At 45.3% G+C, this 57,671-nt stretch carries 49 protein-coding genes and 1 tRNA gene (1 of these 50 running past the window's edge); 12 read left to right on the plus strand and 38 right to left on the minus strand.

What is annotated here, in order from left to right; all coding sequences use genetic code 11:
• Positions 1-220: 220 nt before the first annotated feature.
• Positions 221-931 carry a tetratricopeptide repeat protein gene (locus H8S52_RS04860; RefSeq protein ID WP_005654037.1) on the minus strand — a complete coding sequence of 237 codons (711 nt, stop codon included), beginning with the start codon at positions 929-931 and terminating at the stop codon, positions 221-223.
• 201 nt (positions 932-1,132) lie between these two features.
• Entirely contained in the window at positions 1,133-3,298 is a 2,166-nt protein-coding gene (hepC, locus tag H8S52_RS04865; protein ID WP_186909397.1) for a heparin-sulfate lyase HepC, read from the minus strand.
• A 425-nt stretch (positions 3,299-3,723) separates the two neighbouring features.
• On the opposite strand from hepC, the gene H8S52_RS04870 reads away from it, so the two are divergent.
• Together H8S52_RS04870 and H8S52_RS04875 are read left to right on the plus strand one after the other, a co-directional pair.
• Entirely contained in the window at positions 3,724-3,906 is a 183-nt protein-coding gene (locus H8S52_RS04870; protein ID WP_005654034.1) for a hypothetical protein, read from the plus strand.
• A gap of 284 nt (positions 3,907-4,190) precedes the next feature.
• Positions 4,191-4,264: transfer RNA gene (locus tag H8S52_RS04875), tRNA-Arg, on the plus strand.
• A 68-nt stretch (positions 4,265-4,332) separates the two neighbouring features.
• On the opposite strand, the gene H8S52_RS04880 is transcribed toward H8S52_RS04875, so the two are convergent.
• The 3 genes from H8S52_RS04880 to H8S52_RS04890 are packed head-to-tail and all read right to left on the minus strand — an operon-like array spanning position 4,333 to position 10,924.
• On the minus strand, positions 4,333-5,790 hold the full coding sequence (locus H8S52_RS04880; RefSeq protein WP_186909398.1) for an AbgT family transporter: 1,458 nt from the start codon (positions 5,788-5,790) through the stop codon (positions 4,333-4,335).
• Between the two features lie 19 nt (positions 5,791-5,809).
• Positions 5,810-6,538, minus strand: a complete 729-nt coding sequence (locus H8S52_RS04885; RefSeq protein WP_016662687.1) for a DUF5932 domain-containing protein — start codon at positions 6,536-6,538, stop codon at positions 5,810-5,812.
• A gap of 51 nt (positions 6,539-6,589) precedes the next feature.
• Positions 6,590-10,924: a DUF5113 domain-containing protein gene (locus H8S52_RS04890; protein WP_186909399.1), complete on the minus strand. Its 4,335-nt coding sequence runs from the start codon at positions 10,922-10,924 to the stop codon at positions 6,590-6,592.
• Positions 10,925-11,080: 156 nt separating this feature from the next.
• Here H8S52_RS04890 and H8S52_RS04895 point away from each other — a divergent pair, with 156 nt between their 5' ends.
• Positions 11,081-12,019 carry a ribose-phosphate pyrophosphokinase gene (locus H8S52_RS04895; RefSeq protein ID WP_005654019.1) on the plus strand — a complete coding sequence of 313 codons (939 nt, stop codon included), beginning with the start codon at positions 11,081-11,083 and terminating at the stop codon, positions 12,017-12,019.
• A gap of 114 nt (positions 12,020-12,133) precedes the next feature.
• On the opposite strand, the gene H8S52_RS04900 is transcribed toward H8S52_RS04895, so the two are convergent.
• The 23 genes from H8S52_RS04900 to H8S52_RS05010 form a co-directional block, all read right to left on the minus strand.
• The gene (locus H8S52_RS04900) at positions 12,134-13,291 is read right to left on the minus strand and encodes a phosphatidylinositol-4-phosphate 5-kinase (protein ID WP_005654018.1); all 1,158 of its coding nucleotides are present in this window, start codon (positions 13,289-13,291) and stop codon (positions 12,134-12,136) included.
• A 79-nt stretch (positions 13,292-13,370) separates the two neighbouring features.
• Positions 13,371-14,681, minus strand: a complete 1,311-nt coding sequence (locus H8S52_RS04905; protein WP_186909400.1) for a pitrilysin family protein — start codon at positions 14,679-14,681, stop codon at positions 13,371-13,373.
• Positions 14,678-15,436, minus strand: coding sequence for a 3-deoxy-manno-octulosonate cytidylyltransferase (gene kdsB / locus H8S52_RS04910; RefSeq protein ID WP_016662689.1), 759 nt, complete (start codon positions 15,434-15,436; stop codon positions 14,678-14,680). The genes H8S52_RS04905 and kdsB overlap by 4 nt, the downstream gene beginning before the upstream one ends.
• An 11-nt stretch (positions 15,437-15,447) precedes the next feature.
• A complete protein-coding gene (locus tag H8S52_RS04915; protein WP_118939545.1) occupies positions 15,448-15,873 on the minus strand; it encodes a 2-amino-4-hydroxy-6-hydroxymethyldihydropteridine diphosphokinase in 426 nt (141 codons plus the stop codon).
• 10 nt (positions 15,874-15,883) lie between these two features.
• Complete coding sequence (locus H8S52_RS04920) at positions 15,884-18,211, minus strand: transglycosylase domain-containing protein (protein WP_118939546.1); 2,328 nt, start codon at positions 18,209-18,211, stop codon at positions 15,884-15,886.
• A gap of 181 nt (positions 18,212-18,392) precedes the next feature.
• The gene (locus H8S52_RS04925) at positions 18,393-19,088 is read right to left on the minus strand and encodes a tyrosine-protein phosphatase (protein WP_118939624.1); all 696 of its coding nucleotides are present in this window, start codon (positions 19,086-19,088) and stop codon (positions 18,393-18,395) included.
• Between the two features lie 11 nt (positions 19,089-19,099).
• Positions 19,100-21,526: a tyrosine-protein kinase gene (locus tag H8S52_RS04930; RefSeq protein WP_186909401.1), complete on the minus strand. Its 2,427-nt coding sequence runs from the start codon at positions 21,524-21,526 to the stop codon at positions 19,100-19,102.
• A gap of 21 nt (positions 21,527-21,547) precedes the next feature.
• Positions 21,548-22,345 carry a polysaccharide biosynthesis/export family protein gene (locus H8S52_RS04935; protein WP_117954623.1) on the minus strand — a complete coding sequence of 266 codons (798 nt, stop codon included), beginning with the start codon at positions 22,343-22,345 and terminating at the stop codon, positions 21,548-21,550.
• A gap of 25 nt (positions 22,346-22,370) precedes the next feature.
• The gene (locus H8S52_RS04940; protein ID WP_117954625.1) at positions 22,371-23,132 is read right to left on the minus strand and encodes a hypothetical protein; all 762 of its coding nucleotides are present in this window, start codon (positions 23,130-23,132) and stop codon (positions 22,371-22,373) included.
• Entirely contained in the window at positions 23,116-24,216 is a 1,101-nt protein-coding gene (locus H8S52_RS04945; protein ID WP_186909402.1) for a hypothetical protein, read from the minus strand. The genes H8S52_RS04940 and H8S52_RS04945 overlap by 17 nt, the downstream gene beginning before the upstream one ends.
• Complete coding sequence (locus H8S52_RS04950; RefSeq protein WP_005654001.1) at positions 24,191-25,492, minus strand: UDP-glucose/GDP-mannose dehydrogenase family protein; 1,302 nt, start codon at positions 25,490-25,492, stop codon at positions 24,191-24,193. Before H8S52_RS04950 ends, H8S52_RS04945 begins: the two co-directional genes overlap by 26 nt.
• Positions 25,489-26,487: a GNAT family N-acetyltransferase gene (locus H8S52_RS04955; RefSeq protein WP_118939549.1), complete on the minus strand. Its 999-nt coding sequence runs from the start codon at positions 26,485-26,487 to the stop codon at positions 25,489-25,491. Before H8S52_RS04955 ends, H8S52_RS04950 begins: the two co-directional genes overlap by 4 nt.
• A 276-nt stretch (positions 26,488-26,763) precedes the next feature.
• The gene (locus H8S52_RS04960) at positions 26,764-27,150 is read right to left on the minus strand and encodes a hypothetical protein (RefSeq protein ID WP_222620290.1); all 387 of its coding nucleotides are present in this window, start codon (positions 27,148-27,150) and stop codon (positions 26,764-26,766) included.
• 10 nt (positions 27,151-27,160) lie between these two features.
• Positions 27,161-28,498 (minus strand): phenylacetate--CoA ligase family protein, encoded by a 1,338-nt coding sequence (locus H8S52_RS04965; RefSeq protein ID WP_118939550.1) that lies wholly within the window; start codon positions 28,496-28,498, stop codon positions 27,161-27,163.
• Positions 28,495-29,559, minus strand: coding sequence for a CapA family protein (locus H8S52_RS04970; RefSeq protein ID WP_181989538.1), 1,065 nt, complete (start codon positions 29,557-29,559; stop codon positions 28,495-28,497). Before H8S52_RS04970 ends, H8S52_RS04965 begins: the two co-directional genes overlap by 4 nt.
• Positions 29,556-30,638, minus strand: coding sequence for a glycosyltransferase family 4 protein (locus tag H8S52_RS04975; RefSeq protein WP_117906243.1), 1,083 nt, complete (start codon positions 30,636-30,638; stop codon positions 29,556-29,558). Before H8S52_RS04975 ends, H8S52_RS04970 begins: the two co-directional genes overlap by 4 nt.
• Positions 30,639-30,991: 353 nt before the next feature.
• Positions 30,992-32,005 carry an acyltransferase family protein gene (locus tag H8S52_RS04980; protein ID WP_186909403.1) on the minus strand — a complete coding sequence of 338 codons (1,014 nt, stop codon included), beginning with the start codon at positions 32,003-32,005 and terminating at the stop codon, positions 30,992-30,994.
• Positions 32,002-33,336: a hypothetical protein gene (locus H8S52_RS04985; RefSeq protein WP_186909404.1), complete on the minus strand. Its 1,335-nt coding sequence runs from the start codon at positions 33,334-33,336 to the stop codon at positions 32,002-32,004. The genes H8S52_RS04980 and H8S52_RS04985 overlap by 4 nt, the downstream gene beginning before the upstream one ends.
• A 6-nt stretch (positions 33,337-33,342) precedes the next feature.
• The gene (locus tag H8S52_RS04990) at positions 33,343-34,128 is read right to left on the minus strand and encodes a glycosyltransferase family 32 protein (RefSeq protein ID WP_117954639.1); all 786 of its coding nucleotides are present in this window, start codon (positions 34,126-34,128) and stop codon (positions 33,343-33,345) included.
• A complete protein-coding gene (locus H8S52_RS04995) occupies positions 34,118-35,593 on the minus strand; it encodes a lipopolysaccharide biosynthesis protein (protein WP_186909405.1) in 1,476 nt (491 codons plus the stop codon). Before H8S52_RS04995 ends, H8S52_RS04990 begins: the two co-directional genes overlap by 11 nt.
• Before the next feature lie 74 nt (positions 35,594-35,667).
• On the minus strand, positions 35,668-36,042 hold the full coding sequence (locus tag H8S52_RS05000) for a hypothetical protein (RefSeq protein ID WP_231292980.1): 375 nt from the start codon (positions 36,040-36,042) through the stop codon (positions 35,668-35,670).
• Between the two features lie 73 nt (positions 36,043-36,115).
• Positions 36,116-36,706, minus strand: a complete 591-nt coding sequence (locus tag H8S52_RS05005) for a Panacea domain-containing protein (protein ID WP_040315615.1) — start codon at positions 36,704-36,706, stop codon at positions 36,116-36,118.
• A gap of 580 nt (positions 36,707-37,286) precedes the next feature.
• Complete coding sequence (locus H8S52_RS05010; protein ID WP_016662707.1) at positions 37,287-37,457, minus strand: hypothetical protein; 171 nt, start codon at positions 37,455-37,457, stop codon at positions 37,287-37,289.
• A gap of 131 nt (positions 37,458-37,588) precedes the next feature.
• Between H8S52_RS05010 and H8S52_RS05015 the strand changes: the two genes are divergently transcribed.
• On the plus strand, positions 37,589-39,637 hold the full coding sequence (locus H8S52_RS05015) for a BT4734/BF3469 family protein (protein WP_186909406.1): 2,049 nt from the start codon (positions 37,589-37,591) through the stop codon (positions 39,635-39,637).
• A gap of 76 nt (positions 39,638-39,713) precedes the next feature.
• On the opposite strand, the gene H8S52_RS05020 is transcribed toward H8S52_RS05015, so the two are convergent.
• The gene (locus H8S52_RS05020) at positions 39,714-39,932 is read right to left on the minus strand and encodes a DUF4248 domain-containing protein (RefSeq protein WP_005653965.1); all 219 of its coding nucleotides are present in this window, start codon (positions 39,930-39,932) and stop codon (positions 39,714-39,716) included.
• A gap of 201 nt (positions 39,933-40,133) precedes the next feature.
• On the opposite strand from H8S52_RS05020, the gene H8S52_RS05025 reads away from it, so the two are divergent.
• Entirely contained in the window at positions 40,134-40,607 is a 474-nt protein-coding gene (locus H8S52_RS05025; RefSeq protein WP_005653963.1) for a DNA-binding protein, read from the plus strand.
• 38 nt (positions 40,608-40,645) lie between these two features.
• Positions 40,646-40,750 (plus strand): smalltalk protein, encoded by a 105-nt coding sequence (locus H8S52_RS05030; protein WP_181987236.1) that lies wholly within the window; start codon positions 40,646-40,648, stop codon positions 40,748-40,750.
• A gap of 24 nt (positions 40,751-40,774) precedes the next feature.
• On the opposite strand, the gene H8S52_RS05035 is transcribed toward H8S52_RS05030, so the two are convergent.
• From H8S52_RS05035 to H8S52_RS05065, 7 genes are all read right to left on the minus strand, one after another.
• A complete protein-coding gene (locus H8S52_RS05035) occupies positions 40,775-42,286 on the minus strand; it encodes a sugar transferase (RefSeq protein WP_186909407.1) in 1,512 nt (503 codons plus the stop codon).
• 56 nt (positions 42,287-42,342) lie between these two features.
• Positions 42,343-43,470, minus strand: coding sequence for a DegT/DnrJ/EryC1/StrS aminotransferase family protein (locus tag H8S52_RS05040; RefSeq protein ID WP_186909408.1), 1,128 nt, complete (start codon positions 43,468-43,470; stop codon positions 42,343-42,345).
• A gap of 59 nt (positions 43,471-43,529) precedes the next feature.
• Positions 43,530-44,111: an acyltransferase gene (locus H8S52_RS05045; protein ID WP_117666452.1), complete on the minus strand. Its 582-nt coding sequence runs from the start codon at positions 44,109-44,111 to the stop codon at positions 43,530-43,532.
• Positions 44,095-45,066: a Gfo/Idh/MocA family protein gene (locus H8S52_RS05050; protein WP_186909409.1), complete on the minus strand. Its 972-nt coding sequence runs from the start codon at positions 45,064-45,066 to the stop codon at positions 44,095-44,097. The genes H8S52_RS05045 and H8S52_RS05050 overlap by 17 nt, the downstream gene beginning before the upstream one ends.
• A gap of 27 nt (positions 45,067-45,093) precedes the next feature.
• Complete coding sequence (locus H8S52_RS05055) at positions 45,094-46,407, minus strand: nucleotide sugar dehydrogenase (RefSeq protein ID WP_186909410.1); 1,314 nt, start codon at positions 46,405-46,407, stop codon at positions 45,094-45,096.
• A 62-nt stretch (positions 46,408-46,469) separates the two neighbouring features.
• Positions 46,470-47,021, minus strand: coding sequence for a UpxY family transcription antiterminator (locus tag H8S52_RS05060; RefSeq protein WP_118155206.1), 552 nt, complete (start codon positions 47,019-47,021; stop codon positions 46,470-46,472).
• Positions 47,022-47,584: 563 nt separating this feature from the next.
• A complete protein-coding gene (locus H8S52_RS05065) occupies positions 47,585-48,619 on the minus strand; it encodes a site-specific integrase (protein ID WP_186909411.1) in 1,035 nt (344 codons plus the stop codon).
• 178 nt (positions 48,620-48,797) lie between these two features.
• On the opposite strand from H8S52_RS05065, the gene pyrB reads away from it, so the two are divergent.
• The 5 genes from pyrB (at position 48,798) to glyA (ending at position 52,964) form a co-directional block, all read left to right on the plus strand.
• Complete coding sequence (gene pyrB, locus H8S52_RS05070; RefSeq protein ID WP_005653945.1) at positions 48,798-49,724, plus strand: aspartate carbamoyltransferase; 927 nt, start codon at positions 48,798-48,800, stop codon at positions 49,722-49,724.
• 38 nt (positions 49,725-49,762) lie between these two features.
• Entirely contained in the window at positions 49,763-50,218 is a 456-nt protein-coding gene (gene pyrI / locus H8S52_RS05075; protein WP_005653943.1) for an aspartate carbamoyltransferase regulatory subunit, read from the plus strand.
• On the plus strand, positions 50,218-50,784 hold the full coding sequence (locus H8S52_RS05080) for a flavin reductase family protein (protein WP_005653942.1): 567 nt from the start codon (positions 50,218-50,220) through the stop codon (positions 50,782-50,784). The genes pyrI and H8S52_RS05080 overlap by 1 nt, the downstream gene beginning before the upstream one ends.
• Before the next feature lie 16 nt (positions 50,785-50,800).
• Entirely contained in the window at positions 50,801-51,580 is a 780-nt protein-coding gene (locus H8S52_RS05085; protein WP_117906236.1) for a porin family protein, read from the plus strand.
• A 103-nt stretch (positions 51,581-51,683) separates the two neighbouring features.
• On the plus strand, positions 51,684-52,964 hold the full coding sequence (gene glyA, locus H8S52_RS05090; RefSeq protein ID WP_005653938.1) for a serine hydroxymethyltransferase: 1,281 nt from the start codon (positions 51,684-51,686) through the stop codon (positions 52,962-52,964).
• 123 nt (positions 52,965-53,087) lie between these two features.
• Here the strand turns inward: glyA and H8S52_RS05095 are convergent, their stop codons facing one another.
• Together H8S52_RS05095 and H8S52_RS05100 are read right to left on the minus strand one after the other, a co-directional pair.
• On the minus strand, positions 53,088-54,758 hold the full coding sequence (locus tag H8S52_RS05095; RefSeq protein ID WP_117903712.1) for a formate--tetrahydrofolate ligase: 1,671 nt from the start codon (positions 54,756-54,758) through the stop codon (positions 53,088-53,090).
• A gap of 137 nt (positions 54,759-54,895) precedes the next feature.
• Entirely contained in the window at positions 54,896-57,061 is a 2,166-nt protein-coding gene (locus H8S52_RS05100) for an outer membrane beta-barrel family protein (RefSeq protein WP_186909412.1), read from the minus strand.
• A 205-nt stretch (positions 57,062-57,266) separates the two neighbouring features.
• On the opposite strand from H8S52_RS05100, the gene H8S52_RS05105 reads away from it, so the two are divergent.
• On the plus strand, positions 57,267-57,671 hold the start of the coding sequence (locus H8S52_RS05105) for a sensor histidine kinase KdpD (RefSeq protein ID WP_016662721.1). It continues 1,302 nt past the right edge of the window; the window shows 405 of its 1,707 coding nt (coding positions 1-405); its start codon is at positions 57,267-57,269; its stop codon lies off the right edge, out of view.

Consider the following 57,671-nt stretch of genomic DNA (forward strand, 5'->3'; position numbering starts at 1 on the left):
CGGATAGAATTATGTGAGAAAGCACCGAAAAATGGCAATAAGAATGGCATATGAAGTGGTCATGTCCTATCATCTTCATATGCCATCTTATTTTTTAGGGACATTTACTGAATATCCCTGAAGAGAGGCAAATAAAATTAAAGCAGAAAATATAACCATGAGAACTAAAAAAGAGGCAGATCTTTATCGGTCTGCCTCTTTTCTGTATTATATATGAATCTTATAATTGAGTATTTATAAAATTCAACATAGTATTGGCATTGTCTATCATCTTTTTCTGAGCCGGTTTACTCGGAGAAAGCAGAGGAATAAGTTTTTCCAAATATTCTTTTGCTTCTTTAAATTCTACTTTTGCCTTTTCAGCGTCAGTTTTCAATGTAGTAGCACCCTGACTGTAAAGTAATGTACCTAAACTATTGAGAGCATTAACATTATTCGGCTGAATCTCAAGAGCTTGTTTAAAAGCATCTTCTGCTGCACTATTTTTCTTAGCTCTCTGTGCTAAAATACCTTGGTTCACATAATATGTGGCATACAACTTAGTCAATGTCTTATTACCGGGTACAGCTTCCAGACCTTCTTTCAAAGTGGCAACATATTCATCATTTTTCTTCAAATCTTTCAACGCACCTGCCTTGCCTATATAAGCATTTGCCAAGTTATACTTTTTCTGTACAGCTATATCAAAATATTTCAAAGCTTCAGCCGGTTTCTTAATTTTATCAGCGCAAACGCCGCAGTTAAAAGCAATTACCGAATCTTGATTGTTGGTTTGTGTCAGATAGGTGCTGAATTTTGTAAATGCAACCTGATAATTTTTAGATTCAAGTGCAGCTTTACCTTCGTTAACCAATTGTGCCGGATCAGCATTCTGCGCAAAGAAATTAGTAGCTGCACAACAAAGTGCAAGAGATAAGATTAATTTTTTCATATGCTTTTATTATTTTAAATATTGATATTTCAAAGTTAGTTGCCTAAAGCGTAGAAGCAAAACCTTTTTACCTTTTTTGAGTTTTTTACGAGAGTAGTAACAAGTGTTATTTTACGTAAACAAAGAGGGATGAAATTTTAGACTGACCCGATTATGAAGTAGAGAGGCTATAATTATTTCAGTTATAAGATTTAAACAAGATTACCTTCTTTTATTAAGGCTATAGCTTAAATTGTATAGTTTCTTGTTAATTGTAACATTGACAGATACCTTATCTTCATTACCTGTATTGACAAACTGTCCCTTAATTACAGGACTTGTGGCTGAGTCTACGGGATATAGTACCGTAATATATCGTACGGGATTATTGTCCGGTTTCCGCATGACAACTGCATAGGACTTTCTGTGTTCATATTTCCTGTCTGTTTGGTAGGATATCCGACCATCAAACTCTTTAAAGATAAGATTCCTGCTCGCCTCTCCGAATGTACGAATTAACAGGTTATTGCTATTATCAAAGGTGGTATGTGCACCAAATTCTTCCTTATCCAGAAGAACATTATCAACAGACTTTCCATCACAAAGATGGAAATATAATTTTGCATATCCGGTAGCAGTCCCGAATCCTTCATCTACCAGCACAAAAAAATCCTGTGGCTGTTTGACGTAAAAGATGGATCGACGATGCTTGAAGTTGTTATATCCTTGATTCTCTGTTACAATAAGTTGATATTCATCTTTTTCCTCGAATAATAATAAAGTACCGGCGGCTTTATTGATATTTTCCGTTCCGGTTTCTTCATGGTCTGCGGTTTTGCCTAAAACCATTGTGTTATGTGCTTTGGTCTGACGAAACCATCTGCGTAGCTCCATAATCTTCTCATTATCCTCTGCCATATATGCACAAACACCGGAATCGGGAAAGAAGTTACGTCCGTTACGATATAACTCAAATGTACCGTTGTCAAGTTGGTTATGGCTTGAGTCTCCCAATTTTAAAGAAACATTATTACTGTGAATCAGCACTGTAGATTGCGGGTCCCAACCACTACGTAGTACATAAAAACCAGAAGAAGGGAATGTTTTTATTTGTGTACTCGGACAAGTGCCACTTTTACCATACGTGGACATATATTCAAACTCGGAATCTTCAGGAAACATTTCCCTATATTTCTTAAAGTTTTTATTTAGCACACTTCGGGTTTTAACCCATGAATCATTGAAAGCAGGAGTACAATCTTTGCTGTTTTTTGTAAAATAACTGGGGTAGGTAAAATGCATCACTACTTTGGCGGCTTTTAAAAGTACCTCATTTAGATTTGGCGACAGCAAATTCTCCGGAACTTCATTCTGAAGGAGCAGCCGTTTGAGATCGTATAGTCCATCTAATATACCTATATGATAATGCAAAGACAAATCATTTGTCATACCATCATCCAAAAATAACTTTGAAGTTTGGTCATTAATGATATCATAACCTGTTTTTTGCCATTGCGAGGCATTCTTCAGCTCTGGAAATAAAGTTCCTGCAAACACTAATGCTACAGCTTGGCTTAACAAGATATTATTTCCACCGGCATATTTGTATTGAGATAAATAATCGGCATGCTCCGCAAAATGTATCAAGAAAAAAGAAAGCCATTCCGATGTAAAGTTAGGAGAACTTTTAAAATATTCGAATAACTCCGTTTGTCCCATAATACGTGTGGATACTTGAAGTTGATACCATTTGAACTTGTCAGGGCTACCTTCGGGTAGAGGGTGCTTGGCAATCCAATCGGTATACACTTCTTTCCATGAAAGCATATATTTCTCATCATGAGACTCTTGATAGGATTTTCCTTGAAGCGGCATCCAATTGTGGCGATGTAATTGCTTTTGATATTCATTATCTGCACCTTTAGGTGTAAATTTCCAATTTATTGTTTTATCACTGTTTTGTAGTGAATAAGGCTTCTTCAAAATCTTATCTTCCAAATAATTATCGTTTACATAGAAACGATATTCATCTATGGCATAGTCTGCATAACCACGCTCTACATCACTGGGAGGGTCTGATGTGACATTGGGATTCTTTATGTTTTTTCTGTTTCTGTAGTAAGCCAACAGTTCTTTTAAAGCAGTAGTAGCATCACCTGCTTCATGTAGCGCTTTAACAGTAGCCAATCCGGGATAGTTTAGATTAAGAATATTGAATAGGGCTACTTCTGTATTTTCATTTGGCGACAGAGGCGGGTTTTCTTCATCTGTGATAGGTGGTTTTTCTTCTTTATCTTTTATGGGCATGTCATTATCTGCACATCCAATCAACATAATGATAGAGGATAAGAAAGCATAAATGTAAAAATGACTTTTGAATATCATCATATTAAGTATTTGGTTTAGTGCTACAAATATAATAAGCTTATCACTGAGTGTCGTTTAGTAATGTGTATATCCTGTTTGAAAATAGAAGTTAATTATTAATTTGGTTGAAAATATTATTAGAATTGTCTTTTATGAAGAGAAAAGAAATACCAAAATAAAAAACTTATCTAATCGTTGGTATCAGTTTGAAAAAAAGATTTAGAAAAACATAGACAATTATTAATAGTGAATTGAATAAGCTGTAACGAGTTGAATCATATTCATATTGCAGCTATCAGAGGTAAAATCCCGATAACAAATATGTCTGTTATAATATATTGTAATGGTAAATATTATTTGCAAATAATAGCTAAGAAGTCATGGCGATATATTATTTTTGCAAAAAAAGGCATTAATAATGATACTATAATAATCATTGAGTAGATATGAAAACTGAGTTAATAGAAAGTTTAGACTTCACCGAGGAAGATTATAATGAAAAAATAGCAGGTGAAGATGTTGCTTCTTTCAACGAGTTTATAGATGCCATTATCGTATTTGTAGAACAAAATGGCGGTACTTTAGAAGATGCAATCATTATGGCTAACGATACTTATTACCAATTATAATATACTATAAGTAATATCAGCCGAGGAGAATTTCTGTAAAAGCAAAGTTTTATTGAGATTTAGCTGATAAGATTTTGAATTTATACAGATTCTTTTGAAATGTGGGTTGATTTAGTTCTCTTTTAAAATAAAAATGTTATGCTATCTAAAGCATTGTATTTCAATAGAACAACTATCTACTTTTCATATATAGGTCTATTATTTTAATATAAATAATAAATATTTTGGGTGTAAAATTTGTAGTTTTCATAAAAAAAACGTACCTTTGCACCGCAATTAAGGATGGTTCCGTAGCTCAGCTGGATAGAGCAACGCCCTTCTAAGGCGTGGGTCTTGCGTTCGAATCGCAACGGAATCACAAAAGAAGATGCTAATAGGTTTATTTATAACTTGTTAGCATTTTCTTTTTTTTATGATAGTTGCACATTATAATCCCAGCGGTAGTTTACAGAGATACCAAAGCACAAACAAAGCAGTCCAGGCAATAAGAATAACCAATGAATACCTCCACGTATATTTAAGCAACGAACCATAGGTAGACTGCTTATCATATTGCTGCATATACGTCAGAACAAGCGGCATATAAAACATAAAAGGAGTAATCGCATTCGTTGCACTGTCACCGATACGATATGCACACAGTGCCATATCCGGAGAAATCCCCATACCCGCCAATACCGGAACGAAAATGAACGACATAAACGCCCACTTCGATGTGGAAGAAACCATAATGAGGTTAATAAGAGCAGTAAACAAGATAAATAATATCAATATCCACAAACTATCCGAACGAACGGGGGAAAGCACATTCGCTCCCATTATTGCGATACACTTATCCAAATGGGAATACTCAAAACAAGCAAACATCTGGGAAGCAAAAAAAGCGATTACGAAATAAACACCCAATAACCTCATCGGTTGGGTCAGCCCCTCTATCACATCACTGTCCGTACGATAACGTCCGGAAACGAATCCATACACCATTCCCATTAAACCTATCCCCAAAGATAACAAGAACAGAATACCAATAATAAACGGCGAACGGATCAATCCGCCATTAACACCTCTTAATATACCCCATGAAGAGAATGTAGCCCACAGAACAAACGCCGCATATAGCAAGCCGACAATGACAGCTCCCCACAAAGCTCTCTGCTCCTTTCGAGACAGTTGTTTATAACCGCAGAAGGTATTACTCCCATTGTATTCTCCTAATCCCGGCAATAGTTTTTTACAAGTTATATGGTAAATAATGAATACCAACAAGAAAGTGGATACACAAAAGAAATAATAATTGCACAGAGGTCCGATCCGTCCGCCCAACACATCCGTCATATCGGCAGCCTCCTGTGTTGTGGCAGCAAGCATAGGATCGAGTGTGCTTAAAAGTATATTGGCACTATAACCGCACGACACCGATACATAAGCAGCTATGATTCCGCCTATGGGATGTAATCCTACCGAATGGAATAACGTTGCAGCGATAGGCAGCAATATGATGTATCCGGCATCACCCACTACATTGGACAGTAGTCCCAGAACAATAACACTGAGTATGATACGCCACGGATTACGTCCCCGTCCGCGTATGCCCTTGCGTATACACGCATCTATAAACCCGGAATGTTGTGCAACCCCTATCCCGAACATCGCCACGATAACCAGCCCCAACGGGGCAAAACCCGTAAAATTCGTTACTACATGACGCAGCAGCCATCGAATGCCTTCCGGGCTCAATAAACTCTGTACACGTATCTCTTCACCTGTATGAGGCAGACGCACACTCAAACCATAGACATCAAATATCCACGACAGAAAGATAACTCCCAGTGTCAGCAGGAAGAACATCGTTGCGGGATGGGGCATTCGCCATTTATTCCTCATAATTACTCGGTATTCGAAATTATTCCTCGTCCGCTTCCAGATTGTCAATATCAAGAATACGCAGTTCCAGTGCACGCACCACAAGGCGCGTAGCATTTACTCCCACTCGTTCGCACTCTCCAAAAAGGCGCCCTATCAAATCATTCTGCCGTTTCTCCAAAGATTTCACGCCAAACGGCATTCCTTTCAGGTTGGCAATCATTTCCTTTGTGTACCCCAAAGCAAGATGACGGAGAAAACGTTCGTCATATTCGTCTATGTCATAACTGATAACAGCTTCCTGCCGTTTCGTATCATTCCGGACGGAAGTTTTAAAACGTTCTACAATCTTTTCCAATATGGGATAATTGAAAACAAGTTTTTTCCCGTCCATAACAGCTTGTACGTCTGTCTTGGTCAACAATTCTCCAGTCTTCAGAATAATACCATCAGCTCCCGCTTCAAGGACATCCACCCATAATTTTTCGTTTAAAATCTCTCCGGTGAATATCAACACATGTACATCCGGATAGCGCTTAAATATATTGCGGCAAATATCCACACCGATAGTAGTGGAGCCACCCAAACCCAAATCCAGTAAAACAAGGTCCGGCACACCGGCTTCCATCAAACTCCAGAATTCTTGTTCCGTCATGGCGGTACCGATAACTTCCGCATCCGGTATTTCGTGACGGAATATCTCTTCCGTTCCTTTTAATTCCAGCTTTACGTCCTCTACAATAATGACTTTAAACTTCTTAGCTTCCATATTTCATATCTTTTTATCCTTACTTATTCTAATTTGCTCCGAGAAAAGCCATTATCTTCTCGGCTGAATTCTTTTTAGATAATGGGGCAGCGTAAAGTATACAGCAAATCCCCCTTTCTCTGCAGGTTCTGCATTAATGCGGCATCCTCTTCTTCCGGCAAATTCGTCATGGTCGCGAATAATCTGTTTGCATAACAAGTACTCCGTACCACACAACTTTCCCTTTTCACCGGCCGTCATACGTACCAGATTCGGGTAAAACAGTTGATTCAACTCTTCCCTTGTTTTCTCCCGCCGCATATCTGTAAAAAGAAAACGCACAAAATCATCTTCTACTGCACAAGTCAGGCGAATTTTTCCCGCAACCGGCACAGACAAAGCTTCATCAATCAAATTCTCCAATAAAAAATGCAATTGATTTACATCTCCGATAACCGATTCACTTACTGTTTCTATACTGAAAACAACAGAAGCTGCAACTCCCCTGCTCACCTTACGGAAATACTTCTCCGCAGCTTCCAACAGCTCGGGCACAGGAATCACCGTACGCCTGAAAGTAACCTCTTCCAACTGACGGGATGCACATTGGCTCAAAATGTAGAATACCCCTTTATAATACTCTATCAATTCGCTGATAGCCGCTACCGTTTCCCGCTCCTCTGTTTCCGACAGCTTACCGGAACGAAGTTTGCCTATCAATTGCTTTATTCTATTTGGATAATAAATCGTTTCATGTTTGATGGTAGACAAACAGTTATCAAGCACCATATTCTGCACATGTAGCAAACTGTCCTCCCACGACGCACGACGCGCTTCATCCTGAGCAGTCTCAATATCCCGGTATTTCATTGCCAGCTTCACTACCGCATTGAATATCACAATAGCAATGTAACGGGCTATCAACTCCAGCAATAAACGGTCGGACTCCTGCTGCATCCTGCTTCTCACCAAACACAACACTCCTATACACTGAGTGGAGTTTCCGGCTTTCACAATGAGAGGCAATGCCTGCATTCCATTTTCCGACAGATACCTCTGTTCTTCAAAACAACGTTGCATCAAGTCTTCCCACACAAGTTTGTTCTCTGCTACTCCTTCCAGAGGATTAGACGCGTACTCCAACCTATGGGCAGCCTCGTTATAAACCGCAATGCTCAACCGCTCTATACTCAACAACTCATTAACCGCATCGAATGCATTATCTGCGATTTGTTGCGGAATATCTTTCAACATATCTTCTTCACGTTTTAGCATCTCCTCGTCTTCGGATGCAGATATTACAGATGCGGTAAACACCTGCTTGTTGATTTCCAATACTTGCTCCAAGTTCCAACGGTTTACCAATCTCCTGCGGAAATACAGAACATAATACCCCAAGCATAGCGTAACCAATAAAATAATCACCAACAAGATACTCACCGTCTTATTATTCGTAGAACGCTCCAGTTCGCGGCAGAAATCTTCCAAAGACTGGTCCTCACCCAGCAACTTGTACAAAGTGGTATAAGCAGCATTATTATAGCCATACTCATCCCACTGTTTCAAAGCAAGAAATGCAACCGCCGCCTCATTCCTAATGTCCAGAATCACATGAAAATCGGAATTAAACATCTCATTCCACCAGTCCAGCTCAGCAGGTATGTCATCCCCGACCAAAGTCATATAACGATGCGGTTCTTCGGCATACTTCCCGTAATGTTCATTCAGGCAAACCATTGCGGAGTCTATATATTGCAAAGCCAGCGCATATTCACCGTCTACATTACAGTAATAGGCTTCATTGGCATAATCGGAAGCCTTATTCAGTAAAAGTTCATATTCTGCCTGCAAGGCCAATGTCAGAGAGTCAGTAAGTGTTTCTTTCAGCACATCGTTATCAGTTGCCTTACTGCAAGAAACCATACCTAAAGAGAATACAAGTAGTATCACGGTCAAAACCTTACGTACTCCTGCCGGCAGTCTGAAGTAGAAACGACTCCCCTGCCCTAACGTACTCTTCACATTGAACAGGCACACATTAAAAACAGGATTTGTTTTCTTATATTTCTCAATAATGCCCTTACAATTCATTAAGCCGAAGCCGTTGCCCTTATTTTTCCGCAATGCTTCCCGGTCGGGTGCATCATTCATGCCGATAATTTTGGAATCATACACCTTCTCGCCTATGATATGGTTAACATCTTCCGGAGACAGACCGCATCCGTTATCCTCAACGGATATTTCCACAAAATCATTCTCCTGCCGGGCATAGATTCTCACCTTACCCCCCTTGGGAGTGTACTTACGTGCATTTTCTGCCAATGTATTTATCATAAAGAGAGTCAATGCCCTGTCTGCCTTCACGCAAGCATCGGTAGGTTCTACTTCCAAATCCAGCTGTTTCATTTCAAAAGCCCGGCTCCCTTTCCTCAACAATTCAAAAAGCTCATTCAGTTCAAAAACTTCGATGCTCAGACTCAGCGTACCTTGCTTCATCTTAATCCACAAAGCCAGAATATCATTATACTCGTTAATGGTGGTAACAAGCTCATCAATATACTGATACTTTTCTTTTTTGATAGTTTCATCATGGATATATCCCATGCGTATCAATTTATGCACCTCGTTCAGAATACGGTCAATGTAAGGATGAATACCATCAACAATAGAAAGGCAAGCCTTCTTAATCAGATTCTGTCGTTTGTTTCCGGCAATATGTCGTTCATGAATATAGCGTTGTTTCTCCAGTCTGCGCTGTTCCTCGCCAAGGGAAATGGAAGTCATTCCGTTGTCTAACGCCCATTGGATATAAGGATTGATTACTTGCACCATAGCCTGTTCATCTTTCCTCATATGCCGTGCGAATATCAATTCCCTATTCTTGATACATACGTCTTCTGTTCCGAATAAGCATTTCATTTTGGGACGTACAGCCACCAGAATCGCATCCGTGATGTCTTTCTCGGTCTGTGCATCAGCAGGAATGGATACAGTTATCTCCTGACAAATATCCAGCATAGATTGCAAACGGTGCAGATGCAATCTGTTGCGCTGTTTAGAACGTTTATTAAAGAACCAGAAGAACACCACCACTACAATAAGCCCCGTAATCACACAGAAAAGCAACAGATTAAGCTGTCCCGCTTCTCTTTCCAATGCTTGATAACGACTTTCCAATTCCTTATCCTGACGGGTATCTTCCAGAATATCCAGATATATATTCCTGTTATAATCCGAATACTCTTTCATTTCCAATCCGGCATAGGTGACACTCAACTGCTCACGTATCCTTGAAATCCATTCGGGAACGGTTTTTAATTTCTGCCGAATCCAGGATTTCTCCGCACATATCGTATCACGACGGTCATAAGCCTTCAACCAATCCAGACTGTCGTGGCAATCGTAAAAACGGCGATGATGATCGTTTACACACTCTAAGGCACGTTTCAGAGTATCGAGTGCCTGCTCATATTCTCCATGCGCATTCAAATATTTCCCGATAGAAACGTATGCACCCGCAATTTGGTAAATGTCATTATATTGCCGGAATTTCTCCAAAGCCTGTTGTCCCAACCGCATAGGCAATAAAGAATCCACCGGCTCGCCGAATTGTTTCAACGCATGCGTCCGCCGTCCTTGATAAAAATCATAATTATCCGGAGAAGCCATCAAATTAGCCAATCCCTGTATACCGTTTCCTTCAAAATACAGATACCCTTTCCTGGAAGCTAATTTCCAAGTAGTGTAAAGTTCATCAAACTCCCTTAAACGACGCTCATCAGGCGTTTCTCCTTCGCACAAAGAAGCCGACCCTTTTATATAGTGATAATACAATAACTGATTTGTGTCTGTTGCCAACTCCTCATTCTCCGGCACCTCATTGATAGATGCCAAAGCTTCCGGCCGTTGCTGCAAATAATAGTAATATATGGCAGACACAATATAAAACTCCGACCGAGCATAGGTCAGCCGCATTCGCTCATGCCTGTCTACAAACAAATTGTTATCCTCTGCGATGCGTTTCATGCGGCGTACAGCACTATTGCGGTAGTCATAGAACTCTTTGTTCAGTGCCGTCCGCTGATAAATTTTCATCAAGCCTATATCGGCAATCAGAAGTTCCAATTCATTCTTTGTCAGACTGTACACTTCCTGATAGTATTTCTCCGCCTGTTCAAAGTCCATTCGCATAAAAGCGCAGAATCCCAGATTGTTACAAGCTTCCGCCTTTCCTTGCCTGTAAAGTTTCACTCCCCGGTAAGCCTTTGAAGCCGCATGACACGATGAGTCCAAATTTTTATAACGATAAGCATATGCCGCCTGATTTAAGGAGTCAATCAGATGCACCTCTTTTGTAGGAGCTGTACCCACGCACGAAACAAATGCCGTACCTATCAGGCATAGCATTCCTATTAATAATATAGATGAAAGGTATTTCACAAAGCAAAGCTACAAATAAATCCGGTAAAGAAAAATATTTTTTCTACAATAAGTCTTGTATTATGTAGCGGGAAATTCATACCTTTGCATGCAAATTAATAAATAGGTAATATCTATTACAAAATGAGCGAAAAAGCACCTTTTATGGTATTCTCAGGAACAAACTCGAGATACCTTGCAGAAAAAATCTGCGCCAGCCTTAATTGCCCTCTAGGAAAGATGAATATCACCCACTTTGCCGATGGTGAATTCGCTGTTTCTTATGAAGAGTCTATCCGTGGCGCAAATGTATTCCTGGTTCAATCCACTTTCCCTAATTCCGACAATTTGATGGAACTTCTGCTGATGGTTGATGCGGCCAAAAGAGCATCTGCCAAAAGTGTTATTGCAGTAATTCCTTATTTTGGTTGGGCACGTCAGGACAGAAAAGACAAACCTCGTGTATCCATCGGCGCCAAGTTGGTAGCCGACCTGCTTTCAGTTGCAGGCATCGACCGTTTGATTACTATGGACCTTCATGCTGACCAAATTCAAGGTTTCTTCAACATTCCGGTTGACCATTTGTATGCATCGGCAGTATTCCTTCCTTATATCGAATCATTAAAGTTGGATGACCTTGTTATTGCAACTCCCGACGTAGGCGGTTCAAAACGTGCCAGCACATTCTCCAAATACCTCGGTGTACCTTTGGTATTGTGCAACAAGACGCGCGAGAAGGCAAACGTTGTTGCCACCATGCAGATTATCGGTGACGTAAAAGACAAGAATGTAGTATTGGTAGATGATATTGTAGATACCGCAGGTACTATTACCAAAGCAGCCAACATCATGATGGAAGCCGGTGCTAAATCCGTACGTGCCATTGCCAGCCACTGTGTCATGTCCGATCCGGCATCATTCCGCGTACAGGAATCAGGCTTGACTGAAATGGTATTTACAGACAGCATTCCTTACTCCAAGAAATGCGATAAGGTTAAACAATTAAGCATTGCCGATATGTTTGCCGAAACTATCAGAAGAGTCGTAAGCAACGAATCTATCAGTTCTCAATATATCATTTGAAAATTGAGAATTAAGAAATAAAAAATAAGGGCTGCGCAATATTCATTCAGAATCGCGCAGCCCTCTCTATTTTTTAGGGACATTTTACCGAATGTCCCTTTTCATTCCCTGATTTCAATTACTCAACCTTCCCATTTTATAGGTTCCTTTCCGTACCAGCTTTCCATTTTTATCCGTTTCCACAAACGGACCGTCTTTCTTGCCTTGTTTGAAGAAACCTTCATAGCGGTTTCCGTTCTTATCTTCCTGCACGCCGCTCCCCTCTTCCAGACCATTTACAAAACCGCCTTTGTATTTTGTACCGTCGGTAAGAATCAGAGTTCCCTGACCGTTGAATTTATTATCTTTCCATTCGCCTTCGTAGGAGTCGCCGACGTTCCATTTGTAAACGCCATAGCCATTGCGCTGGTTGTCTTTCCATTGTCCGTCATATACAGCACCGTTCGCCCATGTAAACGTACCGTGTCCGTCCTGCATACCGTTCTTGAAGTTTCCTACATATTTATTGCCGCTGGCATGATAGTAAATACCTTCACCGGTACGTTCACCCTGCACATAAGAACCTTCGTAACGGTCGCCCGTATGAAAGAAGTAAATGCCCTTGCCATGCTGCATATCCTCTTTCCAATCACCTACATACTTATCGCCATTGGCATATTCAAACGTGCCTTTACCATCGCGCACATCATTCTTCCATTGACCGTCGTATTTGCAACCGTCATTCCAGACTAACGTGCCTTCACCGTTTTTCTTATCGTCTTTCCACGAACCGATGTATTTGGAACCGTTCTTCCAAACGTAAGTACCCTGACCTTCACGCTTGTCATTTATCCAATCGCCTTCATAAAGGTCTCCGTTATAGTAGTACATAGTACCTTTGCCATGCTGGTAATCCTGATACCACATACCGTCATAACGGTTATTATTCATAAAATAATAGATACCTCTGCCGTGCTGTTGGTCTTGAAACCACTGACCGTCATACTTTTCACCGTCGGGAAAAGTGTAAATGCCATACCCTTCACGCTTTCCCTTAACGTACTCGCCTTCATAGACATCGCCGTTTTTAAAAACCGTCTTTCCCTTTCCGTTGGGTTTGCGTCCTTTCATTTCACCGGTATATACGGAACCGTCCTTAAACGTATGCGTCCCTATTTTTATTTCCGATGAGAAAGTTCCCTTTATTTTATCGAAGAAGCCGCCTTTTTCCTGGGCTGCGACACTGCCCTGTGACAAGTATAACAGAAAAATTGCAGTATATAGATATTTCATCTTGGATTACAAGTTACTTAATTAGGATTTTGACAAAGATACAATTAATCTGCCAAAACCACGAGGCGGTTCCCGCTTTTTATGACATTTTTTTGCCGGATATGACTTCTTTTAATTTCTCTTTGCACAAATGCTTTCCGGCAAGTTCGCGTATATCTTCAGGAGTAATATCTCTGACTGCGTTCAGAGCATCTTCAAAGTGTGCATCGCCAAAACCCGAAACCTGAACGAACATCCACGCATCTGCCAGTGAGAATGCCGATTCATAACTGCGGCACATTTCGCCCAGCATATAATTCTTTACCATTGCCAATTCTTCTTCCGGCACCAGATCATTCTGCAGGCAATCTATTTCATGGTAAACCTCCCGGATAAGAGGCTCCACAAACTCGTTTGCCGTTTCCGTATTGATAACCAGCATTTCCGGTCCCGGACAAGAAACGATGCCTGCAGAAATGCCATAGGTATATCCCTTTTCTTCACGGATATTGGACATCAGACGGCTTCCGAAATATCCGCCAAACAGCGTTACCATCACTCTGGTCTTCAAATAATCGGGATGATGGCGTTCCAAAGAAAGCATCCCCATGCGAACCGCACTCTGCATGGCATCCGCATGTTCTACAAAAATTCGTTTATCCATGGAAGAAACCGGAATAAACTCCCGCCTTTCCGGTTTGCGGAAGTCTTTGCCGAACACTTCCTTACCAAACATATCTTCTATCCGCCGTACACAATCATCGCTCACCTTTCCGGAAACGTAAATCGTACAGTTCCGGGAATGATAATGCCGGTCGTAAAACTCTCTGAGTACAGCAGGATTTATCCTGCCATAATCCTCTTTCTGCACCAGCCGTCCGCAAGGATGCACCTCACCATATACAGCTTTCATCAGCGCCCGATGCGCCAGAAAATCCACTTTGGACGAGTTGACCATGAACTGCTGGATATTATTTTCTATTATAATACCCAGCTCCTTCTCCGGAAACACAGGCTCTTTTACGATGGATTCCAGTATTTCCAACGTCTGCGGCAAATATTTGTTCAGCGAATAAAGAGTAATATACGCATATTCCGATGCGCTGGACAACTCCAGCCAGGCACCGTAATAGTCCAACTTCTCCGCTATTTCCCCCGCACTGTACCGAAGCGTCCCTTCGCGCAGCATACGGTTCGTAAACAAAGCCTGTAACGGTTGCGACTGTTGCCAGCGCCCGCCTTCCATCAGCAGGTCTATGCGCACAACTTCATTATCGCCAGAATCAAGCACATTCAAAGACACACCATTGGGCATAGTGCACCGTTGGGGCATCTGTACGGCCAAGTGCTCAATGTCCCTCACCTTAGGCTGAATGGTCCTGTCCAAAAGCATCCCCGAACCGATATTCATTGAGCGTTTCGTGCTTGCAGGAAACGTTCCGCATGTTCCAAATCCTGCGGTGTATCAATACCGATTGTCTCCACTTCGGTAATACCGGCTTTAATGGTATAACCGTTTTCCAACCAGCGCAACTGCTCCAGCGACTCCGCCAGTTCAAGAGAAGACTGCGGAAGCGAGGTTATCTCTTTCAACACTTCCACCCGATAGGCATATAATCCGATATGCTTGTAATATGTATGGTTTTTCAGCCACTCCCGCTTCTCCGCATTACGTTGGTACGGAATGATAGAACGGCTGAAATAAAGAGCATTCATGTTCTTGTTGAGCACCACTTTGGGAGAGTTTACGTTCTCCAGTGCCTCAAAACCGTTATCGGCAGTAAAGGGTTTTACTAAAGTGGCAATCTGTGTGGACGGATCGTCAAAACAGGCCTTTACGGTCTCCAGTTGAGACGGCTGTATAAAAGGTTCATCGCCCTGAATGTTTACCACCACATCAAAGCCTTCCCCTACTTTAGTACAAGCCTCATAGCAACGGTCTGTACCGCTTTTATGATGCACGGACGTCATTACAACTTTTCCGCCGAATGCTTTTACGGCAGCTTCAATGCGCTCGTCGTCGGTAGCTACATAAGCATCATCCAAAACACCGGCCACTTGTTCATATACCCGTTGAATAACGGTCTTTCCGCCCAACAAAGCCAAAGGTTTGGCAGGGAAACGCGTAGATGCGTAACGGGCAGGAATTATTCCCAGGAATTTCATATCTTTAAAACTTAAATTACCACATTATTATAAAGAAACGTTTCAATGGCATTTGTCGCCTCAGACTTTCCATCATTCAATTCTTTCAGTCCGCGGATGATATAGTCCCGCTTTAAATCTTCGGGTTTATACACCCTGCTGTCACAAGACAGCAAGTCTATGTCAAGACGTACAATCTCCTGTTTCTTTTCTTCGGGAGTCCTTCCGGCTTCCCGTTCTATATCCTTCAAATGGAATATGACTTCACCCGCATCAGAATCGGACGTAAAGCGCGCCACCTGATTGGCAAACAACGCCTGCCGCCGGAAAAACAACGGCTCTGTGTCCGCTTCTGCAGAAAAACGGATATTCGGAAAAAGTTCGGACAGCCTCTTGCGTGCCAACGCCAGATTCTCTTTCCTGTTCACGTTACTGCCGATGCAGATTGTGTACACCATTTCCCAATTCTTAATTAAACAAATCGTCCAGTCCCATTTCCGATGCCGGTTCCGCATCCGCATCCTCATATCCGCTGTCCTTGCAGGGGTCAAAACCTTCAGACAGCTGGAACGTTTCGTTTTCATCATACCCCAAAGACTTGTCGCCAAGCACTTTTACCATATACTTAGCCCAGATAGGCAATGCCATGGAAGCGCCTTGTCCGTGCAACATCGTATCGAAGTGAATATCACGGTCTTCACCGCCCACCCAGCAGCCGGACACCAGCGAAGGCGTAAAGCCCATGAACCAGCCGTCGGCATTATAGTTGGTCGTACCGGTCTTGCCACCCATATCGGCTTTTACACCCAGACGGCGGACACGTCCGCCCGTACCTTCATTGACAACTGCACGCAGCATTACCAGCATCTTATAGGCACTGGATGCGCTGATTACTTCCTGCATTTCCGGCGAGAATGTAGCCAGCACATTACCGTCGTTGTCCTCAATACGGGTTACAAACAGCGGCGCAACACGAATACCCTTGTTCGGGAATGCGGTATAGGCGCTTACCATCTCTCCTACGGAGACTTCGCAAGGACCGAGACAGAGGGACACCGAAGGCACAATCTCACGGTTGCGCACACCGAAGCTGTGCACCAATCGCTTCAACTCATACGGGTTCAGTTTGCTCATCAGGTATGCTGTAATCCAGTTGTCCGAATTGGCCAATCCCCACTTCACCGTCACCATGTCGCCGTAACGTTTTTTGTTGGCATTGCGCGGTGTCCAGGGTTTTCCGTTTTCGTCTATCAATGTATATTCCACATGGCGAGCCTGGTCGCAAGGAGAAAAACCGTTCTCCATAGCCAGCGAATACACATACGGTTTCATGGTAGAACCGATTTGGCGACGTCCCACCATTGCCATGTCATATTTAAAGTAGTGATGGTTCGGGCCGCCTACATACGCTTTTACATGACCGTTACGCGGATCCATCGACATGAAGCCGGCACGCAGGAAGAACTTATAATAACGTATGGAATCCATCGGAGTCATTACGGTATCTTTCTCACCGCTCCAACTGAATACGGACATTTGTTCGGGCGTATCAAACGCTTTCCTGATTTCCGCTTCGGAAGCTCCGGCTCTCTTCATGATGCGGTAGCGGTCGGACAGTCTCATGGCACGGTCCAGAATTTCGTCTACCTGTTCTTGCGTCAGGCGGAAAGTATAAGGCGCTTTCTTCGCACCTTTCTTCTCTTTGAAGAAGTACCCCTGCAATTCTTTCAGATGCTCGGTCACGGCATCCTCTGCATATTTCTGCATGCGGGAGTCTATTGTAGTATAGATTTTCAACCCGTCCGTATAAAGATTATATTTGCTTCCGTCCTTCTTCGTATTCTTTTCGCACCAGCCGAACAGAGGGTTTGTTTCCCAGTCGAGCGAATCCTCGTAATACTTCTGCATCTGCCAGCCGCGATAGTCCGATTTATCGGGCTTCTTAGCATTCAGCACACCACGCAGGTATTCACGGAAATACGTTGCAAGACCTTCGTTATGGTCTACGCGATGATAGGACAACTTCAATGGCAATGCCTGCAACGAATCCCGTTCCTCAACGGTGATATATCCGGCCTTGCGCATCTGGTCGAGCACCACATTACGGCGTCCGCGCGAACGTTCGTTATAACGTACCGGATTATATAGGGAAGGATTCTTGCACATACCCACCAGTGTGGCGGCTTCCTCAATCTTCAAATCCTTCGGTTCGCAACCGAAATAGGTATAGGCGGCAGTCTTTATACCCACCGCATTATTCAGGAAGTCGAACTTATTGAGATACATCGTAAGAATTTCCTCTTTGGTATAATAGCGTTCCAGCTTCACGGCTATAACCCACTCGATGGGCTTCTGGAACAGACGTTCCACTATGTTGTCGGCGCTTGGCGAATAAAGTTGCTTGGAAAGCTGCTGGCTGATTGTACTGCCGCCGCCCGCATTCTTCTGCATCAGAATACCACGCTTCACCACGGCACGGAACAGCGCGATGGCATCAATCCCCGAATGTTCGGCAAAGCGTACGTCTTCCGTTGCAATCAGCGCATTGATAATATGGGGCGACAAATCATTGTATCCCACAAACACGCGGTTCTCCTTGCTATAAGAATAAGTTCCCAGAACTTTCCCGTCTTCCGAGAAGATTTCCGTTGCAAATTTATAATTGGGATTTTCCAAATCTTCCACAGGAGGCATATAGCCAATCCAACCTTTTGCTATCGAGAAGAAAATAACAACGCATGTCAATGTTATCAGCGCGATGAAAATCCAAAGGACTTTTACGACTTTCTTTATCATGTCCGGTTCCTAAAATTCGTTGGTTCAATATTCAATAATGGGGCAAAGATACGGAAATATATCAAAACAACTCTCACAATTTTAATAGAAAACTCTAAATACCCCAAAAACGACAGAAGCTCCGGAAACCTGCAAAAGCACAGGTCTCCGGAGCTTCCTAACTCATTGCGGACTTTGACAGTCAGCGAAGAGACATTATTTCCCTTGCCAGCTTATCCGTCAGCCTCACATTTCCTATCCATTTTCCGAAAGTCTCCAGATTATGCAAATCCGTCCCTACCATGTCGTACATACCTTTTTCCAGCAATGTTTCAGCATTTTTCATCACCTGTTTTCCATAATAACCGGAGAGCGAAAGCAAGTTCAGCTGCAACAGATAGCCCTTGTCCTTCAATTCGCAATAATCACCGTACCTCATATAAAGATAACGTTCGGGATGCGCAATCACCGGCGTATATCCGGCAAGCGATACATCGTACAACAGCTCGTCCAGATTGTTTGGTGGAGAAAAATAAGACGTCTCTACCAATACACAATCCCCACACAAAGGCTGCAATCCCTTCTCCAGTCTCTCCCCGAAACCGGAGTCCAACATATATTCAGCCCCCAGTTCAAGCACGGTTTCTCCGGTATAACGCTTGCGCAACGTATCGAAAGCCTGCAACACATCCTCCCAGTGTTCCACGCCATTCATCACATGAGGCGTCAGCCTCACCTTCTTCACTCCGAGCGAGTCGAAGTACGCCAACACCGCCAGAGATTCTTCTATCGTCCTTATGCCGTCGTCCACACCCGGAAGGATATGGCTGTGACTATCCACAAAACCTCTGAAAAAACCGGTATCCGCCAACTTTGTTTTATGTCGAAAGAAAAACATACCCATAGCGTTTAAATTCCAAATATCCTTTTGTACAGCGGCTTCTTGTTCTTCCGGTTTTCATCGTTCCCGTAATTGCCGTAACCATATCCGTAGCCATACCCATAACCTGTCTTTACATAATCTATTCCGTTCAGCAGAATACTCATATTCTTCATCTTTCCCGAATCATACAGTTCCTGCAACTCCGGTAACATCCGCTTGTCGAACAAGCCCGAGCGGACTACATAAACCGTCTGATCCGCCAACCGTCCGCACAACTGTGTATCCACCACAACACCATAAGGCGGGTTATCCAATAAGATATAATCATAGTTCTTTTTCAGCTCCTCCAGCAGCCGGTCGAGTCTGCCGCTCTTCAGCAATTCCGCAGGATTGGGGGGCAGCGCTCCCGATGTAATGATATGCAGCCGGTTATCATCTCCACACACCTGCACCAGTTCTTTCACATCATCCACCTTGCCGCTCAGGTAGTTCGATACGCCGGTCTTTTTCATACCTATCCCTACGCTTTTGCTCAAAGAACCCTTCCGCAGGTCAAGGTCGAGAATCACTACCTTTACATTCGCCAGCGCCATGCTCATGCCCAGATTAAGCGTAATAAAGGTTTTTCCGGAGTTAGGATTTGCCGAAGTCACCAGCACTACCTTTCCTACCGTTTTCTTTTCCGTATCCATAAAGTCCAGATTATCGCGCACTATCTTGAAAGCCTCACAAATGCTTTCCCTGCTGCCTTCCTGTACCACGATATCTTTCTCATGCTTATTCTTTTCAAGCGGCACTTCTCCCAAGAAAGGAATGTTCACACCCGCTTTCAGTTCTTTCTTCGTATGCACGCTGGTATTGAGCAGCGAGCGGATATAAATCCACAAGGCAGGCAGCATAATCCCCGCCAGCAAAGCAATCAGCGCTACCTGCACCTTCTTGGGTGCTACCGGCAAGTCCACACCTTCTGCCGGATCTATGATGCGGCAATTGCTCTCCGTAATGGAAAGCTGGAGCTCATTTTCCTCTTTTTTATTCAACAGAAACAGATACAGTTCTTCCTTTATCTTCTGTTGCCGTTCTATGCTTACCACATACTTCAACTGAGTAGGCACGAATGCTATCTTATTGCTGTTCTCCCGCTCCTTGTTCTTCATATTCGCCACCTGTATCTCCAGACTTGCTATCAGGTTATCCACAGCTTTTGCGATAGACAGGCGCATGGACATCAGCGTACCGTTCAGGTCACGCACGAGCGGATTATTGGCACTACTATTGGCTATCAGCTTGTTCCTACGCGTCAGCACCGTGTTGTACTCCATAATCAGGTTCTGCACTCCCATATCATCTATCCCGATACTTGCAGGGACAGGCTCTGTCGTCTTCGAGTTATCCTGCAAGTATTCCTTCATATATTGCGCCATATTAAGCTGATTTTCCACGCTTAACCCTTCCGTATCAAGCATGCTCGAACTTTGCAGATACAAGGCACTTTCCGAAGCAATATCCGTCAGTCTGTTCTTTTTCTTATAATTCTCAATTTCCGCATCCACGGCAGCCAGGTCGGCTTCGATTATCTCCAACCGCTCGCCGATAAATCTGGCGGTATTTATCACAATCCTGTTTTTATCCTCGATGGCATCGTTCTTATAAACCTCAATCAGTGTATTCAGTAAATCTTCCGCCCGCTGCACATTCTCGTCCTCGATGCTCAGGGCTATCAGTGACGACTGCTTGTTTGCCACCCCTACATTCAAAGCCTTGTTATATGACTCCGCTACTTCTTTCATATTTCCCTTCGTCACGTAGACCGTCTTGCCTATGCTGTTTTCGTCCGTAAACAGTGTCGATGCCACCACCATTTTTCCCACCGGAGTATTCACCGTATCTCCCGGCTGCACGGTCAGGATTTCGTCAAATTCCTCTTCTTCCTCTTCATTTTGCAGGGTCATATCCGCCAGCGTCACCTTTCCATTGTCCGACATCGTAACAGTAAGGCTTATCTGTTGTGAAGGAGTTGCATCAAGGAAAGTAACGGCAAACGGCGTGGACGTATAGAGTTCCTTCTTTCTCAGCCCGTCCCACTCCTTGTAACTTATATCCAGATGCAGTGTTTCGACTACCGTCCGCATCAGCCGCTTACTTTTAAAGATACCCACTTCGTTATCTACCGTGCTACCGCCTAACGAAAACAAATCCTGAAAAGCAGCCGCACCATTGACACCCCCGCCTTTTTGCTCATCCTTCACCAATACCGTGGCGGTACGCAAAAATATCTTCGGAGAACTTTTCAGATACAGAAAACCAATCAGGACACACACCGCTACGGAGAGGATAAACCATTTCCGGTTGCGATACACTGCCGACAGCATATCGGCAATCACCGTGCCCTCCTGCCGACGGCTGTCATTAAAATCTATGAAGTCCAAATCTTCAAACCTGTCTTTTCCCATAAACTTTTTCTTTACTGTTTTTTATTTGAATATAAGCACCGCCAAGGATACCATTACCGATAGTATGGAAGCAAACGTACCTATGGTTCTGTTCTGGTTTATCTCCCGCTGTCCTGCCTTTACCTTATTAGGTTCTACGTACACTACGTCATTCTGTTGCAGATAATAATAAGGAGACGACAATAAATCTTTGTTCCGCAAATCCAGCGAAACCACTACCCGCTCTCCATTTTTTTCCCGGATAACCTTTATATTCTCGCGCTGCCCGTAAATGGTCAGGTCGCCAGCAAGGCTCAATGCGTCCAGCAAGGTGATGCGGTCGCTGGTTATCTCGAATGTTCCCGGCCGGTTCACTTCCCCCAATACCGATACTTTGAAGTTCAGGAACTGGATGGTTACGATGGGATCTTTCACCAGTCCTTTTTCTATCAACTGTTTTTTGATGTATTTTGTCAGTTCTGCACGTGTCATTCCCTGTACTTTGATAACTCCCAACTGCGGAAAGTCGATATTTCCCTCTTTGTCCACCAGATACCCCAATACCCGGTTCTGTCCTCCTGCATATCCGGTATTGCTGTTAGCTATCTGATAACTTACCATCGGCAGATTGAACATCTGTGCCAGTTCGGGGTCTTTACTGTTCACCATAATGGAAAGCAAATCATCCGGATGAATCCTGAGGTCATAATCCTGGGTTATCTTTTGCCGATAGTCATCCGGCACATCTTGCAGGTACGAAATCTGTTTTTGCGATGCACAACCCGCCAGGACACATAGTACAAAGGCTATGTATCCATACTTCTTCATGTTCTTTATCATATTATTTTATCGATTGTTTTTTAGATTAGTGCATAAAAGCTACAAGTGCTTTTTTTACTGCGTTCTTTATATGCTGACAAATAAACTCATTCATCCATCCCCAACCAAAATCAAACCAACGTTGCGGATGGGTATTGATAATCAGCTTTTCAGGAAGCTTGTCATTACCGATTAAAGTAATCAGTCGGCGGGTATTTTTGACTTTCAGTTCCAAGCCGCCTTCTACTTTATCCCTTACACTCGCACCTGTCTTATTCCATGCCCGCCCCGTATCTGTGATATAGAGTACTTTCGTATAATCCACATCAAAATACGGTTCTCCGATAATCCCCGCTTCTCTATAATTATATTTCTCCCACAGTTTCCGGTTATCCCACCTGCTGAGCGGACTTCCGTGCATGCAAACAGTCTTGGCCGGATAAAAACGGCGTATTTCGGCAAGATGCTTCTTGAAATATTCAAAAGCCTTTTCGTGGTTGCCTTTGGCAATTGTCAGGTCTTCGTAATGATAAGACACTTCATGTCCCAGAGTCACTATCCGTTCTATTATCTCCTCATTCCAAGTTCCTTTTACAACCCTTATATAATAAGAAGCTTTGATACCCGAAGCATGTTCCATTTGTGCCATCCGTAGGGCGTTCTCCGGTCTTTTGTCGATGTCATGCCTCAATACTACGACTTTGCCGCCGACAGGAACAGACAGAAACTCCTCGAATGTCCGGAAGGCATAACCGGACTGCTCCAGTGCGGATAAAAGAGACCGGTAAGTTTTAAGAGTGAAATCCATTATTGCTTTTTCTGTTATCAAGTTCATCCACAAACGAATACATGTACTCATTTACATCTATAAATAAATGATTGATGGTATCCCTGGCTCTCTCCTGCTCTCCGGCATAATCCTGTTTTGCTTTAAAGCGGCCTATCCATTCCTCAAAATCCATGCTTTTCCGGTTATGCAAAATTCCCAGCCTTGATGCAGCACGATTTGCCGGCATATCATATCTGATTCCTAAATAATACGACGGCACTCCCAATAAAGCAGCCTCACGCGCCATGCTGTCTCCCGAAGATATCAAAGCACAACTATAATAAATAAGAGAATGGATGCCCTCGACCGGCTCTTCCAGCAGAATCCAATCTTCTGGATACCTCTCTTTCATGGATTTATCTTCCAAAGAAAGCAACACTTTCCTACCATGAGGTATTTTCGAAGCAATACCCATAACGGCACCCGCATGTTGTCCCGTATAGTTAACCGTACCTACCGACACCTCCCTCACAAAGAAATACTCTTTGGGATGCAATTTATATTTATCCAGGAATATTCTGTCGGGCGTAAACACATTCGGTGCCAGATATGCCCATTCCTTAAGGGCCGGCAACACTTTTACCTGAGAAGACAAGACATAACCGGGCGGCAGTTCGTAAAGGCAGTAATGAGATATTTTCGAAAACCATATTTTGGGCCTGAAATCAAAAGTCTGCGGGTCATCATCAAAAGTGTAGGAATGAAAGCCTCTCACTCTACCTATGACACTGCTTAAGAAAGCATTGGAATAAGCTATATCTATCCGCTTATCCAATGACCATAAAAACAGTTTGACAATCCGTATCAAATTGGCATCTACGATAGCCGACCATTTTGCAAGTCTGTGCCTGCCTATCACATAAATCTTTATTGCAGGATACGCAGCCAGTTCTTTCCGAACAATCAAAGGCATTTTCCCTCTGTCCAATACGGTGAGATACACAACATGCCCTTCTTCTGCCAGACGGATGATGAAATTCTTATAGAAATTATATTGCGGAGTATGGCAAATATCAAACCATACACTCTTCCTGCTCCTACCAGCAGATTCCCCTGTAACCATTTTCTTTCTCCAGCTCCTTTATCCTGACCAAATCAATTACCGCCTGCCCATCTCTGACCCTTACCGATTTGAAAATCTCGTCATTGTTGCTAATGATAATCGTTTCCGCCCAATCCAGCAAAGAGTCCATATCATCCTGCAACATACAGTTCAAATGCGGCAACTTCTCTTCAATCACGCTTTTATTCTTTCCTATCAGCCGAGCCAAAGAAACGCTTCTGTCATATATCCTTATTTCATACCCCTTACCATACAATGCTTCTATCACATGTATAATAGGGCTGTTTCTCATATCATCCGTTCCTGCCTTGAAGCTCAATCCCAATACACCGATTTTCTTATGTCCTACTGCCTGAATCCACTCAATGGCGTTTTCCATGTGGTGCTGGTTGCTGCTTTCTATGGCATTCAGAACCGGCGTTTCCACATACAGGTCATGCGCCATTGTTTTCAGGGCTTTCAGGTCTTTAGGCAGGCAGCTGCCGCCATACGCAAATCCCGGTTTAAAATAATAAGGGGAAATATTAAGCTGTTTGTCCATGCAGAAAATACGCATCACTTCGTGCGAATCAATGCCGTATGCCTTGCACACCCTTCCTATTTCATTGGCAAAAGTCACTTTGAGAGCATGATAGGAATTGTTTACATACTTAATCATTTCCGCCACTTCTATAGAAACCGTCTCAATGGGTGCACCCATCGGTGCATACAGTTCCGTCATAATATCCCGTGCCTTTTCACAGTCCGTACCTATTACCGTCAGTGGCGGATTCATATAATCATTTACAGCCGTTCCCTCTCTCAGGAACTCCGGATTAGATACAACGGCAAAGTGCACATTCCGTGTCTTTCCGGACATATCCTCTATTATCTTACCCACTGCTTTATTCGTACCGGGAAATACGGTCGATCTGATGACGATAATATGAAAACCGTTTTTCTCCTTCAATGCCTCTCCTATCTCTTCGGCGGTCTGATAAATATAATTTAAGTTCAAATGTCCGTTATTCGTAGAAGGAGTACCTACGCACACAAAAGAAATATCACTTTCTCTCACAGCCTCCATGTAGTCGTGTGTAGCTCTGATTCTTCCTTGCAGATGCTGTTCCCTGATTATTTCGTCTATACCTGCCTCTACAATTGTAGGCATCCCCTCGTTTATTTTTTTAATCTTTTCGGAAGAAATGTCTATCCCGATAACTTTATGGCCGTTCTGTGCCAAACATCCCATGCCTACACATCCTACATAACCTAATCCAAAAAACGAAATGTTCATTGTTTTATTCTTTTTAAAATTTTTACTCCTATTTTCCCGATATGATATAATACCGGATTCAAGATGCATAAAAAACGTCCGTACTCTACCAGCTTTCCGCCGAATGCCGCTTTAAAGTCCCGTACTCCATAATTCTCATCGGCTTTTCCTGCCCCCATCATGTCGGATATAGGAATCCGCTCCTTTAAAGTCCGGTCTATAGCAGCCCATGTAGCCAATGTGGAAGGGCGTATTGACTTAAAACGTTCATCCAAACCAGCTACAAACCAATGATATAAAGTCTTATTTTTTAAGATAGAACATGTCACTCCACCTATTATTTGATTTTGATATTTTATCAATAAAATCCTTCCCCAATCCGATTGGTATAATCTCTCAAAAAAATCGAATGGAAATAGAGGAGTCTTTACTTTATTTCTATATAAATCGACTAAAATCCGATAATATTCACGAACTTCATCCAAAGACGGAGAATCCACTAATATTGCGCCCTTTCTAAAACCGGCTTTTATGTCGCGTTTTTTACTACTGTGCAAATTCTTTTGTATAACTTCTTCGCTGCTGCAATCTATATGAAAATTCAAATGAGGTATATACTCAAAATCATTCTCACGAAACACATCTCTATACAAACTGTAATCTTTAAAATTACGGAACTCTATATAAATTGCTTTCTTATTCAATTTATTCCTGCAATAGGTCAAAAGTGCGGACAAAGCTTTGTCACTGATATCATCTGCCAGCAAAGCTCCACCTGTCACAATTGCTCTTCGTGAGAAATATTGTTTTAGTTTTCCTCCATCCTTTTGTATATAGCCAACCACTATTCCTTTCAAACATCCGTTCTCGGTAACCCCAAATACAAAAGCTTCCAAAAAAGACAAACCCGAATAAAAATCATAACATTCCTTTGTCTGGAAAAAATTGGCTGTCGAAGACTGTGCAATCAGCTCTTCCCAAGCTGTTACATCTATTCTTTCACTTACAAATATCATCTGTTCTATGTATGTTAAATATTGCGGAAAATCACGGTATTTGGCTCAAAACTCCTTTCAAGACCCTCTTTTCGGCTCACATTGAGCCGTATCCATTTAATATACTGTACATCTATAAAAACGTACTTTTCATTGCCTGTATTTCATCACTTTAGCCGGATTACCGGCTACAACAGCAAAATCCGGTACATCCTTGGTTACCACGGCACAAGCACCGATAATCGCGCCACGTCCTATATGTCTGCAACCGGGCAACACCGTAACCCGTGCACCAATCTACACATCACTTTCTATGTATAAAGGAGTTTTACCTTCCGAACCTTGTTTATTCATGGGAACATCTGTACGGCTATGCCGATGGCCTTCTCCTAAAAAGAGAACATCTTCTCCCATCATCACATTATCACCAATAGTAAGCATTCGCATAAGCACCTTGAAATTCCTGCCAAGCCCTACATTATTTCCTATCCGGACGTCTTTTCCATTCCCGATATACGCGCCTTGCTCAATATTATTGCCACTACCGCAACACCCCAATATATGGCGGCATATTGCTCCACGCATTCTTTTTGCAGCAGTACCAATGACCGGTACAGTCGATTTTGGCAAATGTCTGGCAAAACCATAATAAAGTAAAAGGCACAATTTGTATCGTATATTCATAATATCCTTATTACTCGCTGATAATGAAATGGCGTTTGTTATTGTGCAGAACAGGAAGTTCTGCTAAAAGCTCAATAGTAACCGATACACCGAATTCCTGTTGCCAGAAACGAATAATATAGTTCCCTACTTCCGTATCATAGTTTTCGTTCACCACTAACCGGAACACTACGCGACCACTCTTTTGCTTTACTACTTGAAATTGGTCGATAGACCTTTTCAGTTCGGGAATATCCGTCTGGAAGAAGACGGTAAAATTGTGTACAATGAACCGTCTGCCCGACGGCATTACCAGTACATCATTATCCCGACCTAAAATCCGTACTATCTTTAGATGCTCCCTGCCGCATTCGCAAGGCGTATCGTCCACTTCAACAAAGTCCTGTGTATCATAACGGATAAAAGGCTGTGCCATGTTCCACAAACTCGTTGATACAAGTCTCCCAACCCCTTTTTTAACAGGATTTCCCTGTTCGTCCACTACTTCCGATATTCCATACTCCTCTGTTGAATGATAGCAGGTATGCGTAGGACATTCAAAAACGCACGAATTGCCCTCACAGCTATATGAGTCGAACACTTTACATCCCCAGGCCTCTTCTATTTCTTTTCTCGTTTCCGGAAACAAGGTATTGCCGGTGGTTGTTATCGCCACAGGCGACCAGGCAAATTTCGGATGCACACGTTTATAACGTGCCAGTAAAAGAAGCGGGTCGGGATAACAACGGATTACCCGGGGTTTATAACTTTCTATCCGCCGCAACACATTGGCAAAATTCTCATCCGTCAACGGGTTGGTAGCCAGATAAAGATTGTTAGTCATATAATCCTGCAACCGTTTCACGGGATTATTTCTCGGATTCTGACTCAGCTTGACATACCTGTCACCCAGTCGCCACCCCATATCATACCAGCCGCGTAGATTGGCTGCAATATTCACCGAGTAATCTTCTTTCGTGGTCAGATAACGAAACGGCTCACCGGTCGAACCCGATGACGCACCTTGGACAATACTTTTTTCAGGAATACCGGCTGCCTTAAACCGTTCAATACCTTCTTTTTTTATCATGGCTTTTGTTACAATCGGCAACAGGCGTAAATCTTCTTTTGTCCGAATATCCGCAGGTGTCAACTGCAACTTATCCATTTCTTCCCTATAAAAAGGAACATGCCCGTAAGCATGAGTAATCAGCAGCCGTAGCCGTTCGTTCTGAAACCTGTCGATTTCCTCCCTACTCCAATACCGGCTCTTTTGCAGAAAACGCAGATATTTGCTTACCGACTGCCCGGTCAATATATCACCCAAAGGCAGGATAACCCGTTCCTGAACACAATGATTAGATATCATATTTTAAAATAATAGTTTATCAGATTATTAATAAGCATCCTTTTTTCTTTGAAAGAAACAAAGAAGAAAGTCTGTATCAGCGATAGTTTCATCAAGATACGCTCTATCATACGCCTTTTCGAAAGTTCTTCGGAATAGCCGGTATCATAGGTCGTGTCGCATTTCGAGCGTTCATACTTGTTTTGTATTCCGGCAAAATAAGGTTTGAAACTGTCTGCCGGCATTCTATGCATCAGATGCCTGAAAGAAAGTTTTATGCCGAAAAATTCTATCTTTTCTATCTCTTTGCTATCCGTATCGAAATACAGGTCAACTCCCATTCCTTTGGAGAACTGTTGTGACTGGAAAGGCTTGTCAAAGCAAAAATTACCCAATGAGTAGAAAATATGCCCCGCTTTATATTTTTCATAAGGCTGAATGACATGAGAGTGGTGTCCTACTATAATATCCGCTCCGGCATCAATCAATCTGTAAGCCATATTCCTCTGCATCATCGAGGGACGGTGAATGTATTCATTTCCCCAATGCAGAGTAAGGATTTTCAAATCCGCTTTCCTGTCCGCCATCTCATTTAAAGCCGCCATTGCATTCACCTCATCCAGCACAGAAAAACAGCCGTCGTTGTCAAACTTGTCCAAATCTACATTGCAAAAGCCCGCAATGCCTATCAGGCAATTATCCCGATGAATATATAATACACGATTATCGTTCCCCGCAACTGCAATGCCGGACTCTTCCAATATTTGCAATGTTCTCTCATATCCGCCTTTCCCATGCTCCAGTATATGATTGTTTGCCACATTGAGCACTCCGATACCGCATTCTCTCAGAAAACGTGCAAACTCCGGACTGCCGTAGAAATCCGGTTTTCCGGCAGCAAGCGAAGGTTCCAGAAGAGGGCTTTCAAGATTGCCTATTACAATATCCGAATCTTGCGTGATACCTTGAATATTATCCTTCCACCTTTCTCCTTTTGTAGCTTCAAATTGCGATCTGATACCAAATCCTACACTCAAAAATTCATCTGCCGGAAAAATATCGCCAACCAGTGTTATTTTCATTGTCTTGCTGTTATACGTGCAAATACATTGTCCCATATTCCTGCATTACTCTCTACCGATATGCTTTCCACGATTTTCCGTGCCTCTCTACTCGTTTTATCCACAAGTTCCTTGTCAGAAAGCAGACGCATCAAACAGCCGGCAAGTTCCATTTCACTGTCCACATCATTGAATACAAATCCGTTTGTGCCATGCCTTATCACATCTACAATATCACCTACGTTCGACACGACAGGTACACATCCGCAAGACATCGCTTCAAGCAACGACACTGGAAAGCCCTCTCCCTTGGAGCAGGAAACAAAAATCCTGCTGTTCCGGTATATCCGCAATTTGTCTTCCAAATCGGAGATATAGCCGACAAAGTCTATATACTCCCCGATGGCCAGTTCTTTTGCCATTCTTTTCAGGTTGTCAAGTTCCTCACCGTCACCGGCAACAATCAGTTTCACGCTGCATTCATTCTTTATTCGGGATACGGCTCTCAACAGCAACCCGATGTTTTTATTTTTATCTATCCGCGAAAAAGACACGATGTCATACTTCCGCTCGCCCTCTTCCTGCATATTACTATCCATAAATGCCTGATTGGGCAAGTTGGGCAGCACAACAATCCTGTCCGCATCGAAGCCCTTGGACACCAGGTAGGCAAGCGTTTGTTGTCCTGTAACCGTAATTATCCGGGCTTTCCTGAATACTGCCAAGTTTACCCTTTCCCTGATTTTCCCACCCAGCCAAAACTCACGATGCCCTGCAATGGTGATATGAATATAAGGAATATTCGTCATGGCACCGATAGCTTTTCCGATATAGCCATGCGGAGTATTCAGTACACCTATTATTACATCTATCTTATATTTTGAGCAGTAGCGGACTCCTGCCACCACCTTCCTGATATGACGGATTCTGCTTTCCGATACCTTTTCGGGAGACAGGTAAGTAACTTTACCGTCAATCATATCACCGGGAAAGTCACGCAAGACATAGACATGGTCTACATACGATGATTTCAATAAAGGAGAAAGAATATTCTCTGTCAAAGTCTGGTTTGATAATTTGGCTACTAATAAGACATTCATTTGTCCAATCCCTCAATTTTTATAATGAACGATTCTTTGGTACGATTTACATACACTGCTGTCAGCAACATCATGTATATGGCGGGAGAAAACATAAGGTAAGCCCTGTGGGCAACAATCAACAGCGCTATTGCGGCCAATAAGAATCCATACTTCATGCTACCTTTTCGGGCAATTGAAAAAATCAGTAGCAACATAATGACAGTTCCTATTATCCCGAACCGGTAGACTACCCCTCTCCAGTTTGTTCCTACCATTTCGTCATTATCGTATCCCAATCCCACCAAAGCATCATGAGAGTGAATAAAACTCTCATATCATTGATATTTGTAATTTTGAAACAGGCACATTAATTATCCAACAAGTTTTTTCAGAAAACTGAATCCGGGAACTTCCATAAGCCATATGACAATACAGCTGAAAAAGAATGTCGACACAGATGCCAATGCAAATTGCGGCAGACCGGCATATACTTCCGGAAACAGATATACTAAAGTGGCAACAAAAAACATGTGAGAGAAATAAATCAACGTACTCATCCGTCTGAACCATAGAAACAGCTTTCTGTCTGCCAACCTTATCCGGATTACAAACAGCAGAATACAGAAGCAAAGTAAATGAGTGGAAAATGGTAAATCATACAAAAATGCAGCAACGGATAATGCTGCCACCCAACAACTCCACACAGTATGCCTCAAAAAATAATCCTGCCATTTACCCAAAAACATCCCGACAGAGACAAAGCCAAAACCCACGAACAAACCGTTTCTCGTACCAACGAATGTCTTTTTGTAAACATAAACAATTTTCTCCAAACAATCATCTGCATGTTCCGTTTCCAAAACGTATTTTATTCCCCAACCTATCAAGGTAAGACAAAGTCCGCTTATCAGAATCCACTCGACTTTCATTTTCCATTTTAACATTATCTTCACAAGAAACGATGCCCAAATTAAAGCCAATAAGTACCACAGAGGCCAGCTCATATGGTTTTCACCTGTAAATATCACATTCCGGCAAAACAACGCGAATGCCCTGAGCAAACTGTTGCTCTCAACTACACACGAACCGTAAAAAGTCAGTGGCAAGTAAAGCAGTGTCCATAGAATGTAGAGCTTTACCAACTTTATTATGTAACTATTTATTACCCCCCCCAATAAGTTTTCCACACGTTTACCGCACACTTCTACGGGGCGCTGCATGCTTATTCTGCGCTGCAATAGAAAACCCGAAATGACAAAGAACATCGGTACTACCCACGGACAGATAAGCCGCATTAAGAGAACTTGGTCATACGCAGTGTGTATCGCTATGACAAAGAAACTCATGAGGAACTTCAAAAGGTCTATACTGTTATAATGTTTCATCTGCTATCCCGTTTTCTGTTTGAAATAGACTTTAGCAGTTGTTTTTCGCGAAACCTATTCAGGATGCTATCTGTATATCGTAAATGAACCAATCCTACTCTTCCGTTTTTACATACAGGAACCGATACCGGCACGTATTGCATTAATCCGATACATATAATCACAAAAAACAGTGGGTCTTTAAACTCTATACTCGAAAATGACCAAGCACAGGTCATCATGAGTAATAACATACGACTAAATAAAGACAAGTCATATTTTAAAGTTCTCCAAAATCGCCCAATAAGTATAGGAAAAAAGATTAAAAAAGAGACTCCCCAATGAATACAATTATTTAGTAACGAACCTGATCCCTTTATTACAACTCCACTACTTGTTTTCAATAAACCGTTATCATTCAGACCATATCCCCAAGGCCATTTGTAAACATTACTTTTAGTAACTAAAAAATTAGGTATTCGGCTAACATTTTGCCCTTCAACGAGAAAATCATAATCGGAAATCTCTTTTGTTTTTACATCATCCACAATTAGATTTATTTTCTTCATTCCAAATGATGATGCATAGAAGGAAAACAAGAAAATGCCTACTCCTAATATACTTAAAATCTTATAAGACACCTTTTTCTGATTGAATGCGACAAATGCAAATATCATAATCAGACTAATCAAATAGGTTGTTGAAAGTGTTGACAGTCCGATAATCATTACTATCCACATTTTCCTATCTATTTTTATATTATTCCTCGTTAGGCGTAAGCATATCCAAAAAGATAGTATAAAGCCGAAGAATGAGGGTTCGGAAGTAAATCCACTGTTCCTCAATAAACCATCTGTCACCCACGAGGGATATGCTGTATAAATAAGGAAACTCCAACGTTCCCTTGAATCATCATCTACTGTTAAATTTATAAAGTCCAGATAATCATGAAAAAAGGAAAAATCAAATAACTGTACCAACCAAAACGGAACGCTTATTAAAGCAAGAATGTATACGGTCTTATCATAAAAAGAAAAGAAATTGGCGATGACATATTTTAAAAAGAAATAAGCTGTTAGGAATCGGATATTATATCCTACATAATTACTTAAGAACTCCGTGGACAAACCTCCCCATTTCAGTACTGATATAAAATTTATCAAAGCAAATACCAAAATAGGAATTAATATGATAGCATCGAACCTTTGTTTGCTTTCAATCGCAATAGTAAGCCCATAAAAAAAGAAAAATAGCAGAACAATGGCATTCCCCGCAAAGATGTTAGGGTTCGCCCCGATATAAATGAGTACATAGGCAATACTTATTACATTCTTTAGAACCGTATTATTCATACAATTTTATCTTAATTTATCTGCTCCTATTGTTTTCCTCAGAAAGTCTTTTATCCTAAAATACGGCTCTGCAAAAAGTGAGTAATAGATGCTATCACCAACAACACGTTTTAGTAAATACGGAAAAGTTTTTTTCTCTTTTGCAGTCCAACTCCCTTCAAAATGATGAACTGAATATGTTTGGGGGGTAATCCGAATTTTATTGGTTCTATTATCCTTCGGAGAAAAATAATAATGCGGAAATACCGACACAACTTTATCAGAAAAATCAAATTGCGTTATATCCTTGATTCTTTTTACCTGATAATTATATTCTTTAAAGCATTTCATTATTATGACCGGCAATGGCGTAGTATCCATTTCTCCATTATTTGATATAAAAGACCGTTGTTCATAATATCTCAACAACATAGAAAAAAGAGGATGATTTTTTTCAGTCCCCAATACTGCCGCCTCCACTGCATTCGTTAATTCATATCTTTCTATACCCATAAAATATGGCAGTTCTAATAAATCATCGAACTTTTTTAGAACCTCCACGTCTAAATCCAAATATATACCTCCGTAATTCTTTAATGCCCATATTCGAATATAATCTGCTGCAAAGGCATATTTTTTTCTTTCAAAGGCTTGTTTAGTCCAAGTTACAGAATCAATATCAAAGCTATCCCTATTCCATAGAATAAATTTGTAATCCGGCAAGTATCGATGCCAGCTTTCCAGGCACTTCCTTATTTTATCCGGGTAAGGATCATTACTAAGCCAACAGTAGTGAATAATTTTAGGTATCATATAAATAAATAGGATTACATTTTTTTATAATCAATCTCTTTAACTTCGAGCAGTAAAAGTCAAACTCTTTAATTTTGAACAGTTTAGAAAAAAGAACGTACATGACAATATAAACAAAAGCCTGAATAATAACCTGCCAAACAGGTGCAACAATGAAAAAGGAAGATGCCCAATAAACAAAAATTGCTGGCAATACCGCAATGAATAGTGTAAGAAAAATGTCTCCGAATTGGGTTCTGAAATCATAGTGAATCAGTTTTCCCACATACATGGAAGCTCCGATATAAAACAAGAACTGAGACAACGTATATCCTATAAGTAGGCCAATCATGTCAAACTTAATGCTGATAACAATAATAATCAGCCCTATCGTCCTAAGTACAAATTCTAAAATAAAGACTCCCTTACTTTTTCCTAAAGATTTGATGACATTCGTATGAGTTTCGAACAGAGTAGTCAGTAAACCGGCGACAGTAAGAAGTTGAAAATAGGGAATCATCGGAAGCCACTTACTCGTAAACAAAACGGTAATCAATGGTCGTGCTACTACAATCAGAATTATCGCCATTGGAAAATAAACGAATGCTATCGACCTGATACATTTTGAAAAAGCATTTTTTAGTCTTGCTATGTCATCTTGGATACCCGAAAAGATAGGGAAAGTCACATTTATAACAGCCGAAGAAATACAGTTCCGCGGTACATCCTGCAACTTTCCGGCTTGAGTATAATACCCCAATTCCATAGGTGAGAAACACTTCCCGATAATCAATGAAAGTACGTTATAATAAAGGCGATTCAATATCGAATTGAAAAACATGAAACTCCCGAAATTCAGTAAGCTGGTAATAGACTGCCAGTCAAATACCCACAACGGTCTCCAACGATTATATCTCCAATATGCCAAACACTGTACTATTCCTGTAACAAGTAATTTTGCAACTAAGCTCCATACTCCTGCCCCCCAATAAGCGAATAAAATTCCTACCGAAGTACCGAAGATAACGGAACTCAAATTAATTTTTGCGATTCGTCCGAATGCCAGTTGCTTTCTCAATACATTCTGCTGTACCAGCATTAAAGCATTTATTACGAGAATAATACCTTGTATCTTCAATATATCGCTCAGCAAAGGAATCTCATAAAAGTCTGCTATCAAAGGAGCTGTTAAAAACAACATTGCATACAATACAAATGATAAACTCAGATTCCAATAAAACACTGTCGAGTAATCTGTTGCGGTTGGATTTTTCTTTTGAATCAACGCACTTCCGAAGCCACCGTCGACGATAGCGTCGGATATGCTGATAAAGACCAACAGCATACCGATACATCCGAAATCATCCGGAGACAGTAAACGGGCTAATACAAGGTTGGAAACAAATAAGAAAAATGACGAGCCAAAGCGTTCTACCGCATTCCATATCATTCCTGATATGGCTTTTTGCTTCAATGATTCGGGCATTGAAAAATATATAAGGATATGGTTAAAGGAGTTAAATGAACCTATCTCCTTTTTATTTATTACACGTTCAAAATTTATAGCATTCTCTTAAAACGCCTTTTTGTCATCTTCGATCCTTTCAGGCAATCTTTTAAGGCAGAGAACTGTTCCTCGGTCAGTCTACCCATTAATTCGACTTTGGTTTCTCCGTTCTCAATCTGTTCTTGGAAAACTGTAACGGGATAACTGTCTATATCTGCACCGTAAATGAAAGTATTCAAATTAAAAGAGAACGGAAGCTGCGTATCGGGATGTATAGCTATATTTTGCTTGGCAAGAAAAATATAAATGTTTATCTGACGGTCGGGAATTTCCATACATCCCTCCTGTAACTGCATATCGGCAGGTACATGGTCTTTAGAAGTGGGTAAGGATGCCAGTATCATCGCATTCTCCGCTTCTTTAAGCACAACGAAAAATTTATTTTTAGGACAAGCTCCGTTTTTAAATATAAAAGGAGAAAATTTCAGTAAGTTACCCTCCTTAAACATGTTCCTGAGCTTTTAGGATATTGGCAGTCTGATGAATGGCAAGGCTCTCCTTGTAATCTTCCCGCGCACAATCGGACAATTCCTCAGAGAAATCTATGGTATAATCGGAATTATTGCATAAACCTTTGTTGAAGGCAGTCAGCAATCCATGCTTTTTAGCGGCATTGAACCATAAAGAGCCCTCTTTATGCACTTCCGCCACTAACTGTTTGGCTGTTTTCTTGCCATACTTCCGGATGATTTCATCCATCATCTCCATTTCGCAGTCCGAGAACTCATCATCACAGAAAGGCTTGATTGCCCTTATATACGTAGCATCTTTTTGTACCTCTGTTTTTACAAAATCTTTCAACAGGAAAGGGCCGTCGGACAAATCGATGAAAATATCTTTGGCAACGGGCCCGGCTTGCCATATCTCAAAAGGCAACCCCATGAAAGGTACATGATAACGTTTCACCATATATTCCTCCATTAAAAACAGCAGTTTTAGTAATTTCGTTTTACTGAGCTGTTCCGTATGATTGGCAATATAGATGACGGCATTACCCAATTTTTGTCTGCTGTCTTCTGAGAATTTACACATAAGTTTACCTTTTTCTCGTACAAAGAACGACATTTAAATTGATGACAACAAATATTTCAGTGAATATTTGCCGAACGTACCGGCTTCTTACTCAATAATCCAGCTCTCGACATTCCTCGCCTCGTTACTGAAATTGACCCCGATTTTAATAAGAAGCTATCTTCTTGTTTATTCGTCCGTTTTCTCCCCGCACCCGGCGCTGTTCCGGATACGGCTCACGATAAAGTCCGGTTCCTCAATCATCACGAAGCGCTTGCCGTCCGTCAGGCAGAAAACCGAGATGTTGCCGGTATGGAACTCCGGATATGACAGGTTGCCACCCTCTTTTATAACTTTTCGTTACGCGCGCGAGAAATTATTAATAAATGTAACGATTACATTTATCATTTGTAAAACACATCCCCCTGTAAAAGTTGGAAATATGGCTGGCAACCTGTCAACTACGGGCGGGGGACATGCAGTCGCAGATAGTCCGCTTCGAGCCGTAAGCCCAACTCTGTCAATACGTTATACAGTTCCGCAGGGCGGTTTTTCAGCTCTTCCCGGTAGATGCGGAACACACTGTAATACTGGCTCAGCTTTAAACTTTCGCCCTTTTTACCTTGCCATAGGTCTGGGGACTCATTGAGATTTTACGGCAAATCTCTTTGTCGTTCAGGCGTTTGCCACCTACCAGAATCGTGTTTTGGAGCAGTTCCAGGTAGTCGCCGAGCTCCAAATGGACGAATTCCTGATTCAGATTTTGAGTCATCTATAAATGCTTTTAAAAGTTAATAATGTTAATATATCATCTGTCCGGTTCCCACATGCGGGAACCGCTGTTTTCCGTATCCGGCGCTTTATTCGGAACTTCACTCCGTAAAAACCCTAATAACGATAATAATGAAAGAAACTTCAATCAGCCTTTTCAAAGGTTACTCGGATACACATCCGCAGGACAGCACGTTACAGGAAATCGTAAACCTTATCCGCAACGATGCACTGGTGCGCGACCGTACCGAGAAACACCGCTATTACAGTCATAACGGGCAAAAGGCTGCCGCTGCATGGGAGAAAGCCGCCTGCCCGTGTTTTGCCGTTGCCGTGTGCTTCGGAGGCGGCAAGCAGGCAGAGAACATCACGGGCTGGACTTCGCTGGCGCTGGCAGACATCGACCATATCGACGCCGACCGCCTGCCGGAACTTATCGGACGTGTCCGCGCCGACAAGCATACGCTGCTGTCCTACACCACTATCAGCGGTACGGGGCTTCGCATTATCTACCGTACGGACTGCCTGACGGCCACTCCGGAGAAGAACCGGAAAGTCTATTCTAAAATCTTCGAGCAGGGCAACCGCTATTATGCCGACCTGCTGGGATGCGAATGCGACCTGAAATGCAAGAATATCACGAGGCTCAGCGGACTGGCACACGACCCCGACGTCTACTTCAATCCCGATGCCGCCGCCATGCCCGTCGAACTGAAAGGCGACAAGAAAGAGCAGCCCGCCAAATCCTCTATCCGTAACAGGCGGCTGGAGAAAGCGGTTGCTGCCGCTGCCGGCGAACTGGCAGAACAGGGCATCGTTTACGAGGCACACCAGCGCAACCAATACATCATGCGCATGGGGTATCTGCTCAATGCCTACGGAGTGGCGCAAGCCAGCGCTACCGGGTGGGCGGTGAAACGCTTTGCCGACTACGACGGAGATGTAGCCGCCGTTTTCCGGTCGTGCTACCAGCGCACCGAGGAGCATGGGCGGCGTCCGTTGCAAGGGAGGCCGAATGCCGGCGGCAACGACGGATTTGCCAGTGTGGAGGACATCGAACGCTTCCTCGACACGCAGGCCCGTTTCCGGTACAATGAGGCCACCGGGAAGTGCGAGACGGCCGTTGCCGGAACAGACGGCGCCGAAGGGGAATATACGGAGATAGACGACCGTTTTGTCAACACCCTATGGAGCCGTATGAGCAAGCAGGGAAAAACCGTGCGCATCAATGACATCCGTGCAATACTGAATTCGGAATATACTGTTCTGTTCAATCCTTTTACCGACTACTTCGAAGGGCTGAAACCCTGGGACGGTGTGACCGACCATATCGGGCGGCTTGCCGCCACGGTGCACGTAAAGAGCGAACAGTCCGTATTCGAAGGTTACTTCAAGAAATGGCTCGTAGCCTCCATTGCCTCCCTCTTTGACCGGGAAACGGTGAACCACGAGATTTTCGTACTGATCGGGCCTCAGGGCAGCTACAAGACGACCTGGCTCAACAAGCTGCTGCCGCCTGCGCTGCAACGCTATTTTTATATCAAGTCCAACAATAACCGTATTACCAAAGACGATATGTTTTCGCTGGCGGAATTCGTCTTTATCTGCATGGAGGAAATAGACGAACTGGGGGCGTCGGAGCTGAACCAGATTAAGGCGATGACCACCCAGAAGGTGGTGAACGAGCGAATGGCTTATGCGCATTATAAAGAGCACCGCGCCCACATTGCCAGCCTGTGCGGAACAACCAATAACGTGCAGTTCCTGACGGACCTCACGGGTAACCGCCGCTGGCTGCCGTTCGAAATCAGCAGCATCGACAATCCTTATACGCATCCCGTGGATTACGAGGGGGTGTACTCGCAGGCGTATGCACTTTGGAAAGGCGGCATGCGCTATTGGTTTGAGGACGAGGAGATAAAGCTCGTAAACCTGCACAACCGTAATTTCGAAGTGCCCAGCATGGAGCGCGAACTGATACAGGCTTATTACCGTTGCCCCCTGCCGGGCGAAGAAGGTACGTTCGTATCTACCACCGATATACTGAGCCGCATCAACTCTGCCGTGAAGCACTACCTTAGCCCCGTAAAGATAGGGCTTGTGATGAAACAGGCGGGCTTCGAACTGACGAGGTCGAACGGCAAGCGGGGGTATCGCGTGGTGGAGCTGCCGAGAAACTAAAGGGCTACACTACGGCGCTAAAGAGCTATACTGTGCGGCTAAAGGGCTATGTTACGACGCTAAAGTCGAGGGTAGTTTACGGTTCGCCCAACGCCTCGACTATGAGCCGTACTTGCGCCGGCGTGTATGTCCGCGTTTTGTCCGAGGCGACCAGTGCATGAAGGCTGCTCCGCAGTGTGGGGTGGAAATCTATCCACTGGTTCAGCTTGCGGAAGGCGGCTTGCGGGCAAAGTCCCGGACTGTAGAGCTGGGCAAGTTCCGTGCGCCCGTATGTACGTATCTTGAAAGTTTCCATATCTTTTGAATTCTTTGTTTTTATATAAGCCAAAGATACGTAAATATCTCCACATCACAGCCGTTATATCTGTATATAACGTACAGTAACGAACCGTAACGGACGAATAGTGATAAATGCCCTTAGGCTATGTCGTATCTTCGTATTGTTGCAACAAGGATATAGAATTTTTTAATTTGAAAACTAAAAAAACAAAAGAGTATGATTCGTTACAAAAAGTATCAAATGACCGGCGAAAAAAGCCCGTTGAAAGGACTGTGGTATGCACGTCCGCTGATTGAGGACACTTTCGATACCGAAAGGCTTGCCAAGCATATGGCCAACCACAACACGCCCTATTCGGAGGGGCTGATTAAGGGGGTGCTGACCGACATGATTTCCTGCACCAAAGAGCTTATCCTGGACGGCAAGAACGTAAAGCTGGACGACCTCGCCATTTTCTCCGTAGGCATCGTAAGCAGAAAGGGTGCCGCCTCGGCTGCCGACTTTACGCTGGCGGACAATGTGAAAGGCCTGAAGCTCCGTGCACGCGCCACGGGCGAATTGAGCAACGCCCAGATTAATTTGGAAGGCCAACTGAAAGAGGCTTACAAATACAATGTGGACGGCAGCGAACCCGGCAGTGAAAACAAACCCGGCGGCGACGGCGGCGAAGAGGAAAATCCGTTAGGATAATGCCTTGAACACTTGTTTTTACACTAAAACCAAACAACATGAGCACAAAATCAAAATCGGTATGGGGCGTCGTCCTCAAAGTAATCATTACAGTAGCCACTGCATTGGCAGGTGTTTTCGGTATCACGTCTTGCATAAGCTGACCTGATGAAAGCCGGAAGTTTCCTTTACCGGCTTCTCTTTCCCCGGAACACTATATTGCGGAAAGCTTTCCAAAAATAGCGCCAGTCGGTAAGGAAAGGGCTTCTGAGATACTGCTCCAGGTAGCGGCGTTCGCTTTCCTGTATTTCATCCAACGTACCGGGCATATCCGCATAAAAAGGCGGAATAAGGCCCGGTTTCGTCCGGATGCGCAGCGCACGGAGCTCTTCGGAATAAAGGCTGAAATAATGGCTGCTCAGCGGACGCACACCTACCAGTTTCAAATCGCCCTTCATCCAGTTTATCAGCATGGGCAGTTCGTCCAGCCAGGTTTTCCGGAGAAACCGTCCGGCAGCGTTCACACGGTAGTCACCGGCAATCTTGCCGCCGCTGCACAGTCCCGCCTGTTTATAGATATACGGTTGCAGGTATTCCGAATAGGCATACATCGTCCTGAACTTGTACACACCGATGATTTTACCGCCTTTGCCCTTCCGCTTCAGACGGATGAGCAGTCCGCCTGAAGGCTTGTCGTCGCGTACCGGTTCTTTCACCTTCGCGGCAATGACGTAGAACTCTCCGTGTACAATCTCCTCGTGAAGCACATCAAACCCGGCACGGTACAGCCTCCCCAGAACCTCGACACGCGTAAGCGCACGGTTCTGCCCTTTCGTCAGCCCGAAATAGAAATCCCTGGTGAAAGAGAGCTTGGGGATTATCCTGTGCCAGCAATAATCCAGGAAGAAGAGGACACGGTTAATGACTACCGGATTCTGCCGCATTATCTTCTCGCGGCGGATGCCCGCTGTGGTACAGTGGCAGGCAATAAGTCCCCCTCTCTCCATGCAATAGTTGGTATAGGAGAAGAGGGTGTTGATGTGCCGCACACGGTTGAGCGGACACCGGTGGATAACGAGCCGGGGCAGGCGCACTTTATGCGCAAGCACGGCTTCGGGTTCCGGCGAGTCCATGAGCATTGTTACCGGCGAAAACGCTTCACGGCTTTCCTGTATCCGGCGGAGCAGCTCCGAGGAGTTCTCCGTTTCGTGCACGAGCCTCAGCAGCAGCGTCACGTCACGGTTCTCCAATAGCTCCGTGTGTTCGATGCCTGTGTTTATCCCCACTTCCGTCACATCGTCCAGCAGAGGCTCTTCGTAGAAGAAAGGGATTTTCCGGTAAACCAGCCGTCTGACGGCACAGTACAACGCCCATTCGAGCACAATGATGATGCCGGTGGCAAGAATAATGGAATAGTCGTATTCGTAGCCGGGCACGCAATGCCGGTACAGGGTGCAGAGGAACAGCCCCGAAAGTACGTCCAGCGCGAAGATTCCCAGAAACGCATAACGTATCCTCTTGTATGCACCGAACTGCAACTTGCGCGACACTCCGCCCAGCACCACCCAGACAACCGCCGAAAGCACCAGCCAGTACCAGCGGGGCATATCGCCGAAGTAACGTGCCAGCCAGAAGGCGGACAGGGCAATCAGCAGGTCGGACCAGAGTATCAGAAAATTCCGGCGGAATGCAGAGGACATAAACTTGTGTATTGGGTTGGAAAACGTGACTTACCTTACGAACCGGGAAACGTGCCCTATCTTACGAAACCGAGTATCACGGAACAGACCGTTTCTATCTCTTCTTCCGTGATGTAAGGATGTACGGGCAGTGACAGCACCGTGTCGCAAAGCCGCTTTGCCGTGGGACAGCAATCTGTAGGGGCATTCAATGCCTTATAGGCAGTCTGCCCGTGCATAGGCGTAGGATAATAGACCATGGACGGAATGCCTTGCTCCTTGAGGCACGCCTGAAGTGCATCGCGCTCTTCCCTGCTATTGAGGCAAATGGTGTACTGCGCCCAACTCGAATAGTAGCCTTCGGGCGTGACAGGAGTCTTTACCCTGCCCGCCAGCAACTTGGTGTAGAGAGCGGCAGCCTTGTTAATGTCGCGCAACTCGTACTCGCGGAAAGCCTTGAACTTTATTTTCAGAATGGCGGCTTGCAAAGTGTCCAGGCGCGAGTTCATGCCGATGCGCACATTGTCGTACTTGAACATGCCCTTGCCGTGCACCCGGTAGGAATCTGCCAGTGCGGCCCATTCGTCGTTGTCGGTAAACACTGCTCCGCCGTCGCCGTAACAGCCCAAAGGCTTGGCGGGGAAAAAGGAAGTGGTGGAGATGTCGCCGAAACTGCATGCACGCTTGTTGCCTATCATGCCGCCAAACCCCTGCGCACCGTCCTCAAGGATGAAAAGCCGGTGGGCATCGGCTATCTTACGGATAGCGGGATAGTTGGCGGGAAGGCCGAACAAATCGACGGTAATGATGACCTTGGGCGTCAGCCTGCCTTCCTCTATGGTACGGGCTATCTTCCGTTCCAAATCCGAGGCGTCCATATTGAACGTATCGCCATCCACATCCACAAAAACGGGTGTGACCCCTTCCAGCGAGATGACCTCTGCCGAAGAAAAGAAAGTGAAGTCGGGCACGAATACGGCATCTCCCGCACCGATGTTCCATACTTTCAGGGCAAGGGTGAGCGCGTCCGTACCGTTGCCGCACGAAATGCAGTGTTTCACTCCTACATACTCCGCCAGCCCGGCTTCGAGCTCTTTCACGGGTTGGCCCATGATAAAGGCGCTTGATGCCGCTACTTCCATCATGGCGGCGTCTATGTCTTGCTTCAGTACGCTGTACTGTTTCTTTAAATCTCTGAATTGCATGATATAAACCTGTTTTATCGTAAATAATTCTGGTATGAGAATCGGGGACTTGAAACCTATCAAAAATCCGCCGATGGTACGGCAAGCAGGTTGCCGTTTTCCTCCTTGTACTTTCTGCCGCACGAACATGCAAGCGAAGCATCCAAGCGTGCGCCGCACTCACATACCCAGCCTATGCGGCGTGCCGGGACTCCCGCCATAAGCGCATAGTCCTGTACATCTTTTGTTACTACGGCGCCCGCGGCGATGAGCGCGCTCCTGCCTACCGTATGCCCGCAGACCACGGTGGAGTTGGCTCCCAACGAAGCACCCTCTTTAATCAGGGTCTTGGCATATACGCCGTGTACGGGGAAATGCGCCCGTGGAGTAACGACGTTGGTAAACACGCAGGAAGGGCCGCAGAATACGTTGTCCTCCAGCTCCACGCCTTCGTAAACCGACACGTTGTTCTGGATGCGCACGCCGTTGCCCACCTTTACGTTATTCGCTATGTTCACGTTCTGCCCCAGCGAACAGTTCTCTCCGATAACCGCTCCCTTCTGAATATGCGAGAAATGCCATATTTTAGTTCCTTTTCCCACCGTTGCACCCTCGTCTACATAGCTGCTGGGGTGAACGAAACAGTCATTCTTGTTGTCCATTGTTTTCTATGATTTGTTGTACGGTTTCCAGTACTTTTACTACTTCATAACCTGCCTCTCCGCTGTTTGTCCCGATGGTGGAGTCGAGATGCTCCACGAAGTACCTCAGTTCCTCTTCCAGGGGCATCTTCTTCTCGTAAGGGATGATTTCGTCCGGAGCTTCCACTTTGACGGGTACGCCGTTCTCGAAGTCTATCCGCTTGTTGTAGAAACGGATTTCCTTCCCGTCCGCGGCATCGTCGAAGGAAAGCATGCCTTTACTGCCCGCCACCACCAGCAACTGCTGCTTGTAGGGATGAAGCCAGGATACGTAGATGTGGGCATGCACGTTGCCGGGATATTCCAGTTGCACCAGCGTACTGTCGTACACCCTGTCCTGGAGAAACTTCGCTCCTTTCGCCTCTATCCTGCATGCCGAAGCGCCCGTGAGGTAGTCCAGCACCGAAATGTCGTGGGGCGCGAACGAGGGAAACACGCTTTCTTCCGTGCGCACCGTACCCAGGTTCAGCCGGTTGGAATAGAGGTAGAAAAGCTTGCCCAGCCTGCCGCTGTCTATCACCTCTTTTATCTTACGGTACGCCGGATGAAACAGCAAGACATGCCCCACCATCAGGCGCGCTCCCGTGCGTTGCGCCAGTTCCACCAGTTCGGCAGACTGCGCGGCGGTGAGCGTCATCGGCTTTTCCAGCATAACGTTCAGCCCTTTTTCCAGCAGTTTCCTGCCTGCCGGATAGTGAAGTTCCGCAGGAAGCGCAACCGTATATCCGTCGTAACCGCAGGCAATGGCTTCGTCCATGTCCGCATATCCCTTTATTCCGGGATACAGCTCCGTATACTCTTTCAGCCTGGCGGCATCCGCCTCTACCACTGCGGCAAGGCAACCCAGCCCCGCCAATGTGCGGATGTGGTTCTTTCCCCACCTGCCGCCGCCGATAACACATATTTTTTTATCCATATAATAAGAAGAATATTTAAACTGGCTCTAAAGCACTTCAATGTTGGTTCTCACTGCAACCGCCTTCATCACGTTCTTCGTGTCGAAAACGGCATGCGCGTATCGCTGTACAAAATCGTAATCGACATTGGTGTGTGCGGCGGTCACAACCACAAGGTCGGTATTCCGCAGCAGTCCGGCGGAGAGGGCGACTTCGCCTTTATGCGATTTGCCGTGATACCGGAACTCGGGGATGTAAGGGTCGTAGAAGGTGACCGACGCCCCTGTTTTCTCCAGCTCCTCGATGACACGCAGGGCGGGACTCTCGCGGTAATCGTCTATATCCTGCTTGTATGCCACGCCGAGCACCAGCACTCTGGAGCCGTTCAATGCCTTGCGGTGGCGGTTGAGTATCTTGCCGCAACGCTCCACGGTGTATTCGGGCATGTGGTCGTTTATCATCATGGAAGCCTCTATCATCGATGTATGGAAGCCGTACTCGCGCGCCTTCCAGGTGAGATAGTAGGGGTCCAGGGGAATGCAATGCCCGCCCAGCCCCGGTCCGGGATAGAATGCGGTGAAGCCGAAAGGCTTGGTCTTGGCTGCCTCTATCACTTCCCAAAGGTCGATGCCCATGCGGTTGCACAGGATGGCCAGCTCGTTAATCAGCCCAATGTTGATGTTGCGGTAGGTATTCTCCAAAATCTTGGTCATCTCCGCCACGGCAGGCGAAGAAACGACGTGCACCTTATCGCCCAGCACAGCTCCGTACATGGCGGCAATCACATCCTGGGCGTCTTTGCCTACGGCGCCTACCACCTTCGGCGTGTTCTTGGTTTTGTAAACCGCGTTGCCGGGGTCTACCCGTTCGGGCGAAAAGCCCAGATAGAAATCCTTGCCGCACTTCAAGCCCGACCCGCTCTCAAGAATCGGTTTTATAAGCTCTTCGGTAGTGCCGGGATAGGTTGTGGACTCCAGCACCACGATGGTGCCTGCAGTCAGATGCCCGGCTATTGATTTCGCCGAACTCTCCACATAGCTGATGTCCGGTTCCTGGTGCACATCCAAAGGCGTAGGCACACAGATGGCTACAAAATCCACATCTTTTATAAAGGAAAAATCGGAAGTGGCGCTGAGCGTACCGTTCCGTACCAGCTGCGCCAGCTCCGCATCGACCACATCGCCGATATAGTTGTGTCCGGCATTCACCAGTTTCACTTTTTCTTCCTGCACGTCGAAGCCGATAGTCCTGAAACCTGCCTTGGCTTTCTCTACGGCAAGGGGCAGGCCCACATAGCCCAAGCCCACGACGCCTACCGTGATTTTTCTTTCCGCAATGCGGGAAAGGAGTTTTTCTTTCATTATTGTCTGTTTTTTAGATTAAAATACATGCAACCGGCTTATACGGCCCGAATGGCAGGCGGTTATTCCGTCACTTCGCAATACCAGCGGGAAATGCGCATCATCACCCCTACACCGGCAAGCGTCTTTATGAAATAGTAGCCGCCGCGGGCACGATGCAGCTTACCCGTTATCCCGGCAAAGGGCCCGTGAATGATACGGACGTTCTTGCCGGGTTTCGCTTCGGCCTCTTCGTGCGTTATATATAAGGTGTCTTTAAAATCGGGGTCGCATAATATGCGGAACTCGGTCATCTGCTTGTCGGGTATCTCACAGGGATGCTTCGTTTCTTTGTCGCAAAGCACGCTGAAAGGAACATCGCACTCCTTAAGCATCGCAAGCGTTGCCTTGCGGCTCTCGTTTTTCTGTAAAAAGACCAGATTGTGAACTACCGGGACAAGCATTTTCCTTGTTTTCCCTTCTTTCTCCTTTTCAACATAGGTCATCGGAACAAAATGCACTTTCTTTTTCTCTCTTAAAAAATCACTGATTTTTAACTCCTGGCAGTTGAATGTGCGGACAGCATACCAGGGATTTTTTGTTGTTTGCTTGATTTGATCATCAAAATCGTCCATATCGGGCTTGATTATCTGTTAAAATCCACATGATGGAAAAATGCAAGTCCGATACAAAAAACAGTATTGCAACGGAAAGGATATGCAACGTTATCAGGTCGCGGAACACGCGAACCTTATAAGTCCGGCGAATACGCTATGATGACATGAATAGAAATATAAAACCGTAAACAATACATGAAATAAAGAAGAAAATCAAGGAAAAATCAGGGCACAGCCACTGCCGTCCGCAACCGGGAAAGCTCCCGCTACGGGCAGAACCATGCAAGAAAATATGTATCGGACTTAGGCTAAAAAAAGATAGACAACCCCTTCTCCCCGCCTCGTGGATATACGGCAGGAAAATGCGGTTATCAATAAGGATATAGCCTTTTTATACCACCTCTGTACAAGAGTGAGAACTCACAGAAATCGGAATAGAGCACTATAACGGCTGCGAAGATATGCAGATTAAATAAAATAAGCAAAAAAAAACTGCCTTTTTTTCAAGGCTGAAATATCTGTTCCAAGCCTTTTCCAAGAGGGATACATGCGGCAACTGTTGATACTCAATATATTGAAAATTATTGTACCTCTTGTACAGAGGTGACCTCTTGTACAGAGGAACACTTCCTCAACACCTCATCCAAAAGCTTCTTATTGGCAGAATTCTGCTTTCCATTCCCGATATCCTCCACATAAATCCGGGTAGTCTTTACATCGGTATGTCCGAGCGCCTGCGCTATGACAGACATGTCCACCGAGGACATGAAAGCCAGCGTAGCCCAGGTGTGGCGCGCCACGTACGAAGAGAGCGGCTTGTCTACCCCCGCCAGCTTTCCCAGAGTTTTCAGCGTCTTGTTATAATAGGAGAACTTGCGTTTGTACTCCCTGTACGCCGTATCTTCGTCCTGCGAAGTAAGAAAAGGGAACACATAGTCGCTGCCGTCCGACCGGTAACGGTTGATTATCTCCTGCATGCACGGCTCCAGCTTGATTTGCACCACCTGGTCGGTCTTGCGCCGGTGATACACAAGGATGCCGCCCTTTATCTGCGATTTCTTCAGGAAAGCCACATCCACAAAAGGCATGCCGCAGGCATAGAAGCAGAACAGGAACACGTCGCGCACCAGTTGCATAAACGAACCGGGCTTCACCTGCACGGCACGCAGCTTGTTGATGTCCGCCTTCTCTATCGAACGTTTCCGGGTGCGGGAAATGCCCGTAAACACATTGCCGAAAGGTTCTTTCTGCTCCGTAAGCCCCTGCTCCACCGCCTTGTTGTAGACAGCACGCAAAGAGCGCATGTAGCAGGACAAGGTGTCCTTACATATCCCCCTTCTCCGGAGCCATTCCCCGTAAGCGTCTATCAGCCTGCTGTCCACCTCGGCAAAGGAGATGTCCTTTTTGCCATGAAACGCAAGGAGCGAACGGAGCGCAGTGGCATAATTGCCCGCCGTACTGTGGCGGTGCATGAGACGGGTGCGCGCAATCTCCTCGCGGACAAACCCGGAGAAACTGCCGGAAACGGCGGGAGACTCTTCCTTTTTCCTTTTCCGGCACGGAGAGCCGCCGTCGCGCCGGATACTTATCTTGAATACAATACAGATTTTAAACATGACTTTTCATTTTAACGAGAATTAAACACAAACCGCCAAGTCCGTACAGCGCAAAATCCGTACAGGCCTTGCCAACGGCGAAAGTAATGGAAAAAGAATAAAAGTTCCCGGAGATTTTCATAACCCATATTTTTTTTGCAACTTTACACTCTCGAAAAGTAAAACGAATATCAACGATATGGAAAACAGAAGTTTAGTCACTATCGCCGAACACAGCAAAGAGAAAATCCTCTATATGCTCAATATGGCGAAAGAGTTCGAGGCAAAACCCAACAGGCATCTGCTCGACGGTAAAGTTGTCGCCACCCTATTTTTCGAGCCGTCCACCCGCACCCGCTTAAGCTTTGAAACCGCCGCCAACCGGCTCGGCGCACGTGTCATCGGCTTTAGCGACCCCAAAGCTACCAGCTCGTCCAAAGGCGAGACACTGAAAGATACCATCAAGATGGTAAGCAACTATGCCGACATCATCGTGATGCGCCACTATCTGGAAGGAGCTGCACGCTATGCCAGCGAGGTGACCACAGTGCCCATCGTCAATGCCGGAGACGGAGCCAACCAGCATCCCTCGCAAACGATGCTCGACCTCTACTCCATCTACAAGACGCAAGGTACGCTGGAGAACCTGAACATCTACCTGGTAGGCGATTTGAAATACGGCCGTACCGTACACTCCCTGCTGATGGCCATGCGGCACTTCAACCCCACCTTTCATTTCATCGCTCCCGAAGAGCTGAAAATGCCGGAAGAGTACAAGATTTACTGCCGCGAACACGACATCAGATTTGTGGAGCACACCGACTTTACGGAAGAGATAATAGCCGATGCGGACATCCTTTACATGACCCGTGTGCAACGCGAACGCTTCACCGACCTCATGGAGTACGAACGCGTGAAGAATATCTATATCCTGCGCAACAAAATGCTGGAACATACCCGCCCCAACCTGCGCATCCTGCATCCGCTGCCCCGTGTCAACGAGATAGCCCTCGATGTGGACGACAACCCGAAGGCATACTATTTCCAGCAGGCGCAAAACGGACTTTATGCACGCGAAGCCATTCTGTGCGATGTGCTTGGCATTACGCTGGACGATGTTAAGTAAAGTATAAGGAAGTATATTACTGGTTTTATTTAGGAGACATGAAAAAACAAGAATTGCAGGTGGCCGCATTGGAAAACGGCACTGTCATCGACCATATACCCTCTGAGAAGCTGTTTACAGTAGTATCATTGCTGGGACTGGAGCAGATGAACAACAACATTACTATCGGTTTCAACCTCAAAAGCAAGAAGCTGGGAACAAAGGGTATCATCAAAATAGCGGATAAGTTCTTCTGCGACGATGAGATAAACCGCATTGCCGTAGTTGCCCCCAACGTAAAGCTGAACATCATCCGCGACTACGAAGTGGTGGAGAAACGTGAAGTGAAACTGCCCGACGAATTGCGCGGCATCGTAAAATGCGCCAATCCCAAGTGCATCACCAACAACGAACCGATGCCTACCCTGTTTCATGTGGTGGACAAGGAGAACTGCGTAATCAAATGCCACTATTGCGAGAAAGAACAGACAAGAGAGGACATAGAGATAATCTGATGAAAGAAGACTGGAAACCGGGAACCATGATTTATCCGCTGCCCGCCGTACTAGTGAGCTGCGGAAGCACCCCGGAAGAATATAACATACTGACCGTTGCATGGACGGGAACCATTTGTACAAACCCGCCCATGTGCTACATTTCCGTGCGGCCGGAACGTCACTCCTACGACATCATCAAGCGCAACATGGAGTTTGTCATCAACCTGACAACCAAGGACATGGCGCGCGCCACCGACTGGTGCGGCGTACGTTCGGGCAAGAACTACAATAAATTCGAGGAGATGAAGCTGACACCCGGCAAAAGTACCGTTGTCAGCGCCCCGCTCATCGAGGAGTCTCCCTTGTGCATCGAGTGCAGGGTAAAGGAAATCGTCGCCCTCGGCTCGCACGACATGTTCATTGCCGATGTGGTGAATGTACGCGCCGACACCTCCCACCTGAATACGGAAACCGGAAAACTGGAGCTGGCAGAATCCAACCTGCTGGTCTACGTGCATGGCGGCTATTACGGACTGGGAGAGAAAATCGGGAAATTCGGCTGGTCGGTAGAGAAGAAAAAGTAATAAATAAAAATTGATTATGGGAAGAAGATGGTTACTTTTCGGGGTTTGTTTGCTGGCCTTCTCCACAGCCATGTGGGGACAACTGCCGGTTGTGCCCGGAACGGATAAACCGGAACACCCCCAGCACACCCACCGCCACGACCGGCGGGTGAACTTCGGTATCAAGGGCGGGTTTACCTCTTCGCTCTTCCTCGTATCGGATTTAGTGCTGAACGGTACTGTCATCGACGAGGTGCAGAATAACTATAAGATAGGTTATTTCGGCTCGTTCTTCATGCGGATAAACTTCAATCGCCACTTCCTGCAACCGGAACTGTCGTACACGATAAACCGCTGCAACATCACCTTCGAGAAGCCGCTGCCCGAAGACGCACCCGAAAGCAGCATACCCGAAATGGCCTCTATCACCTCGTCTATCCACAGCTTTGAGATTCCCGTAATCTACGGATACAACATCATTAAGGAAGGACCTTACAGCCTTGCCGTATTCGGCGGACCGAAAATACGCTACATCTGGGACAGGCAGAGCAAGGTCACTTTCGAGAATTTCGACCAGCGGGACATCGAGGAGGAACTCTATCCGCTGAACGTCAGCCTCACCGCCGGCGTTGCCGTAACGATTTCCCGTATCTTCTTCGATTTCCGCTACGACATCGGACTGCACAACATTTCAAAGCGCATCAGCTACAAGCCGGTCTATGACGAAAATGCCGGCGAGGAAGTGCCTCTTGCCAACCAGATACGTTTTCACAGGCGGGAGAATGTTCTGAGTTTTTCGCTTGGAGTGTTCTTTTGACAGGAAATTTCTCACTTTTCTTACAGTTTATTCATTTATTTCCTTTAAATTTGTACGCTTAATAAGAGAATACAGAATTATCAAACTTATCTAATAAGCAAGAATGAAAAGAGACGATTTAATTTTCGACATCATCGAAAAAGAACATCAACGTCAGCTCAAAGGTATTGAACTGATTGCATCAGAGAACTTCGTAAGTGACCAAGTTATGCAGGCAATGGGTTCCTGCCTCACCAACAAGTATGCAGAAGGCTATCCCGGCAAACGTTATTACGGTGGTTGCGAAGTTGTAGACCAAAGCGAACAGATTGCCATCGACCGCCTGAAACAGATTTTCGGCGCAGAATGGGCAAACGTACAGCCGCACTCAGGTGCACAGGCCAACGCTGCCGTATTCCTCGCAGTGCTGAACCCGGGCGACAAATTCATGGGCCTCAACCTTGCACACGGCGGTCACCTTTCTCACGGTTCGTCAGTGAATACTTCCGGCATTATCTACACTCCCTGCGAGTACAACCTCAATAAGGAAACAGGACGTGTGGACTATGACCAGATGGAAGAAGTGGCCCTGCGTGAGAAACCGAAAATGATTATCGGCGGCGGTTCTGCCTATTCACGCGAATGGGACTACAAACGCATGCGCGAAATAGCCGACAAGATAGGTGCTATCCTGATGGTAGACATGGCACACCCTGCCGGACTGATTGCCGCCGGCGAACTGGACAACCCCGTGAAATATGCCCATATCGTGACTTCTACCACCCATAAGACACTCCGCGGTCCTCGTGGCGGTGTCATCATGATGGGCAAGGACTTCCCCAACCCCTGGGGCAAGAAAACACCGAAGGGCGAAATCAAGATGATGTCCCAATTGCTCGACTCTGCCGTATTCCCCGGCATTCAGGGCGGTCCGCTGGAACATGTCATCGCTGCGAAAGCCGTTGCCTTCGGCGAAATTCTGCAACCGGAATGGAAAGAATATGCCAAACAGGTGAAGAAGAATGCCGCTACGCTGGCACAAGCCCTGATAGACCGTGGCTTTACCATCGTTTCCGGCGGTACGGACAACCACTCCATGCTGGTAGACCTGCGCAGCAAATATCCCGACCTGACAGGTAAGGTAGCCGAAAAGGCACTGGTATCTGCCGACATCACCGTGAACAAGAACATGGTTCCGTTCGATACCCGTTCCGCATTCCAGACCTCCGGTATCCGTCTGGGTACTCCCGCCATTACAACCCGCGGCGCCAAAGAAGACCTGATGCTGGAAATCGCCGAAATGATTGAGACCGTTCTCTCCAACGTAGAAAACGAACAGGTCATTGCCGACGTCCGCGCACGCGTAAATGCCAAGATGAAGGAATATCCGCTGTTCGCTTACTGATTATGAAATCGGGAAATAATAGTTTCTACAATAAAAAGTAAAAAAGATAAGCTGCGCAGTTCAAACGAACCTTGCGCAGCTTATTTTTTTATTCTCAATTTTCAATTCTCTATTTAAGAAGGCTCAGGAAAGCCCCTCTATATTGCCGTCCACTATGTCGATGTGCTCCGCTTGCGGCACTTTGGGCAGCCCCGGCATGCGGAGTATCTCACCGGCAATGGCAACGAGCATTTCCGCACCGTTGTTGATAACGATGTCCTTGATGTGGAACTCGAAGTTATTGACAGCGCCGTATATTTTGGGGTCGGCAGAGAAAGAGTATTGCGTCTTGGCTATGCAGACGGGATAATGTGCAATACCCATTTCCTCGACAAGCTTCATCATCTTGCGTGAAGCGCTGCTGTAGGTCACTACGCTTGCGCCATAAAGGTTGCAGGCCACTTTCTCTATCTTCTGCTGTACGGTATCGTTTTCCCCGTAAGTGTATTGCAGCGGGGCGGATGGTTTCTTTTCGATTGTTTCCACAACGAGGTTAGCCAAGTCCACCGCACCTTCCCCACCCTCGGCAAAGGCATTGTTAATGGCAAAGCCCACTTTCAAATCCTCTTCGCAATGACGGCGGATAGCTTCTACCTCTTCGTCCGTATCGCTGGCAAAACGGTTGAAGGCAACCACAACGGTCTGCCCGAAATAGCGCAGGTTACGGATGTGTTTGTCAAGATTGCCGAAGCCTTCCTTCAGTCCTTCCATGTTCGGCTCCTTGATACGGTCGAGACTGACACCACCGTGCATCTTCAATCCCTGTGCAGTGGCGACGATAACGGTCAGCTTGGGTTGCAGACCGCTTTTGCGGCATTTGATATTATAGAACTTCTCCGCTCCCAAGTCCGCACCGAAGCCGGCTTCCGTCACTACGTAATCGCCGAAGGTCATAGCCATTTTGGTAGCGAGAATGGAGTTGCAGCCATGCGCTATATTTGCGAACGGACCACCATGCACAAAAGCGGCTGTTCCTTCGGTGGTCTGTACCAGGTTGGGATGAATGGCGTCTTTCAGCAGTACGGTGACGGCGCCCGCCACACCTAAATCTTTCACCGTAAACGGCTTGCCTTCATAGTCGAAACCGAGTATGATATTTTCGATACGTCTGCGGAGGTCTTCCGTATCCTTTGCCAGACAGAGAATTGCCATAATCTCCGATGCAGGCGTAATGTCGAAACCGGACTCCAGGGTAACCCCGTTGGTACGTGGTCCAAGTCCGGTGACAATGCTGCGCAGGGAGCGGTCGTTCACATCGAGCACACGTCGCCAGATGATTTCTTTCAGACCGAATCCGTCCGCCTGATGCTGGTAGATATAGTTATCCAGCAAAGCGGAAATCATATTGTGAGCGGAAGTGATGGCATGGAAATCTCCTGTGAAATGTAAGTTTATCTTCTCCATAGGAAGTACCTGCGCGTAGCCGCCGCCTGCCGCTCCGCCCTTCATGCCGAAGCACGGGCCCAGCGAGGGTTCACGCAAGGCTACGATGGCTTTCTTGCCTATCTTGTTCAGTCCCAATGCCAGGCCGATAGAGACCGTGGTTTTACCAATGCCTGCCTTTGTGGCCGTAATGGCGGTTACCAGAATCAGGTTGCTCTGTTTTACCTTCTCCTCGTCAATCAGGTGTTCGGGAATCTTGGCAATGTAGCGGCCGTAGTTCTCTACTTCTTCACGGGGAATGCCGACACTTTCGGCAACCTGCTTTATTTTCTTCAGTTCAATGCTGCGTGCTATTTCGATATCCGATTTCATATACAGGGTCTTTTCTTTAAATAACAACTTTGTTTTTTTGAAAGTTGCAAAAGTACAAAAAAGAAGGGAAAATGCTGGTATATGAAAAAGAATTTAGTATCAGCTTAACTACCCGAACAGGATTGGTTATCAAACAATCATTTAAACCGTGACGTATCCACTCCTTCCCGCTTCTTTTCCTTATAACCGCCGAATTTATATGTGAACGATACGCCCAACTCGCGGAAACAAGAGTAATGGTTGGTTACATTCTGCGTCTGGAAGCGGATGCGCGGAGAAATCTGCCCGGTCTCGAATATATCGTTGCAATACAGATTCAGGACAGCCTTTCCCTTGGCAAAGCCATAGCGCAAGGCGGCATTTACATTGCCGGAAACAGGCAGGTCGTAAATTCCCTGAATCGCTTTGCTGTGCACAAATCCGGTGACGGTCAGCTTCAGGTCGGGCTTGGTGGAAAGGGTGAAGGTGTTGTTCATTTGGGCGATGCCGTAACACTGCTTGCGGTCGAAGGGGATATCCCAAAAGTCGCTGTCTTTCTCGCGATGCCATATACCGATAAAGGTCAGGCGGGAATTCAACCAGTTCTTTACCTTAAAGGGCACTGATGCCTGTATGCCAAACTGTTGACGGTAGTCAAAGTTTAGGTATTTATAGATTTCGACCAGCCGTTGCGAGGACTGGTAAAGCGTCTGTACCGAGTAGTCCTTGGTGTGGCTGAACCAGGTGCTGAAGATGTACTTGCTCTTTAAGATATAGTTCATTTGAAACTCATAGCTTTGCGCAGGTTTCAGCAGAGGGTTGCCGTGAATCTCGGAATATCCGCCGCCGATATAAGAAACGGCATCCTGCACGGCCCAATAGTCGGGATAGTGCTTATCGCTGCTCAGCGCAAGTTGCAGGATATGTCCGGGGGCAGGCATATAGTTCAGGTTGACGGTAGGATACCAATCCCACTGGTTCCAAACGGGCGTTTTATAACGCTCCACAGCCAGCGAGGCATCCAGCGAGAGCTTATCGCCGAAACTCTTGCTGAAACCTGCATAGATGTTCAGCGTCTCTTCCCGTTTGCGGGATTTCATATTAGTGAAGTTACCGGCGGAATTATCACCGGCTGCCAACGAAGTTGTATTTTCATCTCCCAACTGTTCGCCGGTCTCCGGGTCGTAGTAATATTGGTAACTGTTGTCGATGCCGGTGGTATAGACAATACCGTAATTCAGTCCCCAGCCCTTGCCCAGGCTGTGTTCCTGCGCCAGAAACATTTTCCAGCGGTTAATGCGCTGGCAGTCCTGTGTAAAGAAGTCAAGCTCGTCGTTTTCCAGCAGGCGGCTGTTCAGCAACTGGTCGGACGGAGAACGGTAGTACGTGAACTCCACACCGGCTTTCATGCCGAAAGGCGTGGAATAGTCCAGCCGGCCGTTGTGAAGCCAGTCGGTACTGTTGCTCAACGTGGCGGACTGCTGCGAACCGTTGATATTCATCCGGTTGTGAGACGTTGTATAGTTACCGTTATAAACAAAGCTCAACTGATGGTCTTTAGCGATAGTATAATCGGCTCCCACCCGGAAACTATGCGTATGCGAACGGCCGCGGCGTACCTCATCGGTTGCCATCGGGTACACCGAGCCATCCGCCAAAGCGTGCATAGCATCTTTGTCCGTCGTAGTGTAAGTACGGCCGTGTTTGTGCGAGTAAAGAAAATCCGTTGAGAATTTATTTCCGTTATATAACAGGCTGGCGCGCTCCTCAAAACCTTCGTAATGCTTCTGATTGTATTTGCCGTAGAGTTCGCCCTGCCAGGAAGAGGGACCGTCCGCGGTTTGCTTCAGTTGCACGTTGATAAGTGCGCCACGCACCTGGTAGCGGGCGGGTGCGTTGTACATCACTTCGGCTTTTTCTATCCGGCTTGCGGGGATACTCCGCAACAGTGTGTAAAGCTGTTCGACGCTGAGGGTGGTCACTTTTCCGTTCAGGATAACGGTGACACCCTGCCCTGCCAGTTGCAAGCCGCCGTTCATCTCGGTTACGCCGGGAAGTTCCTTTACGGCATCGTAGGCATTGTCCACAGGCAGGTCGCGGATAAGCTGCGGCAAGTCATACACCAGTTTGCCTTGCGAGGCTTTGACTACGGGGCGTTCGCCGGTAATCATCACTTCGGGCAGGCTTTGGTAGATACTGTCCAGGCGGGCATCCGAGGTAATGATGCTGTCGGCGCTGAGGGTACGTTCTCCGCCGGTGATTTCCTGGGCGGAGATGCCGGCACTAAAAAGGCTGATTACTGATAACAGATAAAATCGTTTCATACGTATTCGATGCTTTAATTTATTGTATTTGATGTTTTAGTTCGTTTTCACACCGCAAAGTACGGCATTACCCGCCCGACTTTGTGTTATCGCCTGCTTACCAAGTGTTATCTACTGTTACCGGAAGTGTTATTTAGTCTTATCGCACGATACACCGCACACCATAACTCCTTATCTTTGCCTGCACAAATATCAAGGAACCACCATGAAACTGCCTTTGAAATACATTGCCATACTCGTTATCCTGTCTTTGGCGGGTATCTTCTCCTACCAGGCCTACTGGCTCGGCGGGCTGTACCGCACCATGCGCAACGACCTGGAGCGCAACATCATAGAAGCCATGCGCATGAGCGACTATAACGAAATGATGCTGCGTGTGGAAAGGATGCGCAAGGACAGTGCCGACCATGGGACAGTGAGCGTATCCGCCGGATTCGAGAAAGACGGAACGCAAAACAAAACCTATGTACACAGCACCACCAGCATAGACCGCAACGGCCGGAAAGAAGAAACCTCCGACCAGCAGGTCATTCATCAAAAGAGCGACACCCTTTTGATGAGTATCTCGGACAATTCCTCCGTACAGGCTATTATCACCCGTGATGGCATC

The organism is Bacteroides sp. NSJ-48, from assembly GCF_014287405.1.
GTDB classification, from domain to species: Bacteria; Bacteroidota; Bacteroidia; order Bacteroidales; family Bacteroidaceae; genus Bacteroides; species Bacteroides stercoris.

What these genes read in the sequence shown, in the direction of transcription:
- H8S52_RS05055 (WP_186909410.1), bottom strand. Translation starts at nt 46,407, where the DNA reads ATGAAAGAAAAACTCCTTTCCCGCATTGCGGAAAGAAAAATCACGGTA.
- H8S52_RS04905 (WP_186909400.1), bottom strand. Translation starts at nt 14,681, where the DNA reads ATGAATATCGGTTCGGGGATGCTTTTGGACAGGACCATTCAGCCTAAG.
- H8S52_RS04920 (WP_118939546.1), bottom strand. Translation starts at nt 18,211, where the DNA reads ATGATAAAGAAAGTCGTAAAAGTCCTTTGGATTTTCATCGCGCTGATA.
- hepC (WP_186909397.1), bottom strand. Translation starts at nt 3,298, where the DNA reads ATGATGATATTCAAAAGTCATTTTTACATTTATGCTTTCTTATCCTCT.
- H8S52_RS04965 (WP_118939550.1), bottom strand. Translation starts at nt 28,498, where the DNA reads ATGATATCTAATCATTGTGTTCAGGAACGGGTTATCCTGCCTTTGGGT.
- H8S52_RS04945 (WP_186909402.1), bottom strand. Translation starts at nt 24,216, where the DNA reads ATGGTTACAGGGGAATCTGCTGGTAGGAGCAGGAAGAGTGTATGGTTT.
- H8S52_RS04915 (WP_118939545.1), bottom strand. Translation starts at nt 15,873, where the DNA reads ATGGTGTACACAATCTGCATCGGCAGTAACGTGAACAGGAAAGAGAAT.
- H8S52_RS04990 (WP_117954639.1), bottom strand. Translation starts at nt 34,128, where the DNA reads ATGATACCTAAAATTATTCACTACTGTTGGCTTAGTAATGATCCTTAC.
- H8S52_RS04995 (WP_186909405.1), bottom strand. Translation starts at nt 35,593, where the DNA reads ATGCCCGAATCATTGAAGCAAAAAGCCATATCAGGAATGATATGGAAT.
- H8S52_RS04985 (WP_186909404.1), bottom strand. Translation starts at nt 33,336, where the DNA reads ATGAATAATACGGTTCTAAAGAATGTAATAAGTATTGCCTATGTACTC.
- H8S52_RS05050 (WP_186909409.1), bottom strand. Translation starts at nt 45,066, where the DNA reads ATGGATAAAAAAATATGTGTTATCGGCGGCGGCAGGTGGGGAAAGAAC.
- H8S52_RS04950 (WP_005654001.1), bottom strand. Translation starts at nt 25,492, where the DNA reads ATGAACATTTCGTTTTTTGGATTAGGTTATGTAGGATGTGTAGGCATG.
- H8S52_RS05010 (WP_016662707.1), bottom strand. Translation starts at nt 37,457, where the DNA reads ATGACTCAAAATCTGAATCAGGAATTCGTCCATTTGGAGCTCGGCGAC.
- kdsB (WP_016662689.1), bottom strand. Translation starts at nt 15,436, where the DNA reads ATGAAATTCCTGGGAATAATTCCTGCCCGTTACGCATCTACGCGTTTC.
- H8S52_RS04935 (WP_117954623.1), bottom strand. Translation starts at nt 22,345, where the DNA reads ATGATAAAGAACATGAAGAAGTATGGATACATAGCCTTTGTACTATGT.
- H8S52_RS04890 (WP_186909399.1), bottom strand. Translation starts at nt 10,924, where the DNA reads ATGCTATGCCTGATAGGTACGGCATTTGTTTCGTGCGTGGGTACAGCT.
- H8S52_RS04885 (WP_016662687.1), bottom strand. Translation starts at nt 6,538, where the DNA reads ATGGAAGCTAAGAAGTTTAAAGTCATTATTGTAGAGGACGTAAAGCTG.
- H8S52_RS04880 (WP_186909398.1), bottom strand. Translation starts at nt 5,790, where the DNA reads ATGAGGAATAAATGGCGAATGCCCCATCCCGCAACGATGTTCTTCCTG.
- glyA (WP_005653938.1), top strand. Translation starts at nt 51,684, where the DNA reads ATGAAAAGAGACGATTTAATTTTCGACATCATCGAAAAAGAACATCAA.
- H8S52_RS04930 (WP_186909401.1), bottom strand. Translation starts at nt 21,526, where the DNA reads ATGGGAAAAGACAGGTTTGAAGATTTGGACTTCATAGATTTTAATGAC.
- H8S52_RS04900 (WP_005654018.1), bottom strand. Translation starts at nt 13,291, where the DNA reads ATGAAATATCTATATACTGCAATTTTTCTGTTATACTTGTCACAGGGC.
- H8S52_RS04955 (WP_118939549.1), bottom strand. Translation starts at nt 26,487, where the DNA reads ATGATATTTGTAAGTGAAAGAATAGATGTAACAGCTTGGGAAGAGCTG.
- H8S52_RS04975 (WP_117906243.1), bottom strand. Translation starts at nt 30,638, where the DNA reads ATGAATGTCTTATTAGTAGCCAAATTATCAAACCAGACTTTGACAGAG.
- H8S52_RS05085 (WP_117906236.1), top strand. Translation starts at nt 50,801, where the DNA reads ATGGGAAGAAGATGGTTACTTTTCGGGGTTTGTTTGCTGGCCTTCTCC.
- H8S52_RS04925 (WP_118939624.1), bottom strand. Translation starts at nt 19,088, where the DNA reads ATGTTTTTCTTTCGACATAAAACAAAGTTGGCGGATACCGGTTTTTTC.
- H8S52_RS05040 (WP_186909408.1), bottom strand. Translation starts at nt 43,470, where the DNA reads ATGCAATTCAGAGATTTAAAGAAACAGTACAGCGTACTGAAGCAAGAC.
- pyrB (WP_005653945.1), top strand. Translation starts at nt 48,798, where the DNA reads ATGGAAAACAGAAGTTTAGTCACTATCGCCGAACACAGCAAAGAGAAA.
- H8S52_RS05060 (WP_118155206.1), bottom strand. Translation starts at nt 47,021, where the DNA reads ATGGACGATTTTGATGATCAAATCAAGCAAACAACAAAAAATCCCTGG.
- H8S52_RS05025 (WP_005653963.1), top strand. Translation starts at nt 40,134, where the DNA reads ATGATTCGTTACAAAAAGTATCAAATGACCGGCGAAAAAAGCCCGTTG.
- H8S52_RS04980 (WP_186909403.1), bottom strand. Translation starts at nt 32,005, where the DNA reads ATGAAACATTATAACAGTATAGACCTTTTGAAGTTCCTCATGAGTTTC.
- H8S52_RS04960 (WP_222620290.1), bottom strand. Translation starts at nt 27,150, where the DNA reads ATGAATATACGATACAAATTGTGCCTTTTACTTTATTATGGTTTTGCC.
- H8S52_RS04895 (WP_005654019.1), top strand. Translation starts at nt 11,081, where the DNA reads ATGAGCGAAAAAGCACCTTTTATGGTATTCTCAGGAACAAACTCGAGA.
- H8S52_RS05095 (WP_117903712.1), bottom strand. Translation starts at nt 54,758, where the DNA reads ATGAAATCGGATATCGAAATAGCACGCAGCATTGAACTGAAGAAAATA.
- H8S52_RS05005 (WP_040315615.1), bottom strand. Translation starts at nt 36,706, where the DNA reads ATGTGTAAATTCTCAGAAGACAGCAGACAAAAATTGGGTAATGCCGTC.
- H8S52_RS04940 (WP_117954625.1), bottom strand. Translation starts at nt 23,132, where the DNA reads ATGGATTTCACTCTTAAAACTTACCGGTCTCTTTTATCCGCACTGGAG.
- H8S52_RS05035 (WP_186909407.1), bottom strand. Translation starts at nt 42,286, where the DNA reads ATGTCCTCTGCATTCCGCCGGAATTTTCTGATACTCTGGTCCGACCTG.
- H8S52_RS05020 (WP_005653965.1), bottom strand. Translation starts at nt 39,932, where the DNA reads ATGGAAACTTTCAAGATACGTACATACGGGCGCACGGAACTTGCCCAG.
- H8S52_RS04970 (WP_181989538.1), bottom strand. Translation starts at nt 29,559, where the DNA reads ATGAAAATAACACTGGTTGGCGATATTTTTCCGGCAGATGAATTTTTG.
- H8S52_RS05065 (WP_186909411.1), bottom strand. Translation starts at nt 48,619, where the DNA reads ATGTTTAAAATCTGTATTGTATTCAAGATAAGTATCCGGCGCGACGGC.
- H8S52_RS05100 (WP_186909412.1), bottom strand. Translation starts at nt 57,061, where the DNA reads ATGAAACGATTTTATCTGTTATCAGTAATCAGCCTTTTTAGTGCCGGC.
- H8S52_RS04870 (WP_005654034.1), top strand. Translation starts at nt 3,724, where the DNA reads ATGAAAACTGAGTTAATAGAAAGTTTAGACTTCACCGAGGAAGATTAT.
- H8S52_RS05045 (WP_117666452.1), bottom strand. Translation starts at nt 44,111, where the DNA reads ATGGACAACAAGAATGACTGTTTCGTTCACCCCAGCAGCTATGTAGAC.
- H8S52_RS05080 (WP_005653942.1), top strand. Translation starts at nt 50,218, where the DNA reads ATGAAAGAAGACTGGAAACCGGGAACCATGATTTATCCGCTGCCCGCC.
- H8S52_RS04860 (WP_005654037.1), bottom strand. Translation starts at nt 931, where the DNA reads ATGAAAAAATTAATCTTATCTCTTGCACTTTGTTGTGCAGCTACTAAT.
- H8S52_RS05015 (WP_186909406.1), top strand. Translation starts at nt 37,589, where the DNA reads ATGAAAGAAACTTCAATCAGCCTTTTCAAAGGTTACTCGGATACACAT.
- H8S52_RS05030 (WP_181987236.1), top strand. Translation starts at nt 40,646, where the DNA reads ATGAGCACAAAATCAAAATCGGTATGGGGCGTCGTCCTCAAAGTAATC.
- pyrI (WP_005653943.1), top strand. Translation starts at nt 49,763, where the DNA reads ATGAAAAAACAAGAATTGCAGGTGGCCGCATTGGAAAACGGCACTGTC.